This window comes from Shewanella livingstonensis (assembly GCF_003855395.1).
GTDB lineage: Bacteria > Pseudomonadota > Gammaproteobacteria > Enterobacterales > Shewanellaceae > Shewanella > Shewanella livingstonensis.
In genome coordinates this window covers 2936855-2994525 of record NZ_CP034015.1, presented here as the reverse complement: position 1 = coordinate 2994525, position 57671 = coordinate 2936855, and the positions used below count along the sequence as shown (strand labels likewise).

Below are 57671 nucleotides of genomic sequence, written 5' to 3'. Positions count from 1 at the left end.
AGTCCCGTTACCGTGTCTTCGCCATAGCCGTCATTACCATAACGACGATAACCCGGAATTTTGCTGCCATCTTTCGCGGTAAACTCATACTTAACTCGCAGGTTATCTTCAAGGCTTTGATTATCAATCAGCATCACGCTGTTTTTAATCACTGGATCTTGGGCATCAACCACACCGTAACGGACTAACTCTAAAAAACCACCGTCTAAAATCATCCTCTGATCCAGTCCCGGCTTACCGTTGTTATCCAAGAGTTTATCTGCGTTGTTTGGATTACCATTAGGGCTAATACGCACATAATAAGGAGCCGATTTTCCGCTAGATTGCTCGCCGCTAGATTGCTCTCCTAGTACGCTTGTTGTGGTCACCATGGTGGTTTGCAGCTGACGTTGTAACTTATGCGCTAAGTCGGCATATACTGATGCTTGTTGATCTTTTACCAACGTAGCGATGTCGCTGGCGGCCACTAAACCTGCAATAACCGCAGCGGTCGTTGAAGGTGAAAATCCGGCTTGTTCTTCCCAGCGCTCTTGTTGAGTACTTGGTGGCGTGATTTCAGTGTCGTTCCAGTCCAGCTTTACCTTGCCGCCTTTGACTAAAAACTCAGCTGCAGGTTTAAGCATCTGTTGGTACCACTGAGTTATTTCAACGTCGCTTAGCACGCCTGCTTGCCATAACTTCCAACCAAGCATGATTGGCATAGCCGTTTGATCGAGCTGCACGCCAACCCATTCAATTTCACCATCCACATGGGTTTTCTGTAAAAACCATCCCGGGGTGCCCGCAAAACCGGGTGTTTGTTGCTTAACTTGTACTTGCTTTAAATACTCAAAGGCGACTTTGGGCGTTTGGGTATCGCCCATGGCCAAAAATGCCATAGCGCATTGGTAGAAATCACGTGGCCACACCGCTTTGTAGCCAGTACTGCCAACGGTTGCTGAAACGGTATCACCCCATGGGTTAGACAGTGAGGCGATTAACGCACCAGCATGGGTTTTATCTTCTTGAGCTTTTAACACTAGCGCACTGGCATAAAGTAATTTGCCATTATCAGTGGTGCTTTTGCTCATGTTATTTAATGGGTTAAGTGATGCTAAATAGTCTTTCCAGCCCAAATGGCTGTCATCACCTAAATAGGCTTGTTTAACCGCATCGTAACCGGCATCTAATGTGGCTTGGGTAGTGGCTAAGCTGCTGGCTTTGTCTTTACCAAAACCAATAACCAGATTAAAGCTTAAGCTGTCATTTGCATTGGCAAGGGTAGGGTATTGAGCCGTTAGCGCAACATTGCCACCTTGGTTAGTATCGCTAGTGGTTTGATACAGTGCGTCGAGTTTACCGTTATCTTGTAAATCCATTAGGCCATCAGATGTGCCCACAAATCCTGCACTGGCGACAACAAAATCGACATCAGTTTTCACCGTCATTACGCTCGAGTTTGCACCGCTGGTGTGAGCCACTAACGCTTGGCCTTCAACGCTAGCGATGTCATTGGCGCCGCTGTTATCAATGTGTGGATTAACATACAGGTGCGGAGTGATACCTGCTTCAAATGCAGTAAAAGTGACTTTCATCATTAGGCTATTTCTATCAGGGTCGGTAAAAATATGCTTCTCGATTTGGTATTTACCTTCAACATCTTTATTGATTATTTTATAAGCCAAAGACAAAGGGCGGCCCATATCATCGGTATCTAAATATTCAATGGTGCTAATGGTGTTATCTTTTTCAGTATCAACAAAGTCATTGCCGCTAATAATAAATTGCAGTTCTTTGAGCTGGGCATTATGAATAAGGCCAAACATGGTCTCGGTTAACACACCTTGGGCAATCGAAAACCACACTTTACTGACAGGGTTTGCCGCGGTGTCTTGATACTGGCCATTAACATAGGGTTCAAACGATGTGCCAATACCTGTTTTACCTGCAAATGCCCATGTTGGCTCAATACCCGGCGCGCCAGGGGCAACCTTATGCATTTCAGCCGATGTTACTGTGAGTGCTTCAGTTTGATTGTCAGCAGGTGAGCATGCACTTAACGATAAACCGAGAATGCAGGCGCTTATTGCAGTCGCCATAGCGCTGCGATGGGTGAGTAAAGGCTTGAACATGGAATTCCCCAAAATAGTGTTAAGCAAAATTAACGTGAATCGCTATCTGTGACGAAGACAGATAATTATAAAAGAGTTACTTTTCTTGTTGAACGAACAACACTGCAATGCCTGAAATCATCATCGACACTCCACCTAAAATCAGTGCGTAAATCGGTTCGCCATCAAAGAAGCTCTTCAGTAACAAGCCTAAAATACTGGCGGCTAATAATTGTGGGATCACAATGAAAAAGTTAAATATGCCTAAATACACGCCCATTTTTTTAGGCGGCAGTGCAGCGGATAGCATGGCATAGGGCACCGATAAAATAGATGCCCAAGCAAAGCCAACGCCAATCATAGGGATCCACAATTGATTGGGGTCTTGAATAAACATAAAGCTGATGAGACCCAGTCCACCTAAAAACATATTGATGGTGTGGGTCAGTTTAATGCCGACTGCTTTGGCTAAAAATGGAATAATAATCGCGGCAATAGCCGCAAAACCGTTATATGAAGCAAACAATATTCCGACCCAGTCAGCGCCATCGTTATAGGCTTGGCTTAATACATCTGAGCTATGGTAATGATGCGATGTCACCGCTGCTGTGGTGTAAATCCACATTGCAAACAATGCAAACCAGGCGAAAAACTGCACTACTGCAAGCTGGCGCATGGCTTTGGGCATATGAAACAAGTCATCGACGACATTAAACAACATGCCAAAGCTTTCGCGTTGCTGAGTTGGCAGCATTTCACTTGCTGCTGTGTTGGCTAACTTACGTGAACAAAATAGTTGTAACGGCCCAAATGCCAAAATTCCTAAGCTTAATATGTACAATTGTTTGTCGAGATCTTGGATCATAATGGCGGCAGTAAACACTGCGCCAATGGCTATCCAAATAATGGCGCCAGTTTGGTATTGGCCACTGGTGCGAGTGTTAGCGCGGGTGGCTTCATTGTCAGTCGTGTCATGTTGATGAAACGCCGCCAGTTGTTCAGGCGAGTATTCTTTGGTTGATATAATGGTCCAACCGACCGCGACAAACAGCACCGCACCCCCAAAATAAAATGAATAACGCACTGAATCGGCAATATCACCGGCAGCGGCGGTATTAGCCACATCAAATACATTGGTTAATATGTATGGCATGGCTGAGGCGACCACAGCGCCAATACCAATAAAGAAACTTTGCATGGCGTACCCTTGAGTACGTTGGCTTTTCGGTAAGTTGTCGCCAACAAAGGCACGAAACGGCTCCATGGCGATATTGATTGATGCATCCATAATCCACAACATGCCCGCCGCAATCCATAAGGTTGGCGAGTGCGGCATTATAAATAACGACAATGTAGTTAATACTGCGCCAATTAAAAAATACGGTCGACGACGACCCAGTCGATTCCACGTTTTGTCACTCAAGTAACCAATAATGGGTTGTACAATCAAGCCGGTCAACGGGGCGGCAATCCAGAGAATGGGAATGTCGTCGATAGAGGCGCCCAAGGTTTGAAAAATACGACTGACGTTGGCATTTTGCAGGGCGAAGCCAAATTGGATCCCCAAAAATCCAAAACACATATTGAAGATTTGCCAAAAATTAAGCTGTGGTTGTTGCGTGGCATTATTATTATTATTATTGTTATTCGCAGACATGTTCTATCCCTTTTTGTCAGCCTCTATGGTGATTTTTTATAATTTATTACTACGATTTAAGTCGAAATTAGGTCGTGTTAATTCACTAGCCATTAAAAAAATGGCGAATACATATCCCCTAAGACAAGTATTCGCCAGACCTACAATTGACAGATTAGTTATTTACGATAAATAAACAATCAATCAAATCTCAGGATATAAAGCTGATGATCCCCATGGCCGAGAATACATCAGAAAGCGACCTAACCCGTTTCATCCAGCAATTGAAGGGATGAAACAGCATGGATTTATAGTATCCCTGAGCGTGAGATTGGTACAACTTAATACATACGTATTCATGTAACATAACCTCATAATTTGTACACTTTTATAACATTTATAGTGACAAGTATTATAGCGCTTTCAAGCGAATTGCTGTGCCACCGCTGGCTGCCAATGACAAATCGAGGGTCTCTATTGCCGTGACAGTTTTAGTTTCAATCACATAATCATAAGGGTTGGTTAACCAATCCGCTTTAGCTCCATCGCGGTATATTTGTGCTTCATAACGTTTACCCGGTGTTAAAAAGTCTAGTTTTAGGTTTATTTTACGCGGCACCTCGTCGGTTAATGCACCTACATACCAATCTTCAGCACCTCGCTGTTTACGGGCAAAAGCAACGTAATCACCAATGTCACCGGCAAGGGCAATACTTTCGCTCCAGTCAGTGGGCACATCTTGAATAAACTGAAATGCATCTAGGCGTTGTACATAGTTACGTGGTAAATCGGCCGCCATTTGAATTGGGCTGTATAACACGACGTAAAGGGCTAGCTGTTTTGTTAATGTGGTTTTAACTCGATTAACCGCATCTAAGCCCTGTGGGGCTAAATTAAAAATCCCTGGGGTAAAATCCATCGGTCCGGCTAACATGCGGGTGTAAGGTAATATTGCAGTATGTTCAGGCGTGTTTGGCGGACTGCCCCAGGCATTATATTCCTGACCACGAGCGCCTTCACGGGCAATCCAGTTAGGATAAGTACGACGAAGACCTGTATCTTTAATCGGTTCGTGGGTATTAATGCTAATGCCACGTTTTGCTGCTTCAGTCACGCTGTACAGGTATTCGTTAACCATAAACTGACCGTCGTGCCACTCATGCCTAACAATGCCGTTGTCATCAACTCGTTTAATATCGCCGCCATCTGCCACATAACCGGTTTTCACTTGGGTCACACCATGCTTTTGATACATATCATAGGCATCACTCATTTGATTACGATAATTGGTTACCGAGCCTGAGGTTTCATGATGGCCAATTAAACGGACATTTTTACTGTGGCCGTATTCCGTCACTTCATCAATATCAAAGTCAGGGTAGGCTTGGGTAAAGCTAAATACATCGCCGTTTTCAAACCAACTGCCATCCCAGCCTTCATTCCAACCTTCAACTAATACACCATCAAAACCATATTGGGCGGCAAAGTCCATATAACGCTTGGTTTCGCTGGTGGTTGCGCCGTGTTTAGGTCCGCTTCCCCAGGTGTTTTCATTTAAATGCATTCCCCACCAAATACCCACGTATTTACCTGGTTGCACCCAAGACACATCGCCAAGCTTGTTGGGCTCGTTAAGGTTAAGGATTAGGTCTGAGTTAAGTAATCCCGGGGCATCTTTAGCAATTTGAATCGTGCGCCACGGTGTTGAAAATCCAGGTTGAGTTTTAACGCGAATACCATCAGACCATGGGGTTAAATCAGCATGCAAAATACCATCACGGCCTTGATTAAGGACCATAGCGGCATAGTCGGTGAGGGCGGCTTCATGAATACTTAAATGCACGCCATCTGCCGTTCTAAAAGTCATTGGCGTATGCGCGCGGTCGATTTTATCAAGTGAAGTCGTATTGTATAAATATTCGTAACGGTTCCAACCACGCCCAGGGATCCACCATGCGGTGGTGTGCTGTGGATCGGGTATCGCAAATTCAGTTAACTCGTCGGTAATATCAAGTTTGGGTGTGTTAGTGAGTCCTGCTTGCTTAGGCACTAAATAGCGGAAACCAATACCGTCGTTAAAGGCTTTAAATTCGATATCGAAGTCAATTTTGCCGTTACTCAGGGTGGCGACCACGCGGTTGTAATTATCGCGGATATTTTCACGCTCCCCCCAAGGTTGTTGCCATGTTTGGTCTACGCTGCTGTTAGTCACATGTTTAATGTTGAAATCAGTACCTAATTCACCTAACTGTTGAAATACCAACCCCAGCTTACTCGGACTAATCACGGTTTTACCGTTAAATTGTATTTGGTATTCAGGACGACCATTGTCGTCAGTCAAACTGATGTTGATGTGTTTGTCTGGGGAGGTAACATTAACCGTTTTAGCCTGCACCGTGCTAGGAATGGCAATGGTTGCCAGTACTAGTGCACAAGACAAACTAACGATATTGGGCGTAAAGGTTAACTGAGCCGTTGAGAGCGCTGAACTGGTTGAGTCAGTTGAGATCGAAGAATGAGTTGAGCTGGTTGAGTCAGATGAATAAGCGTGCACCATACAAAATCCTTATTGTTTATTATTTTATCTTTCAACAAGCAATATAAGACGCTTTTAGATTTTACAGCAAAGATCTGCATACGTATTCAAGGATACCTACACAAAAAGCACACGAATAAATTGCCTGTTGCGTACAATAATTATTGATAATTTCTGACTAATTTTTTCGAAAAAAGCAGAATACTAAACACAAATTTTGTTTGTTCTAACTTATTTTAGGCTACAGAGGGTGATCAATATTGACGATTAAATTTAGTAAAATTACACCAGTAAAAATGCAGGGAAAATTTAGACGCTAATTGAACATGCTGAAGTGATGATTTATAGCTGTCTCTTGATCAGATCTCATAAGCTCTCGCCATCAGCAATCATTTCTTTCGCGACTCGGTAGCCTACAACATGAGACTGTAATGTACTCCAACCTTCCCAAACCGCCGTCCAGCTTGCGATCCCTGTTCGTTTGGTATCGGTGAAACCACCCAGCTTTGCGATTGATTGATACGCCCACTTCAGACTCGGCGCTCCTTTATCTTTATGCCCTCTAGGCTTATTAAACCGCATTAGCACCTTCCATTCATCTTCTTCGAGCACCGTGTCACAGCGTTGAGCCTCCACTGCTTTGGCCTCCTCAAGCAGCCCTTTTTTACGTAAATAATAAGGGAGGGTGATGGCTTCTCTGAGTTGCAGTAAACGGACGCCGATAAACGCTAAGATTGAAACCGCTCTTTCTAAATTCTTAGGCTCTGTCATTCTTTGGCGCTCAGCTCCTGCACCCGTTTTCCATGCTTTATGAAAATCTTCAATTCGCCATCTTGCGGTGTAAATATCAATAATATGAAGTGCTTGAATTAACGTATCGATTGGCTCTGTTGTTAATAACACCCAGCGCAACGGCTCGGTCACGTTTTTTGATGTTTTTTCTTGAGCGTACACCACATTGACAGGCTGAGTTTCACCTTTTGCTTTGAAGGTAACCTGTGCCACTTTAATTGTTAGCTTGGCTTTTCTGGCTACGCGGTTTACAGGCTTCCCTTTACTATTTTTTGTCCCTTTCTGGGCGATATCTATAGTGTATTCACCCAGTTCTGCTTGTGACTCAAGGTGTTCAAATAACTTAGGTCCTGTCTCAACCAGTGCTCTTGAATGTTTCGCTCGAACAACGAAACGTTCATTATGCTTCTGCTTATCTTGAATATAACTCAATATATCTGCTTCTCTGTCACACACTGAAATGACCCGTGACATGATGTCTCCCAAGCGTTGACGGCAGAAATAGGACGCTTCTGACCACTTACCACTTTCTTTTTCGTCAGCATCTTCAGGGTTATTAGGACGAAGCCAGTATTCTTGATGAATAAGCCCGATAGTCTGAGTCGTGAAGCTGTCTAATAGCAGGGTTGAATGAACCCACCAACCACGTGATTTATCTGTCGTCGTCCCAAGTTTGCCAAGCTCTTGTGCTACTTGGTGTTTGTAACTCAACGCAGTGGTGTCATCAATGGCTAATATCTCAGCATAGGGCTGGGCAAGCTCTGCAGTATGTTGAAAACCAGAAGCTCTAATCACTTCTGGAGAAATGTTGTCATTACGGATCAATCGATAAGCCCCTTCAACTTTAGCTTCATTACCTCGACATGATAAAGCGATTGACTTACCGCTACAACGCGCCATGTCGGCAGCAACTTCGATGACACGGTCAGTGCGACGTGAGTCACCAAATGAACCGTTTTTAAAGTGATTGTATGACCATTGCTCTGCGTTGAAAATAGACATTATTAATCTGCAAATTGATTGAGTTACCAGATCTGATCATCGATTTGTCACAAAGTTCATTTTGCTTCAGATTTGTGTAGAAGAGTCAGGATTTATAGAGGGAATTTATTTTAGAAGCTGGTTAAAAAGTATAATCAGCTTCTATGTAATAACTTAAATCTTAGATTCTTAAAATTTATTTTTTAAGAGCTAATTTAAACTAGAGTTCTTTTTCAACAACATGTTGAATATTAAATGCTCGATCATCTACTTGATCTACATTCGTAATTGGAGAGTGATTTAATGTTAGCGTTCCACTTTTGAATTCAGCAAATTTATCACTTCTGTGATTATCACTATAATTCTGAATAACTACTTTCTTTAACGACTCTTGTATTACTTCTCTTGCAAAATCTTCAGAACACATTTCCTTAAATGCTTTTGCAAGAGGTTGGAAGTAAACTTTTGGCCAGCACTCATCATATAAGTGACTGAAACGATCCACTTCTAAAGTAGACCAGTTAACTTCAATTTCAAACTTAAAACCTGCATCTTTGAATATTTTCTCTTTCAAAGATTCTAAGCGATTGTCTTGAAATTCTTTTGTCGCACGTCTTTCTGCTAAACCCATTTTAAATCTCCATATTAATAGTAGGTTTTATTACGAAATTACAAAGTTTTTTCTAGCTTGTTTTTTATTAAAGAGTTGTAGTCATTTGGGAGGCTTTTTGACAAACAATACTTTAATGTTATTCGGTTATTTGTTTTAGTTAAAGAAAGAAAGTTATTATCAACATTAACAAACTCAATCGCATCAACTTTTGAGACTAAGTTTTTACCAAATTCATCATCAGCTATCTCCATTAATGAATCGAAAGTGCTATCTATTAACGATAATACATTGTCTATCACAACACTGTCATACATTTCTATATTTGGTGGGATAAATTTAATTTTTATACCGAGATTTTTTTTAATGGCTTCTTCAATCATCTCTGATTTTTCATCTAATGAAATAGCTGGTTCTAATTTTGAATCAAAAGCATTAACTTTTTTGTTATTTATTTCTAATAAATGCAATTTTGTTTTTGCATTTAACAAACCAATTGATGCTATGTTTTCGATCTGAATGTATGTTATAACATCTTCTTTTGAATATAAAACTAAAACTCTATTATCTAAGTCTAAGTGAGTTAGGAATCCAATATAGCAGTGTCCAAATTTATCATTTAAAACGATTTTTGGCGGTTCTATATTCTCTTTTTGTTTTATTCTCTCTAAAATCTTGTCAAAAGAAGAGATAAATATTTCATATGAAGATGGAAGCATAAATTCTCTTTTAATTTTTCATAGGAAATTAGATAACATTAAATTAAACCTTTGTCTTTACATACCATAAGACTAATTTTACCTAGTTGCTTGGATACGCTCATTGGCTTGCACATTAATTTTTGAATAGTGTCATCACGATGTAGATTATCTTCAAGAGATTTAAACATAAACTTATCACAAGATTTAGTTACTATGCTAAAAGCAAAGTTTTGGTAAACTTTGTCATTTTTTGATGCAGCTAAGCTAACTGCATTTTGTAACTTCTCATCAGAACAAATTTCATTTAGTTTAGTTTTTGCCGCCATTTCATAAAGTTGAATTAATTCTAAGGGTTCACCAGCCATCTGATTTCTGTTATTTTCTACCAGCCCCGCAGCCACTTTAGGACCATCATTGTTAAAGGCTAAAGCGTAACCTAGCATGGACATGCATTCATTATCAAAGCGAGTGTTACAGTTCGGATTAATGAACAATCCACTCTTAAATATGCTACTCATGATTTTAGTATCTTTAAGTAGAAATGGATACCTAGATTTTATAACTGAACCATGTTCAATATTACCGTGAAAATTTCCGCTGGCCATATTTTGTTCAATTAAATTGGCGAATGATTTTTTAGCTAAAATTCTCCATTCTAGAGAACGTTTTGAAGGTGATATTTCAGGTAAAATATCAATAGCTTCCTGAAAACTTCCTTGTTTTACGAGTATCTGTATTTCTTGCTCATTCACCGTATCACTATAGCAGTGAGCATTGGTAGAGAAACTAAAACAAAGCAATGTAGTTACTAAAAAAGTTTTCATTTTATTCCTTAAAATGAATAAGTTCATAACAGTCTAATATTTACCAAAGTGCTTTAAGTAGTTTTTCAAATTTTGAATCATAAGCAGAAGATGCATTTAGTTCCATTAAAAGGGTTCCGCCTTCATTTTCAAGTTTGAATGAAGCATCTCTTAATTCCTGATCTTTATGACCAGATATGTTTATTTGCGATATCTTAGCAAGCTCACTTTTATACATTTCTGCATATTCACCTTGAGAACATATTTCGGTAAGGTTCTCTACAAGTTTGACTATTAATGCACCACTGAAACGTACAATTTGTTCCTGTGAGCGTCTCAGTTTTTTATAATCGTAACTGTCGTAATTTGTCCAATCAATATTGAATTTAACCTCTTTATTACCACATGCACTGACTAGTTTTACTTTTGCTTCTTGTATGCTCTCTTCTGCTTTTTTTATTTCTATTTTTGTTTTCATATCTGCTGCATTAGCTGTAAATGAGGAAAGCGTTAACAGCGCAATTGTAATAATATTTTTTTTGAACATTATATTCACCTTAGTCTATAAATTGTGTTGGGAGATTTAAGAATAAAATGAAATATTTATTCATTCGCCTTGATGATAACTTAAATAACATAGTTACTTTTAATGTAAAAAGCATCTCTTCCTTAAGAAATTTCGAATAATATACTGCGTACTTAGCTCTGTTTCAAGAGTCTTTTATTGTTTTCATAGAAAACAATTTTATTTAGTGCTTTAGTAGTAGTTAAATAAGGCGTAGTCGACGTGTAACTGTGTAGTACTTTATAATGTTTATTTTATTTTTTAGTTTAAAAATTAGAGTCACAAAACCATCACTTATGATTGCTTTATATTTTATTGCATTATATGTGATGTTAATTGTATTCAGGGAATACTTGTTTTATTGTGAAAGCATTAGGGGCTGTTGATCTTTCACATTGGCAGCCAAATTATAGAGCAAGCTAGAGCCAGCAGGCTTTCAAAATTAATTTTCAATTTATCATAGCGGGTCGCTATCGCTCTAAAATGCTTAAGCCGAGCAAAAGCATTTTCAACTAAATGCCGATATTTGTATAAACACCAATCGATATCTCCATTTCCTTGCTTCGAATTTTGTCTTCTAGGGATCACTGGCTTGGAACCACATTCACGCACTTTATCTCTAATCGCTTCACTGTCGTAGCCTTTGTCTGCAATAATAAAATGACTTTGTGGCAACAGTTCAATAAGGGCATTAGCTGCTTTACTATCATGAACTTCTCCACCTGTAACAATGAATTCTATCGGTAAACCATAGCTATCTACCGCGAGATGGATTTTGCTTGTATTACCACCACGACTTAGCCCAATTGCTTGATTTTCATCAGATGATGCACCTGAACTGTGTTGATGGGCTTTTACATAACTTCCATCAATAAATTCCCATTCAGTATCACTATTAGTCGATAATGTTTTGAACAGCCTGAGTAAAATACCTTTTCTTGACCACAGTAAAAAACGACGGTAAATGGTATTCCATAAGCCAAAATATTCAGGTAAATCTCGCCAAGGGCAGCCGACACGCAATCGGTAAAGGATCCCTTCCATCGTAAATCGATGCTCTTGCTTGTTATAAACTCTATCATCAAGCAGAATAGCTTTTAGCTTCGACCACATCTCATCAGTGAGCATTAATCGGGGCATGGTAATCTCGTTGTATTTGTTTTTGGCGAAGTGAATTATACGAGATTACCTTCTTCGCACAAAATTCAAACAAAGATCAACAGCCCCTAGACTATTAATAACGGTAATATACATGATTAAAAGTATAGGTACAGGGCGGGGGCTGATTCTGAGGGATCCCCACGAATTTAATAGCATGCTTGTGGATCCTTGATTAACGATTGTAGCATCTTAATTCCTGCTAACCAGTGAGACTTCAGTAGCCTCAAAGACTTATCTTTATAGGCCCTTAATCCTATAAATTGATTTGATAAAACATTACAGTGCTTGATTGAATTCGCTTGGTATTGTCTATGTTTATCAGCCGCTTTAACTGCCAACCCTAACAGGTATAACATAAATTGAGATAAGCAGGCGATGAGTAACAATACGCTGAGCTTATGCGTAATCCTTGAGCCACTATCATTCATTTTCAAACCCGTTTTGACATCCCTAAAGCTCTCTTCTATTTGCATCCTCGTGGCATAAATTTTAACGACTCTTTTAGCTGCATTTCTGCTACTGCATAGCGATGTTGCCAGTAACCACGGCTCTTTTTCTCGCTCGGCACTTGTTCGTGACTGTTTACTCTGTCTAGTGCGTAATACCATGATGCCGATCGGTCAATACCATTCATGCAGATCACTTTTTTGTTCGCCAGTAGACCTCAGTAAAATCTAGCTTGAGTGATCGGCTTCAGTCAAGGAATTTAGTTTTTTTTGCATCGATTCACCTTTTAATTCTAACTTTATTGCCCCGTGAACAAGCCGATCTAAAATCGCATCGGCATGTGTCGATTCTCCTATCATTTCATACCAATTGGCTATCGGTAATTGACTCGCTATTAAGGTCGATTTTGTATCGTATCTCGCATCAATTAATTCTAGTAAATCGCTACGTTGTTGCGCTGTTAATGGCTCTAATCCCCAATCATCTAAAATCAGTAAACTCGCATTACTTAGTTTATTGATTAGTTTGCGATAACTACCATCCGCTTGCGCTAAGAACATTTTTTCTAACAGCTCTTTGAGTCTAAAATAATAAACGCTACTCCCTTGTTGGCAATGGTTTTGACCAAGAGCGCAAGCTAAATACGTTTTACCGCAACCCGTTGCACCGGTGATCAAGATATTTTGGTGAAGGCGAAGCCATTCACCTTGTGCTAATGAGCGGATCTGCGCTTTATCAAGCTGTCTTGCTGCACCATAGTTTAGTTGGCCAAGTGTGCCGCCAACTCTGAATTTTGCCTGGCTCGTTAGGCGATCAATTTTACGCTGGTCACGCTGCGTTATTTCATGCTCAAGTAATAAACTTAACCGCTCTTCGAAGCTTTGTTCAACGTACAGGTTGGGTTGCTCGTATTGCAGCAATAGCGCATCACGTATACCGCTTAGCTTTAAGTTACTTAACTGGTTATTGACTTGTTGATTGATATTTTGCATGGGATTTTCTTCATTTTATTGAGCTCTGGATTAATGGTAATAGTCGTTGCCACGGATATTTTTATGGTCAATTTCTTGTAGTAAATCACCTTGGGCTTGTGGTAATGGTTGTTTATCCAAGCCTTTTTCTAATATGTTCTTTACTTGTTTTACTCGCGTGACACCTGTGGCTAAGGCGCGATGACAGGCCGCTTCAAGCCGGTGGTCAGTAAACTTCTTGCCTAGGCTTAACAACCCCATACAAAGCACGGTAGCTTTGCTCTGGGTGCTTTTTAGCTTGCATCAGTTGCATGACAAATTGCTCAGTTGATGCGCCGAATTTACTTGCCCACTTTTCAAATCGCTGCGGTGTCCATTGCTGTTGCTTTTGATGAGCGATAGGCATGTGTAGCTCAAGTGTTGTATGCGCACCTTCTCGGTGCGATCTAGGGTGAACAGCCACTTGTATGCCTTGATGGTAGAGTGTCACCAATTGCCCTGAAGCATGGGCTTCAAGCTTTTGTTTAATCAAGGTATGTGGCACTGAGTAGTAGTGCTTTTCAATTTCTACATGATAATCAATATGCACGCTCACCTGTTTTACTAAGGTATAGCAGTAAGGCTGTGTGGGCAGTGGTTTGAGTGCTGGTCTGTCGATTGCGTCAAACTGACTGAGCCTTGAGCCAGGATGCTTTTTCATTTTCCTCTGATTTAAATCGACCAGTAATTCTTGTATTTTTAAGTTTAATTGACGCAAGCTAAAGAAGGTTTCATTGCGAAGACGTGCCATTATCCAACGTTCAACAATTTGCACACCCACTTCAGCCTTAGCTTTATCCTTTGGTTTATAGGGTCTAGCGGGCACAATGACCGTATCGTAATGTGTGGCTAGTTGTTGATAGGTTGGATTTAAATCTGGCTCATAACGACAGGGTTTGGTGACGGCACTTTTAAGGTTGTCAGGAATTATCAGCTCAGGAACGCCGCCAAGAAACTCAAAAAAACGGGCGTGACTCATTACCCAATCTTCAAGTTTCTGACTGTAAGTCGCTTCGGCATAAGTATAATTTGAGGCACCCATGACCGCGACAAACACCTGTGCAGTACGGCATTCGCCTGTACTTCCATCAACAATATTCATGGTTGGGCCACAATAGTCCACAAACAGTTTTTCTCCTGCCTTATGGTTTTGTCGCATTGAGGGTTTTTGGCATTTAAGCCATGCCTTGTACTGGCGGCAGAAGTGGGTATAACTGTAAAATCCTTCCGCATGTCGCTCTTTGTATTCCTCCCAAAGCAATAACAAGGTCATGGTTTTCGGTCGTAGTTCTTGTTGAACTAATGACCAGTCAGGGATCGTAAAGCCTTTTAATCTCGGCTTTGTTTTGAAGAATGCATGTTGCAGGGAGTGATCATCCCACTTTTCATCGAGCGGCCAGCAAGTGATGTCTAGCTCTGCTGATTTAGAGGCATATTTAGAGACGATTGAAGGTGAAACAGATAAGCTTTTTGCTATCTGACGATGACTGAGTTTACAGCCGTATTTTAGTCTTAAAATCTCTTTAAGTTTACGCATTGAAATAGGTGCCGTTGGCATGGTCATTCTCATCATCAAAAATGAAAAGAATAACGATTAAAAACACCTACTGGCTAGACAAAAAAGTGTACAAATTGAACGATACCATTCAAGCCGATCACTCAATACCATTTTGACCGAAAAGTGATCGGCATCGATGGTATTGAGTGATCGCGATGGATGGTATTAGGTGATCGGCTTAGATAGTATTAGGTGATCGCAATGCATGAGAATATGCAATAACTCACATTAGCAAAACTCACATTGGAAAATAAGAGCATTTTGCCAGACTAAGCCTACTTAACTGATACTGAGGTTTGGTAATAATGTGATATTAATAAGCTATCCATTTCGACTATTTTTAATACTAATAATTATTGTTGAGCAATCTACTGACTTACACAGCAACTTCATTTTACATGACGAGATTTTACTGCGTTATTAAAGTGCGAAAGCCAGTTTTAGATTGCTTAAAATGCTTCATCTTCACTGTAAACATTCACATTAAGCTCGCCATTAACACTTTCAGACACTAAAAAATTGATTGGTTTGCAGCATACTTGGCAATCTTCGATGTACTGTTCGCCCATATCGGATGAATCAATCAATATTTCAATAGTTTCGCCACAGTAAGGGCAATCTATAAGCTGCTCTGTTAATTGGTTCAAGTTGATTTTCTCCTAATTTGCTTAAATAGTTAACTTATTAACTTATTAACTTATTAACTTACTAACTTATTAACACGATAAAGTCAGTCGCTTAAGTGATTAACTAACACCATCCTACATTTGTATTGATGCTAAGCGAGTCGATGATTTAACAAGCAAACCAAGCTTTACTGTTTGTGTGAAAAAAGCGCTATAACATGAGCTGCCCAGCCCAGGCATATATCTGTTAAATACCGCAGGTCTCCACCATTACAAACGCATATCTAATTCATTGTGGATCAACACCACGCATTGTGATGCAAACAACATTTTAGGCCCCAAATTAATATGTTGGGTACCAAGACGCTTTAAGCTGTTAAAGCTCTTTTTAGGCATAGGAATATGATCGGTGAGCAGAAAACAAGGATTATGCGCAAACTCGACGTCTCGCACGGGTGTACCTTTTTTCTCTAGCATATACAATTGATAATCTTCGGCTAGTTCTTGGATTAACTTTTCAAAACTCACTGTGCGCACTGTAATACCCGGCTCAACCTCACGCAATTGCTCTTTAGTCATGCCCTTAGATACGGTTAATGCCTTAGCTATTTTATTAGTCAGGTTTTGCTCGTGAAAGCCACCAATATGGCCTAACTCACTTGAGCGAAAACAGATAGTACGAGAAAAGTCGAGGGTGCTTTCTAACACTAAATACACCACTACATCGTCGCGATGAGATTGGGCAACAAAGATAGTGTTCATTAAGGTGTGAGCTAAAATTTCAGTGTGAGCCGATTCGCCAATGCCCGCCAAAAACTGCTGACTATCAACGGGAGCCGCTCTGGCTCGAACTACAAAAGCGCGCATTGGTAAATCCTATTTAGGAGTAAATTAAGCATAAAGCGCATAACGTAGTCGAATAATCAATCAGTTACAGCCAAGTATAATGGCTATTATCACAGTTTTAAGCTTGGCTGTAACCTGATTAATCCACTCGGGTTCATTTGAGCTTTTACTGAGTCGTTACTTTTCCTCATCAGCTAGTTTAGCCATTCACTAAAGCTTATTTTATATCATGATCAAATGGGATACAGAGCTTTTTCAGTGGTGTACTCGCCTAACGCAATAATGAAGCTGTCTACAATATTAATAGGTTATCAAGAGTAGGGCGTAGCGGCTTCTTTTTGAGTGTTAAGTAAGGCAATTAGCTGTGTATTGAGCATTATCATTTGATTATCTATCATATTAAGCTGGTCTTGAGCTTGTTGTGAATTATCACCAGCGAGTTCTCGACGCTGTTGTTGTAATTCTTTTATTTGTGCTTTTAGTTCATCAATCTTTTTTTCGCTTTCGCTGTGCATATCGGCTTGTTCACTTTTTTCGGTTTCAGCGCGGGTGGCATTATTGTGCATCGTGGCGCCGAGTTCAGTAGATAATTTTTGTTGCCCTTCAGCTGAAATCGATACCGTATGTGATTGAGCAATCTGCGCGTTTGGCGATGCCTGTGGATCAATATTAGGCTTGGATCTAACTTGTGTATGTTGCTTATTTTTGAGTAATTGGCGATGCTGATGCCAAGCCTGAGATATTCATTAGCATTCCTTTCACGCCAATATAATATTTATATCGACCTCGATACTACAGGCTATAGTCTTAGGGACCTAAAGTGGATGACATAACTTGAGTATTATCGCATTGGAATAAAGTTAGCTTCGAATAAATAATGGTAATGGTTGAGCCATCTCAGTAAATATTAAACAAAACAATTGAATTCTGAAATGATGTCATTGATCAATAAGTGAACGAGTAAAACGCTTTAAGATAAAGTTATTGAGCAGTATGTTTTACATCACTCAGGATGAGACATATTCACCAAGAGAAGGAACATTCCATGTTGCAATTTATCCCCGTATTTGATGGTAATACCATTGCGATTAGAGCATCAGGAAAGTTAACGGCTGAAGATTATCAGACATTTTTGCCTCAACTTGAACAACAAATTAATCATTTAGGAAAAGTCTCATTACTTTTCGAACTTGATAATTTCTTTGGTTGGGACTTAAATGGCGTCAAAGCTGATGTTAACTTTGGTCTGAAATATCTTGGTGATTGTGATCGGATTGCGATAGTTGGCGATAAGTCGTGGGAACATTGGATGGCTGTTATCGCAAAGCCTTTCTTATTATCCAGTGAAGTGCGCTATTTTAACCGGGAAAATCTACAAGACGCTTGGGATTGGTTACGTGAAAAACAAGAGTTTGAAAAGGCAGCAGAACAATTACAACCCTATAAAAATATTGTGGTTGCAGTGGATTTCTCCTTGTATTCAAAGCATGCATGTAAACGAGCGATAGAATTGGCTCACTACTACCAAGCTTCGTTAACATTGCTCAATGTTGTTGAAGAAGTTATCCCTTACACATTATATGGCGATCCAGCAGGCAATAACGTTGTAGATCTCAATATCATTGAAAATCAAAATAAACAGGCTATTAAGGCTGCTCAGTCTCAGATGAAAGCTTTTGTGAACGATCTAGATATCGATTTTACTCTTGAGGCAAAAGTGATTTGTGGTGAGGTCAATTATAGCATTACGTCTTTCTTGGAAGCGCAACATGTTGATTTAGCCATTTTTGGCGCTAAAAAGAAACAAGGCATCAACAAGTTATTGGGCTCCGTACCACATTATGTTCAACATCATAGTCGTTGTGAAATATTAATCGTTCCCGTTCAAGAGTCTGTATTTTAACGTGTTATGCCCAAGGAGTATTGCTATGTCTGCTGTACAAAATATAGAAATTGAACGCTACCATGACCAGATAACCGAAGATATTCGTCAAGTTGTAGAGCGGTATCGCGAAATTATGGCGTGGGATGTCCCTGATAATGACACTGTTGAGGCTGATAGGCTTATCTTTCAAGCCATTCATAACGCCGTTGTTGATATTGAAACAAACTCAAAAAAGGCTGAAGCCACGCATAACGATGGCTGTGAATAAACAGCTGATGTTGCTAGGTTTGACTTGAACACTAGAACGCCGACAACTAAGTGAATTGATAATCTATCAACAAAGCTTTGTTAATAACTAATTGCTTATTGCTTTTGGGTTCTATCAGTATTTTTATGCCGATAAACTGGGTATTAACAGCATCTATGTTAAGACAGGCATCAAGAAAGGTATTTTCAAATCTTGTGTGTGAGATCCGTATTTATGACTAAAAAATACGTTATAAAGTACAAATAAATGACACTTTTCAATTGGAGATACTATGTCTGAATCCGTTCACGGCCATCAAGTTATGCAGATGATGTTAACCCACGGCTCTGCGTTAACGAAGCAAGAGCTTAAAATGATGATGGAAACTACCTTTGGCGCAGAGACTCGATATCATACTTGCTCTGCAGAAGAAATGGACGCTGAGATGCTGATTACGTTTTTAGAAGGCAAAGGTAAGTTTATTCCGAGTAATGGCGGTATTACCACTGCAGCCGATAAAATCTGTAATCACTAAAGTAATCAAGGTGATAATATGTGGCTTATTACTAGTTGGTTCTAGATAAGCCTACTATAAATATAACCTAACATTAGATACCCCTTCAATATTAATCACTCACTCTTCAGTGATGATGTCTGGCTCGGATAAATCGATATCATCAATTAAGCACACTGCCCCCGTTAAACCTTTGAGGTTCAATATGTGATCAACATCAAATTTTAACAATAAGAAGGCTCGTATTGTATAGGTAAAGGTGTAGGTGCGGTTATACAAGCAAATATAGATTTTTTAATATCATGCAAATAATCGCGGTTAAATAGCATATTTACGTCGACATGCCATTGGCAGTATCTCAGACTAGGGCCAACTCATGAACACATTCTTAACGTCCTCAAAGTTAAACATCGCCACAAACAGCCTTGACTGGGTTATGAATCAAACAATAAGGCATTCGTTAAATCTGCAAGATGCTGTAGCACTTGATGAATTACAACAGCTGATTGTGCCAGATAAACCGATTGAAACGCTTTATATCCACATTCCTTTTTGTCATACCTTGTGCCGTTATTGCTCGTTTCATAAAATTAAATTTAATGAACCAGTAGCCCGAGAATACTTTACCGCGCTGAGACAAGAAATTCGCCAAGTGCTTGCCAAAGGATTCCGTTTTAATCGAGTGTATATTGGCGGTGGTACTACCACTATTTTAGAAGATGAGCTGATCAAAACAATAGAGTTGATTAAGTCATTAACATCAGTACGTGAAGTCACTTGTGAAAGCGATCCTATTTATTTTAAAGACGGTAATCCGCATTTACTCAAAGGTTTGGTCGACCGTATGTCTATTGGAATACAAAGCTTTGACGATAAGATTTTAAAAGCGGTTGGCCGCTTTGAAAAGTTTGGCAGTAGTTTACAACAAGCTGAGTATGTCAGTCGTGCTATCGAAATCATACCTACAGTCAACATTGATATGATGTATGGGTTTAAGATTCAAACACCTGAAGCAGTTGCTATTGATTTAGCACAAGCCATCCGGTTACATCCTGATCAAATCACCACCTATCCATTAACCCTTGGCATTGGTAAAAACCGTAAAAAAGCTGGTTGCCTTGCTGGCGAACCTAACGCGTTATGGCCTCAATTTTTGGCAGTTAAAGAAGCTTTGGCGGAGCATTATGTGATGGAGTTCCCGTGGACCTTTAGCCGTAACTTTGGTCAGCCAGTTGAACATAAATATGTATTAGATGGCGAAGACTGCTTCGGTGTCGGCTCTGGCGCATTTGGTCGTTTTGGCGAGCAATTTAGAATTTCCAGTTTTGATATTCCAAATTATATTCACCGTATCAAAGCAGGACATAGCGGCACTTGTTATACCAAACCATTAAAAACCAAGGCACTTTCACAGCATTATTTAATGATGATGATGGGCCTTGGCTTGCTGAATAATCAACAATGTAAAGCCTACACGGGCAAGTCTTTGTGGCACGCATTCCCGTTAGAAATGAGTTTTTTAATTTCAGCTGGAGCACTGAATAAGCAGGGCGATAATTATATCACTACGGTTGAGGGTCAGTTTATTGCGCTTAAAATGTTTTCAGGCTTTTTATCTGGCATGGATTTTCTTCGCGAGCAGGCCCGTGAATTACCCTTAAGCGCAATTGAAACGCTGGCAAGTATTTAGAGTCTGTTGATCTTTCAAGGTTATTTTTACAGCGAATTGTAGGCCATTACTAACCTAAATAACTGCAAGGCAGAGACTTTGAGGTATCGTTATTCTACATAAGAAGTCGATAACGCCGTAAAAATAGTCAACAAATGCTGTTCGAAATGTCTGGCTAAAAAGGTTTTTCTCTTTGTTGAATTCATCCTTGCGAATAAAGAGTGGCTTGAATGACTAGGCATCAATCCATTCGCCTCGATTAACACGTTTTTAACTCGAAAAAATTTAACCAGCAAAGATCAACAGACCCTAGGCAACACCAAAAAAAATCCAAAGTGCTATGGTCATAAAAGAAAAGAAACTCAGTTGGATCCGTGCTTCATCACTATAGTGTTCTAGATATTCCATATAAAAGGGCCTCCTTATGCAAACTTGTTTTTACTGAAGTGAATAACTAAAAACTTGAGTGCAGTATGCAAGTGCTCTCTAATCAATAGGGTAAAGTCTGGTTAAAGCTGCTGATGACTATAGTCTCATGTCTAATTCATTGTGAATTAATACCACGCATTGCGATGCAAACAGCATTTTAGGACCCAAATTAATATATTGTGTGCCTAAACGCTTTAAGCTGTTGAAGCTTTTTTAGGCATGGGGATATGGTTGGTTAATAAAAAAACATGGGTTTGAACCTTTTACTCATAATTATTTAATAGGAATAGTGCCAGTATTCATTGTGTTCTCCATCATGGATGCCATTTTTATTTTTTGCTTCTGCATCAACAGCGTTCATGCAGCTAGGTGTTAATCTTCTTTCTACTGAATCACCACACCATTTAGTGGATTGATAATCCCTCTGGATTATCAATCCACTCACTCACTATTTTCACTGGTTTATCACCACTACCACAAGCTGCTGTAAATGTTACTAATAAAGACGTTAATATTACTTTGTTCATGAGATTAACCTTAGAAATAGAAGTGGTATTAAATGTTAGGGTCATATACTCGGGCATTTTCGCTTGAGCTTGTTTATATGCTTGAAGTGTTAGTTGAGATAATGACGATTAAACCATGATTTTTCAATAATCATAAATGATGTGCATTAGCGATTAGCGTACAGTTTTGTATAGGTTAGATGTTAATAACAAGCCAAATATGGCTATATAATTCTGTTAGCTGCATCAATTTTAATACAGGCGCCAACAATAATATTTTTCAAATCTTGTGTGTGAGAAATAGACTGACCAAAGCTTCTATTGCCCTGTTGCTGTTGCTGGGGCAGGGTAAGATCGTGAACGTTTTTAATACTGATTAAGTATGCTTTTAGAGCTATATTTGTTCAATACGTTATCACTTCATGAGTGATTGGACGTTATTGAGTATTGAAATTATTTATGGTGTTCAAAAAACACACACTCATGCTGTTGCCCTGGGCTAACATTGAATTAGGCTTAGTACTTCAAAAAAGAGTGGCATGTTTCGATAATTACATACTAGTTGATAATTGTTTTGCTATTTCGATAGGGTAAAATTAGAAAGCTTCATCCACATTAAGGTTGATTTTTTACCTAACCATTAACATCATTAAAGATGAAATCATAAACACTAAACAAAAATAGTGGCTTAAAAGGAGTTTTTAATATGAGCATAACTAGAGCTGAAGTAAAAATTACGGTTGCTAAATTAATTGAAGCGTCATATTCGAAAGACAAAGGTTTAACAACAAAAATAATGGCTGAAAAAGGAAGTTTTAAGCTTACTGTTGATTAGAGTGGAACGGCTACCTTAAGCGGAAATGCTGGTGTATTAACATTCAGCGGGACACCTACTCTTGAGAAAATAGGTATTAAGGTCAAGCGTATTAGTATTAGCTTTGAAAATAAAGGTGAAATGAATATTGGATATAGTGCAACTGTAAATTTTGCAATCATAAGTTTAACTGTTAATTGTGATTTTGATTTAGAAGAGCTTATCACTTCATGTTCAGGTTTATTGTGCTCAGCAGCGGCGAGAGCTCTTAAAGATCGAAATAGGGCTTATGAGGCTGAATTAGAAAGCATAATGGGAAGATAATATGAGATCAATTACTTTGTTTTTAGTATTATTTTTATCTGCATGTGCAGTAAAAATGAATAATGGACCATTATATTCAAGCTATTATCGATACGAACAATCTGTGAGTGTTGATAATCTACACAAGTTGCAATCTGATTTTTTTAGTTCAAATTTAATAAAAGATTTGAACGTAAATGAGTCTGAAATAACTGAACAATTACTCTTTAAAAAGTACATGTTTAAGCAAGAATCACACTTTGAAAAAATAAATGAGAAAGTCGGGTGCTTATCTATTAATGGATTCGATAATGAGAACATGCCAATATCCTTCAATATAAAATATATTGCTGAAAATGAGCACTGGCTTATAGAGGGAATTGGAGTTTTATTTGTAAATTCGATTGCTGATTTTACTGATTCAGCTAAATGTCCCAGTGAATATCAAAATTGAATTTAACGTCAGGATATTTGACTGATAATCTGAACTCAACATGGCCACCAATCCAAAATTGGCGCAAGATATTATTGGAGCAATTAATGATCCTGATATGTCCATAGAGTTAAAAGATAGAGTTGCTAAATAAGAGTCAGTAAATATACAACTAAATAGGCAATAATATTAAAAAATAGTCACATATAGGCTTTCTCTTATGTACCTATGTCCAAACTGATTAATACCGATAATAAAAACCCTCTAGCTGATGACTAGAGGGTTTTGCAGTGTGATTGGATTAAGCCTTTCAACTCGCTGCTTTTGGTTTATGGCTTTTGTTTAGTGATTTAGCGTTGTAATGCCATAACGACTGATTGCAGTGGGGCTAATTGCACATCAATAGTAGCACTGCTGTCGCTTTGTAACACGAGTGGTCTAGCTAACTGAGTGGTACTGAGTAAGTTTTTAACTGCCGTGTTTTGGGAGATATGCCATTGGTTAATCAAAGTGTGTGGCAATGTTAGGGTAAACATTTTGCTGTGTTGTTGGCTAAAATTACTAACAATAATCAATTGCTGCTCGTTGTTAAAACGGCTAAAAGCAAATACCTCGTCATCGTAACCTTGAGTATTGAGCTGGCGCTGTAGCGTATCTAATTCGACATACTCGCCTTGAAGCGCGGTTGCACTATGGCTAAGGTTTAACAAGGTTTGATAATAAGCACGTAATGTCTTTTCATCAGATGTTGACTGTCCGCCATCAAACTTGCCGTTGTTCATCCAGCGTTGATGAGCTGGTACGCCCACATAATCAAAAATACTGGTGCGGGTCGGTTGTCCAAAGCCTGCATTTTCAGCGCCTGATTCACCTACATCTTGGCCAAAATACAATAAGGTTGGTGAGCGACTTAACGTGGTCGATACCACCATAGCAGGTAAGGCGTTAAATGGATTGCTGGCAAAGTCGACCGTGTTGATGCGTTGTTCGTCGTGATTTTCTAAAAAATGCAGCATGTGCTGATCGATGTCGCTGACTTTGGCGTGAGCTGTCGCAATGGCTGCTGTACTGGCCTTACCGTGAATTATGGCTTTTAAGGTGTCATATAAATCGACTTTGTCGTACAAATAATCCATTTTACCTAAATGAATATAATCACGATATAAATCTGGGTTATACACCTCAGCCAGGATAAACGCATTTGGATTAGTGTGTTTGATGTGACTATTGAGGTAACTCCAAAATTCAACTGGTACCATTTCAGCCATGTCATAGCGAAAACCATCTACGCCTTTGGCTAACCAATACTGGGCAATGTGCTCAAACTTACGCCATGAATCGGGAATATCATCGGCCGCTTGTGCTTGCCAAAAGGCTAAATGCTCGGCTGCCGTTTTATTAGCATAATCATTAGGCAGGGCTGGGAAGTCATGGCTACCATCAGGTTTAACGCCATAGTTTATTTTAACGGTTTCGTACCAATCGTTGGCATCCGGTTTGGCTAAACGTGAGCCATTGCCTGTCCATTTAGCCGGTGATTCGGCAAACATACCATCACTGAGGGGATGTGTTTCACCGCCTAATGCTTGATAGCCATTCGACGCTTGTGGGACTTGGAAGTCTTCACCGACCACATAATAGAAATTGTTGTGTCTACTATAGGTGTTAGTTTTATCGTCGTTAGCACCAAAGTCTAGCTCGCCTTTGGGGGCTGAAATAGAGTGATAATTGCGCGCGACATGATTAGGTACGATATCGATAATCACCTGCATATCATTGGCATGGGTTCGGCCGATTAAGGCTTCGAATTCTGCCAAGCGGTTAGCCGGATTATTAGCCAAATCTGGATTAACGTTGTAATAATCTTTTACCGCATAAGGTGAACCTGCACGGCCTTTGACGACATCAGGATCATCATTGCCAATTCCGTAATTTGTATAGTCATTGACCAACGCATGATGCGGTACGCCGGTATACCAAACGTGAGTGGTGCCTAAGGATTTAATATCTTGTAATGCCACATCGGTAAAATCACTGAATTTGCCTACGCCATTTTCGGCAATCGTTCCCCAAGCTTTATTGGTGGTATTGGTGTTGCCATACAGGCGAGTGAATACTTGATATACCACCGGTTTGCCTGTTATTGCAGTTTGATCTGTTTGAGTAACTGATACGTTTTCGTTATAGTTATCGTTTTTTACAGTAGTATCAGTTTGTTCAATGGTATTGGGTTGGCAAGCGCTTAATCCTAACCCCAGCATACAGGCTAGTACCAATGCCTTAGAGGTTGATGAAGGTTGGTGAAGTTGGCTTGCTAACGGTTTAGTGATGGGGCCCATGAGTCTCTCTTTTATTATTTTTATGGGAGTGGTTCTATTGAAGAACATAAAACCACTTCTTAATTTCAAATAATGGATCAAAATATCAGTGATAAAAATCAACGGTTCAGTTTAAGAATCGTGACACCTTTATTTGATAACGTAAGCGGTTTAGATAATGAGTACGATTGTTTACTGATAATATCAACGCCAGCAGTGTTGTCATTAATAGCCGGTTTAAAGCGTTGTAAATCAAGCTCAATGGCTTGGCTGTTTTTATTGTAAATGATCAGTAACGTTTCATCGCCTTGATGACGACTTTGAACATAAACACCGTCTTTTGGCACAAAGTGCTGTAATTTACCCTGTTGAATCGCTAATGAATTTTTACGGTAATTTAATAATGTACGTACGAAGGTAAGTGCTTCGGTTTGTTGTGCATTCAAACCTTTACCTGTAAATACATTGACACTGTCTTGCGGCCAGCCACCTGGGAAGTCTGCGCGTACAGCTCCGTCGTTACGGTCTTCTGTAGGACTTTGCATGACTATTTCTGAGCCGTAAAATATTTGTGGAATACGATTGCTGGTCAGTACATAAGCCATGGCCATTTTGTACAGTTCAATGTCGTTTTTCAGTAAACTGTAAATACGGTTAGTGTCGTGATTACCTTCAAATAACACTAACTGGCTTGGGTTGGCATACACCACGTCGTTAGCCAACATTTGGTAAAGATCGATAAATCCAGCGCCCCAATTTTCCTCTTTAGTTAAGCTTGCTATAAGAGTGTCATACAGCGGAAAATCCATCATGCTAGGTGCAAAAGATTGATAACCATCTGCATTTTTCTTTCCAGCTTGCCAGTAACTTACCGTCACTGGGTTACTACTCCATTCTTCACCAACAATATTAAAATGCGGGTATTCATCCATAATGGCTTTTGACCATGCTGTTAGAAAATCTTTGTCAGCATAAGAGTAGGTGTCTTCGCGAATACCGCTCAGCCCCGCGTATTCAACCCACCAAATACTATTTTGAATTAAGTATGTTGCCATGTGCGGATCGCGTTGATTGAGATCTGGCATAGTGACGTCAAACCATCCATCGCTAAAATCTACCGTGTCTGCATTCACAGAGTAAGGATCTTGTACGGTGGTGCGTCTATGGCTTGAGTAACTGACATCGGTTGGATCTTTTAGCCAACGTGATTGGCCATTAATCCAAGTGTTGCTCGGCATACTGCTCATCCACTTATGACCGGAGCCCATGTGATTAACAACCACATCTTGGATGATGCCAATGCCAAAGGTTTGCGCTTCTTCTACCAAGGCTTGGTATTCTTGATTGCTACCAAAGCGAGGATCTATTTTATAAAAATCAGTAGTGGAATAGCCGTGATAAGAATATTTTTGTTGGTTATTTTCAAGCAAAGGATTAATCCACAACTGAGTCACGCCTAAATTATGCAAGTAGGGCAGAGCTTTGCGGATCCCCATAATATCACCACCATGGCGACCACCGTCAAAACTACGGTCAGCTTTTTCAAGCATGTCTGGGTGGTTATCATTGTCGGGATTACCGTTAGCAAAACGATCTGGAGTGATTAAGTAAATCACATCTTTATTACTAAACCCTTGGCGATCGCGTGAACCTTTTTGACGGGTTTGCAGCTCATAATCAAATTGATCAACTAATTGGTCGTCTTTATATAGACCCAAAGTAAGTTGTTGTGGTTTAGCTTGGCTTAAGTCCAAATTAACGAATAAATGGTCGTTACTGTCAGTTTTATCTACGCTGTTGAGTGTGACACCTTCAGCCTTGATTAATTTCACTTGGGTGTCGCGAATGTTATCGCCAGCAATCAAAATTTGTAACGTAGGTTGTTGCATACCCGCCCACCATGACATGGGCTCGACGTTAAGTGCGGCATTCACCGACATGGCGCTGACACTGAGGGCACAGCCCAATAATAAACGTGATGAGAGCTTGCTGATGCGGTGTTGGCCTAGTGGCGTTGGGTATGAGTAATGTGATGACATGATTACTGGTCCTGTTTTATGTAATTTATTTTTATTCTGTTCACTCATTATTATTTAGAATTAATCGCTTAACATTTTTTTATATAGGCTTCATGGGTCGGCATTTGGTTAACCGTGGTGGCAATGACCTTACGGATATTGCTTAAATAGTCGGTTAAATCGACTTGGCTGACAGCTTGGGTAAGTGGATGATAATCTAAAGGAATAATGCCTTGCCCTAACATGACCTGGATCCAGGCCGCTTCGGTAAAGAGTTCATCTTGATGCCGAAAAACCGTTGCAGTGGTGCTAAATAAATCTATTTTACGTTGCAAGCTTGCGGGAATGTCCATATCGCGACATTGCTGCCATAAACCGTGTTCACCGCCTGCTGATTGTTTAGCATTAAGATGATAGTGCAAAATAATAAAGTCGCGAATTTGTTCAAACTCAGTTTGTGATTGGCGATTAAACTCATCAATGTGCTGTGCTTGAATGCCGTTTCGGGGAAATAATTTGGTTAAACGAATTATCGCCGATTGGACTAAATGTAAGCTGGTGGACTCTAACGGTTCTAAAAATCCGCTCGATAACCCAATAGCAACACAGTTTTTATGCCATTGCTTGACGCGCCTGCCTGTGGTGAAGGTGATTTTACGTGGCTCGGCTAGCGGTTTTCCGTCTAGGTTGGCTAATAAATGCTGCTTAGCTTGCTCGTCGCTCATATGTTTACTGCTATACACAATGCCATTGCCAGTGCGATGTTGCAGTGGAATACGCCACTGCCAACCAGCATCATGGGCGGTTGCTTTAGTGTAAGGCGTGAGAGGAGATGTGCTTTCACATGGCACGGCATATGCGCTGTCACAGGGGAGCCAATGCTGCCAGTTTTGGTATTCTACCCCTAATGCTTTTTCAATTAATAAAGCAGAAAAACCGGAACAATCAATAAATAAGTCACCACTAATACAGCGACCATTTTGAAAGGTGACACTGTCTATCGAGCCATCATTTGTGAGTTGAGTGCTGGTTATAGTGCCTTCTATTCGAGTTACGCCACGTTGTATGCTGTATTGGCGTAGCAAGTTGGCGTATAAGCTGGCATCAAAATGATAGGCATGGGTGATACCACTCATCTGCGCTTGAGCAATACTTTGAATAGGTTGGAATTTATTATGTTTAGCGGCCTGATAATTAAGCGAGTATTGCCAAAAGTCATTCGCGTTAAATGAACTTTGATTTTGTTGGCTACAATTAGCTTGAGCGCTGAGCCAATAATGATGAAACGAGGTAAAGCCTAAGTCACGGCCAACATTGCCAAAAGCGTGCATGTAAGCATCGCCTTGTTGGTGCCAGTTTTCAAACTTGATGCCCAATTTATAGGTTGCTTGGGTAGCTTTGATAAAGTCACTTTCACTAATGCCTAATACGCTGTTAAATATCTGTAGCGGCGGAATGGTGGCTTCACCCACACCTATAGTGCCGATGGTATCAGATTCAATGAGAGTGATATTAAGTTGTGTTTTAAACAATTTGGCTAACATGGCTGCGGTCATCCAGCCCGACGTTCCGCCACCTACAATGACAATGTTTTTTATTATTGTTTGATCCATTGTTATCGCCTTTTTAACTATTTTTGATTTATTTTTACTGAATCCGATAAAATAAAAAAGCCCCTGTAATAGGTTACAGAGGCTTTTTTGTCGGTTTAGTACATTCTATAAGCCCATTAGAACTTGTAGTTTGCGCCTAACATAAAGTTACGACCGTAGTTTTGATAATCACGCACGTGACGTGCATCTTCACCTGTGTACGATGTAAATGGCTCATTGGTTAAGTTGTTTACTTGGAACTGAACCGATAAGCCGTAAAGAGCATCGATACCGCTTTCGGTAAAGTCATAACCAATTTGCGCATCAACAACTGTTTCAGCTTTTACGTTTACGTTGACACGAGTCAAACTGATTGCGGTGACTTCACCTAAGAAGTCACTACGGTAACGTGAGCTAATACGTGCTTCGAAGCCAGCATTTTCATAGTAAACAGTGGCATTGAAGGTTTTTTCAGATAAACCTGGTAACGTGGTTGGATCGCTATCTGGTGTTTCTTTTACTTCACTGTCGTTGTACGAACCACTTAAAATAGTACCAAAACCTTCTAGTTGGTCTGCAAACATGCCAAAGTCCAGAGACAAAGACGCTTCTATACCTTGTACATATCCACCTTCACCATTTTGTGGTTGTGAGGCTAAACCAATTGGATTACCTTCACGCTCTGGAAACAACTCTCCAAAGTTAAAAGGTGCTTGCTGGTCATATACGTAGTTTTCTAAGTCTTTATAGAATACTGCTAATGAGAAATAACCTTGGTCACTAAAGTAGTTTTCATAGCTAATGTCGTACTGACGCGCTAACCATGGACGTAGTTCAGGATTACCCGCACCACCGGACCAGTTTACGCCGTCAGTTGGGTTTTCGTTGTAGCTAAAGTTTACGTTAGCATTCATTTTGTCCATACGAGCGCGGGTTAGAGTCCGCGCCGCAGCTAAACGAACCATTTGACCATCGGCAACTTCAAAACCTAAGTTCATGCTTGGTAGCCATTCAAGGTAGGTGTCACCGGCTGTGCGAGGTGTCAATACAACGGCTTCATCTTCAACTGTCGCGACAGTGCCATTTGAGCTTTGATCTGTATGAACGGCCTGTATGCCAACGTTACCGGTTAGTGGAAATCCAAATAGTTCAGATTCTAAATTGGCCTTAACAAAAACAGTTGACACTTCTTCTGAAACGTCCCAAGAGTTGGTCGCTCGTGATAAATCAACATCTGCAACGTCAGTTTCGGTATAACCACCATCGTTATAAAATGCTAACGAGTCGTAACTTAGTACATCACCCATACCGAAAAAGTCGAGTGAAGTAGGAGATAACAAGTATTGATCAGGTACCGATTCTAAGTAGTTATCTGTACCGTCATAACCCGCTAACGTCAGGTAATAACCTTTATCAAGCTTGCTCTTATCACGGTTAGTGCGGTTAACACCAAACTCAACACTGCGAACTGCACCGTCATCAAACACATATTCTGCGCTTAAACGGAATGAGTTTAACTCATCTTTAATTTCTGGCTTGTTGATAAAACCGTCTTGAGTATTGTCACCTAGCGGGCTGCCCCAACCGAGTGGGTCACCTAATTTGATGATATTAGGGTCTGCATAGTTAAGGTCATGGGTAAAGTTGTAACCACCGTTACCGTTGTAAGCAAATCCTAAGTCATCAACTGCGCCAACACCAGTGCCACGACCTGTTCCAGTATAGCTTTCCATACCAATGTCGGTGCGGTCAACTCTTGATAAAGCGATATCAGCTTCAACGCGCCAATTGTCATTAATGGTGAACTTGTTGTTCCAACCAATTGACAGTGATTCAGCATCACGCTTGTTTACATCGTTACGGATGACGACTTCGGCGCCATTAATGGTACCTTCAGTCACTAAACCATTTTCTGTTGTAGTTGCTGTTACACCACCGTTAGTCCCCCAAGCCGCAGGAATTTCGATACCACGTAAACGTTGGTCATCAGTAAATTTGGTGTAATACACATCAACAACTGAAGTGAATTGGTCATTAGGTGCGTATTCAAATACCGCTAATACACCATCGCGTTCTAATTCGCTTGAACGAACAAATGGTTTTGCGCCACCTAAAACACTGTCACCGGCATCATTTTCTGGGTAACCCCATGCCTGCCAGCGTTCTTCTTGGTTTGGTGACATCATGCGGGCATAACCTAAAGCAATACCAATAGTGTCGTCGGCAAACTGGTCGATGTATGAAATGCTGCCACGATAACCGGTGTCACTTGAACCACTGTTAAGTGAACCTAAGTCGTTCATTTCGCCTCGAAGCGACATCGCAATAGTTTGTTCGCCATGGGTTAATGGGCTAATAGTTTGCATGTCTACCGTGCCGCCAATAGCTTGCGCCATCACAGAGGCATCCGGTGTTTTATACACCACAACACGATTTAATAATTCAGAAGGGTATTGGTCAAACTCAACACCACGGTTATCGTTAACCGAGGCTTGTTCGCGACCGTTTAATGTTGCGGTAGTGAAATCTGGGCCTAAACCACGAATAGAGATAACGTTAGCACGTCCATCTAAACGTTGTGCTGATACGCCAGGCAAGCGTGCAAGTGATTCTGCAATACTGACATCAGGTAATTTACCAATATCTTCGGCAGAAATAGCTTCAACAATGGATGACGAAGACATTTTTAGTGATTGTGATTCTTGTAAACTGCGTCGGATACCAGTGACTTTTACCACTTCAATATTTTCGTCTGCGGTTACTGTAGTTTTAACGTCATCAGCAGCGTAAGCACTCATGCTTGCACCTGCAGCAACTAACGCCAGCGTAAGTAAGCTCGGTTTAAATAGCAACATTCATCTTTCCCCTTTTGTGGATACTTAACAACTTGAAGTCCAGGTCGAGTGTTAGTGTCCTTTTGAATTTTGGTTACAGTCTTTATTGTGTTTTTTCCTCAGCATGCTTAATTAACTTTATAAGTGACTGCATAAGTGCTGAAGTTATGACCAAATTGTTGCGCAACAGTGACGATACTACTCCCAGTACAGTTTTGCCGACAATATTATGCATACGTATTCAACGTTATTAGTGGCTGTTTAGTGGCTGAATTTTACAATTACGAAACAACTAAAAGATACTGTTTATACTAGTTAGGTTATTGTATTTATGTGTTTTTTGTTAGTTTTAACATGTGCGTTAAGTCAATTATTTCTTTGCATACGTATGCAGGTGTATTGAACCTGATTTCCTTATTCACGTATCCTCGGGGTAATGAAAAACAACAGCGAGCTGTTACCCAGCCGCAACATAAAGGTAACTCATAGGTTTATTTTTTGGGTTAGCTTAATTCTAAGGGGAAGCAATGGATCAGGTAACCTGGTGGCGCGGTGGAGTGATATATCAAATCTATCCTCGCAGTTTAATGGATTCTAATGGTGACGGTGTCGGTGACTTACAGGGCATCATTGCTAAACTGGGTTATATTGCCAGCCTGAACGTGGATGCAATTTGGATTTCGCCATTCTTCAAATCACCCATGAAAGACTTTGGTTACGACATTAGTGATTATCTTGAAATAGACCCACTGTTTGGCACCATGGCCGACTTTGCTCAACTTATTAAGAAAGCCCATCAATTAAATATAAAAGTGGTGATAGACCAAGTACTCAGTCACACCTCAGATCAGCATGATTGGTTCGAGCAAAGTCGTCAAAGCCGTGATAACGATAAAGCAGACTGGTATGTGTGGGCCGATCCAAAAGATGATGGCAGTGCGCCTAACAATTGGCTCGCTATTTTTGGTGGCTGTGCATGGGAATGGGAACCTCGCCGTCAGCAATACTATTTGCATAATTTTCTTAAAAGTCAGCCAGATTTGAATTTCCATTGTCCGCAGGTTCGTCAAGCTGTGCTGGATAATGTTGAGTTTTGGCTTAAAAAAGGCGTAGATGGTTTCCGTCTAGATGCGATCACATTTTGTTATCACGATGAACAATTACGCGATAACCCCGCTAAACCAAAAGATAAGCGTCAAGGCCGTGGCTTCAGTGAAGATAACCCGTATGCTTATCAATACCATTACTACAATAATACTCGCCCACAAACAGTGGGTTTTATTGAAGAGTTACGCGCATTAATTAATCGTTACCCTGGCGCAGTGACTTTAGGTGAAGTGTCATCTGAAGATTCACTTGCCACGATGGCAGAATACACTCAAGGCGATGACCGTTTACACATGGCATACAGTTTTGAGTTATTAACCGATGATTTTAGCGCGGCTTATATTCGTCAAACCGTTGAAGAACTGGAAGCCAGTATTGGTGATGGTTGGCCATGTTGGGCTATCGGCAATCATGATGTTAAGCGGGTTGCATCACGTTGGGGTAAAGATAGTGTTAACCCAACGATGGTGAAAATGCTCAATGCGATGTTGTTTTCATTACGCGGCAGTGTGTGTAGTTATCAGGGTGAAGAATTAGGCTTAACGGAAGCACCGATTGAGTTTCATCAATTACAAGACCCCTTCGGTATAGCATTTTGGCCGATGTTTAAAGGCCGTGATGGATGTCGCACGCCAATGCCTTGGGTAAAAGAGGCGCCTAATGCAGGTTTTAGTGAGGCAACACCTTGGCTACCAATAGATCCGTTACACAATAATAGTGCCGTAGATGTACAAGAAGCAGATCAAGATTCAATACTGAACAGTTATCGTCATTTTCTACAGTGGCGTAAACAGCAACATATCCTGATTGAAGGTGATATTCAGTTTATTGATAGACATCCTGATGTATTAGCGTTCATCCGCAGTCAAGATCAACAACGGATGCTAGTTCTGTTTAACTTGTCAGCAATGCAACAAACCTTTGACTTAAAAGAGTTACGTTTATCTTCGACCTTAGAGGGCCATGGGTTACTCAGCGGCATGCAAGATAAACAGTATCCTGCGACTATCGTATTACCAAGTTATGCCAGTTTTTATGGCTTGCTTGCTAAGTAGAGTGACTAAGCTGAAATACGACAGTATTTCAGCTTTTTTGATCTATTAGTATTCGGTAGAGAGACAATATAAAAATTAATGTATCAAACTTCAAATGCTATACGGCCGTCATTATAATTTTATAAAACAGCGACATAATAATAATTAACAAGAAGAGACCACACTATGGCTTCATCAATGCAAAGTACTCAACAAACAACAGTGACCGGAGGCAGCGGTAGTTATCGCTTTGCACTAGTGTCATTAACTTCACTGTTTTTCATGTGGGGGTTTATTACCTGTTTAAATGATATTCTCATTCCACATTTAAAAGCGGTGTTCTCGCTTAATTACACCGAAGCGATGTTGATCCAATTTTGTTTCTTTGGGGCATACTTTTTAGTCTCATTGCCAGCGGGTAAGTTAGTCAAAAAATTAGGTTATCAAAAAGGCATCGTAACAGGGCTTGTTATTGCTTGTATCGGGTGTTTATTATTTTACCCTGCTGCTGAGTTTGCAACATACGGATTATTTCTAGGTGCACTGTTTGTACTAGCGTCTGGGATAACCATTTTACAAGTGGCGGCAAACCCTTATGTCAATGCGTTGGGCAGCGTTGAAACCGCATCAAGTCGTTTAAACCTAACCCAAGCATTTAATGCATTAGGGACGACGGTTGCTCCTTTCTTTGGTGCTGTGTTGATATTGTCTGTTGCATCTGGCGCAATAGATGGCTTAAGCCAAGCGCAATCAGAAGCTGAAGTGGTTAAGCTTCCATACCTTATCCTGGCTGCAATGTTAGGATTACTTGCATTAATTTTTTCCAAACTCAATTTACCTACCATCGCTGAACACAGTGATGATTCTGCTACCGGCGTGATAACGCATAATGGCAAAACAAGCGCCTTACAAAGCATGCATTTGGTGTTGGGTGCTGTGGGTATTTTTGTCTATGTTGGCGCTGAAGTGTCTATTGGTAGTTTTTTAGTTAACTTTTTAGGCGAAGAACACGTTGCCGGTTTACAAGAAGCAGAAGCCGCTAAATATATTACCTACTATTGGGGCGGGGCGATGATAGGCCGTTTTGTCGGTTCTGCGATTATGCAAAAAATCCCAGCAGGTACCATGTTAGCGTTTAACGCTTTTGTCGCTGCAGCATTGGTGCTAGTGGCAATGAACAGCACCGGCGCAGTGGCCATGTGGTCAATCTTGGCAGTTGGATTGTTTAATTCGATTATGTTCCCAACTATCTTTAGCTTAGCATTGCGAGATTTAGGTCCACATACCTCACAAGGTAGTGGCATATTATGTTTAGCCATAGTGGGCGGTGCAATTCTACCATTATTACAGGGTGTTATGGCTGATAATATGGGCTTGCAAGTGGCGTTTATTTTACCCGTTGTGTGTTATGCGTTTATTTTATTCTATGGCGCTAAAGGCTCAAGAATGTAAGCTGGTTTTGATTACTGATACATTGCACTAAATCATCAGCGGCTTTCGGGCCGCTTTTTTTATGTTTTGCATTAATGAACATAACATCACGCAGATGTGAAAGGACAAGGGTTGGCTTCAACTTATTAAGGTTGGTTGCTGTTACAAAAGGTCATTAACATAAAATCTATAAACATAGAATGATTGACTCTTTTATGCTGCCAAAGTGAGGAGTAAAGGCTGATATGGCCTTGCTATCAACAGCGTTAATCCCTATGATCAGCACGTTTTTAAATTGAACGTAATATTAGATAGAGAGCCCCCATGTTGACTTATCCGCTGTCAGGCAGTTCATCAGAGTTAGTCTTAAATGTACTCACAATGGTGTTAACCCGAGGAAAACCATTAGATAGAGCTTATTCAGAGCATTTTTCTGGTTTAACGCTTAACCCATCAGAGCAAGCGCGGATCACGCAAGTCGCTGGCGATATTTTACGTCGTTTAAATTTATATTGTTTTCTGGTTGATATTAAACCGGAAGAATTCGATCGTTTAGGATCACAACTACTCAATGGCTGGCATATTTTTCACGGCTTAGAGTTACCTAAAATGCAGTATTCATTGCAAGTTGACCAAGCGGCATTTAACGCTAATCTCGAACAGGCAAAAGCAGATCCTGTGTTGTGGGATGGCTGTCCACTATGGTTAGAAACGTTAGGTCAGGCACAGTTAGGTGATAAATGGCCAGCTGAACGTGCAGCTCTTGCTGAGCAACCAAAACGTTATTTACGCGTTAATGAGCTTAAATGTGACCGTGAAAAGCTAATTTCTCGTCTGCAAAATGAAGGCGTGACGGCAGTGCCTTTAGATGATGTTGCTTCTGCAGTTGAAGTAACATCAGACTCTGCACTGTTTCGAACCGAGGCATTTAAAGATGGCTGGTTTGAGCAACAAGATGCTGGTTCGCAGTTAGTTGCCAATGCTGTTGATGCCAAACCGGGTATGCGAGTTGTTGATGCGTGTGCGGGCGCAGGCGGAAAGACCCTTCATATCGCGGCACAAATGCAGGGTAAAGGTCGTTTGCTTGCTATGGATGTTGAGCAATGGAAACTCGATAACCTTAAAACGCGTGCAAAACGAGCAGGTGCTCATAACGTTGAAACTCGGATTATTGCCAGCTCGAAAACCATTAAGCGTTTAAAGTTAACTGCAGATAGGGTGTTATTAGATGTGCCGTGTTCGGGACTTGGCGTGTTAAAGCGAAATCCTGATTCTAAATGGCGTGATACGCCAGAGCGTTTGCCAGTGTTGATTGAACTGCAAAAACATATTTTACAAAGCTATAGTCGCATGGTCAAAGTCGGCGGCAAGTTAATCTACGCTACTTGCTCGATTATGCCAGAAGAGAATCGTCATCAAATCGATGCATTTCTTGCTGAAAACCCGCAATTCACTCTTATTGAAGATGAAAATATCTTAGTATCAGAACGTGGCTTTGATGGTTTTTACTTAGCTAAAATGGAACGTATATCTGAATAGATATTCATAATTAGTAGTTTTTTAGTGTTGAAATATTGATAGGATATAACAAAAAACAGTGCAAATGGCTTGCACTGTTTTTTTGTGGCTAATTGTTGACCATAAATGTAGTTTGTTTATTAAATTTACGTTAATACGTTGATAAAGTTCTCACAAATGCATAATCTTATGTCTATATTAGAAAAATGTATTTTTAATCAATTACCGTGATGATGGAGCGTTATGGATACAGGACCGCATATCAATAAATTCATAGAAGATACTGACCAACATGATTTTCGTGAATCAAGTATTGAACGCTACAGTACAATACTTGATATGGTATTACAGGGCCTGCCATTAGGCGAAATGCTTCATGCTTTAGTGCTGTTAATTGAAGCACAAAAGATAGGTACTCGAGCATCTGTACTGTTATTGAGCGATGACGGTAAACGGTTATTATCGGGTGCAGCTCCTAATCTTCCTGAAGAGTATAATAATGCTATTAATGGCATAGAAATTGGCATTAATGCAGGTTCTTGCGGTGCAGCAGCTTATACTTGTGAAAGAATGATTGTTGAAGATATTGAAAATCATCCTAACTGGGAAAAATATAAAGAATTACCACTTAAAGCAGGACTAAAGTCGTGTTGGTCGGAGCCCATAAAAGACAGTAACCAAAAAGTATTAGGTACGTTTGCTATGTACTATGACACGGTTAAGTCACCTTCAGAGCAAGATTTATACCTAATACAAGAAGCGGCACGTTTGGCCAGTTTAGCCATTGAACGTAGTCGTGGAATGCATATTCAACGGCTAAGTAGCAAAATATTTAATAGTTTGCCTATTTCTTTAGTGATAACCAACGAAGATAACTGTGTTTTATCAGCGAATCCAATTTTTAAATCGCTAACGTCTACCTATTATGCCAACCTTAAATTATTTGATGTTCATCGTTTTTTAAGCCACTCTCCGCCGGAGATGGTGGCAGATTTATTTGACCATTTAAGCAGAGGGCACGCTTGGGAAGGCGAGTTAAAAGGCCTTAGGAATGATAATGATATTATTGATATAGCCCTTAATGTCACGGTTATTCGAGATACCTTTACACAACAAAATTGTTTTGCATGGTTGATTACTGACATTTCTGCACGTAAAAATGCTGAGAAAATCATTAATTTTCAAACCAACTACGATCAACTGACTGGATTGTCTAACCGAAAATACTTGTTTGAAAGCCTTCAAGCAATGAAGAGCTCAAATGATAGTGTCGATGGGAACAAGCAAGAATTCAGTTTGATGTTGATGGACATCGACCATTTTAAACAAATTAATGACACTCTTGGCCACGATAACGGTGATGTCGTTTTAAAATTAGTGGCACAGCGCTTATTGAACGCAATTCCTGAGAATGTTCTCATTGCCCGTATTGCAGCTGATGAGTTTGCTTTAGTGTTGCCGGGAAAAATGTCTACTGAGTCATTGATAAGTATGTTTAACAACTTAACCGATGAGCTTAAAAAGCATTTTATTGTAGGCGATCAAGATATGATGTTGTCAATGAGCACTGGTCTTGCTCGTTATCCTTATGATGCTGATAATGTTGAACAAATATTAAATTGTGCCACTCAAGCTATGTACAACGCAAAAGCACGTGGTCGAAATTGTTTACAATTTTTTAATCAACAAATTCAAAAAGATGCAGAGCGAAATGCTGAGCTTCATTTATATTTAAAAACGGCATTAGCTCAACATGAATTTGAATTATATTATCAGCCGATAGTGAATCCATTTACCAGCCAAATCATTAAAGCTGAAGTGTTATTGCGTTGGATACATGATGGAAAATTTATTTCGCCAGACGAATTTATTCCAATCGCCGAAGAGTCTGGATTGATTGTTCAAATTGGTGAATGGGTCAGAACCCAAGCATTAACCAGTATATTGGCATTACAACAACGTCAGCTCGCCATTCCGTTATCCATTAATGTATCGACTATTGAATTTTGGACCGCAGATTTACAGCAACGCTTTTTAGCGTATTTTGATGCAATACAAAAACAATTTGGTCTGGATGATTTTCCTTATTCGTTGATCACGCTTGAAATAACAGAATCGTTAATGATGAAGCAACAAAAGTCGATTAATCTGTTACTGACTGAGCTGAGACATCGTGGCATGAAAATATCGGTAGATGACTTTGGTACTGGTTATTCTTCATTATCATATTTGGTTAATTTTCCAGTCGATCAAATAAAAATTGATAAATCATTTATTCAAAAAATCACTTCCGGTTCGCGTCATAAAGCACTGATTGAGGCGATTGTTAGCATGAGCCGTGCGTTAGACTTATCGATTGTAGCCGAAGGGGTAGAGACCCAAGAAGAGTTGGAGTTTATTAAGCAACAAGACATTCAAGCAGTGCAAGGTTATCACTTTTATAGACCTATGCCGCAAGAAGCCTTTTTCGATTTATTAGCCAAGCAAGCACAATCAACCTCTACTACATAATAATATGATGCTCTTTCAATAGCCTTGAATGGAAATTCTAGCCATGAGTTAATAGCGTCTTATTACGAAAAATTATAACTCGCTAATTAGTATTCAACATAAAAAAAAGTATTCAACATAAAAAATGCCGCATGAGTTAATGCGGCATTTTTATTGTTCAACGTAATAGCTATATCAAAGCAGGTACATCAAAGCATGTTAAGCAAGTAAACTCTTTGGTTCAGTGAACGGAAGGTTTAATGCTTCGGCCACTTCTTTACAAACTAATTTACCGTGAATTACATTTAAACCATTTAAGAAATGTTTGTCATTTAGTAATGCTTGTTTGTAACCTTGGTTAGCTAACTTGATGATGTAAGGAAGGGTTGCGTTGTTCAATGCAACTGTTGACGTACGTGCAACGGCACCTGGCATATTAGCCACACAATAATGTACAACGTCATCAACAATATAAGTTGGGTCTTGGTGAGTGGTTGCATGTGATGTTTCAGCACAGCCACCTTGGTCAATAGCCACGTCAACGATTGCACTACCTGGTTTCATGCGCTTAACCATGTCTCTGGTGATTAATTTTGGCGCTGCAGCACCCGGAACTAATACACCACCAATAACCAGATCTGCTTCTAACACATGGCGCTCAATTGCATCTGCAGTTGAGTAAACTGCTTTAACAGCAGAACCAAATTGAATATTTAAACGACGTAGGGCATCGATACTACGATCTAGTACTACTACATCTGCACCCATACCTACTGCCATTTGTGCTGCATTAGTACCAACCATACCACCGCCGATAATGACCACTTTTGCCGGTTCAACACCAGGAACGCCGCCAAGTAACATACCTCGGCCTCCTAATGATTTCTCCAGTGCACGAGCACCCGCTTGAATTGACATGCGGCCAGCAACTTCTGACATTGGTGCAAGTAATGGTAATCCGCCACGGTCATCCGTTACGGTTTCATAAGCAATACACACAGCACCGCTGGCGATTAGCTCATTTGTTTGTACCAAATCTGGCGCTAGATGTAAGTAAGTAAATAGAATCTGGTCGTGACGTAACATTGCACGTTCAACAGTTAATGGCTCTTTTACTTTTACAATCATCTCTGATTTAGCAAACACTTCAGCTGCAGTCGCTAAAATCGAGGCACCTGCATCAATATAGTCTTGATCGGTAAACCCAATGCCCATGCCCGCTTCAGATTGAATTAAAACATCGTGACCTTTTATTGTTAATTCACGTACGCTTGAAGGGACCATGCCTACACGGTATTCGTGGTTTTTGATTTCTGTTGGAACACCAATAATCATTTTTGAGCCTCGATTGACATAAAACCCACTTCAAGTGGGTATAATTTTTATTAATTGTGACCTGAACGTGCTTATTTCAGGAGACTCTAGTATAGTGCTGCTTTAGTAGATTATGCTGCTGAAGTTTCTTAATAAATAGATAAAAGTGTTGTTTTAAGGACAAAACAAGGTTAAATATATGGCAAATAGTAAAAGCTTTTCTGTGAAAGATTTAGACCGCATTGATCGTAATATTTTAAATGAGCTTCAACAGGATGGTCGCATTTCAAATGTTGAACTATCAAAACGTGTAGGCTTAAGTCCTACACCGTGTTTGGAAAGAGTTAAAAGGCTAGAAAAACAAGGGTTTATAAGTGGGTATACCGCATTGGTAAATCCACATTTTTTAGGTGCTTCTTTATTAGTGTTTGTTGAGATCACCCTTAATCGTGATACGCCAGACATTTTTGACCGATTTAATCGCGCAGTACAATTGCTTGATGATATCCAAGAGTGTCATTTGGTCTCTGGTGATTTTGACTACTTATTAAAGACTCGAGTATCAGATATGTCTGCATATAGACGATTATTAGGTGAAACCTTACTGAAATTACCATCAATATCAGATACTCGTACTTATGTTGTAATGGAAGAGGTTAAACAAACTAATAAGGTTGCGTTGTACAACCTAGGTTAATGATCACTGCTTAATATCCTATCCAGTCCTTAGCACCTAAATGATGAATAATAGATAACGATTGTTACCTAAGTTCATCATTTTATCGATTTAAGTTATATTTTGTATATTAAATCATCATCTTGAGTGTAATCGTCAAGTCTTTTATGTTTCATGATTAATTCGACATAACAATCCATTGAGCTTGATTAAATCAAGGTGCATAATCACTGCAAATACAGTGATATTCTGTTATCTTAACCCTTATTTTTCACTTTTTATGGATGCTTTCGTTTGACTCAGGAAAATAGTCTAAAAACACTCAGTGGCCTACAACGGCTTCTCGAAGGTGGCCTTATTTTATGTTGCATGGTTGCAACATACATTTTATTGGCATTATCCAGTTTCAACCCCAGCGACCCAGGTTGGAGTCAGTCGCATTTCCAAGGTGAAATACATAACTGGACCGGTGCTGTTGGTGCTTGGACTGCCGATGTGCTGTTTTACTTTTTTGGGTTCATCGCCTTTTTAATTCCGATGATAATAGCCACCACAGGTTGGTTTATTTTTAATCGTGCGCATAGAGTTTTCGAAATAGATTATTTTTCAGTTGGACTAAGAATTATCGGCTTTATTCTGATGTTATTAGCTTTAGCTGCGCTGGTCAGTATGAATGCTGATGATATGTTTGTGTTTTCTGCCGGTGGGGTAGCAGGTGATGTGATTGGCCAAGCCATGCTGCCGTACTTTAATACCTTAGGCACTACATTATTATTAATGTGTTTTATTGGTGCGGGTTTTACGTTAGCAACTGGTATTAGTTGGTTAACTATTATCGAGTTAACCGGTTTAGGTTCTATTTGGTGTGCAAAAAAAATATGGACATTGCCTAAATTATTTAAGCGTGAACGTGAAACCGAGGATACTAAGGGTTTTCTTTCATTAGTCGATAAATTTACTCAGCGCCGCAATGAGATGGATCAACAACTTAAGCCATCACAGGATAAAGTTAATAAGCCAACAAAAGCGCCCATTCATGTTAAACCTCAAGTCGTTATTCCACCTGTAGTTGAAAAGAAACGCAGCTTTTTTAGTCGTAAGCCTAAACCGGTTGAAGACATTACCGTGTTAGACATTGATGACCAAGAACAAGAGTTTGATAGTGATGATCGTCAAGAACCGTCGATGCAACTTGATAATGACGAGACTTATTTTGCCCCTTGGGTAGCGAGTAAAGATGATGTCAACATTGCCGACGATGAGGATATTAATGATACCTATAGTATCAATAACCTTGATTCGGCCGATGAGCCATTTGAGGAAGCCTTTGCTAAACCTCTTTCAACGGGTGCATTAGTTGCACAACAAACGCCAAAAAAAGAAGCTAGAATTGTTGATGGTGTTGTAGTGATTGATGGTCAAACGCCGCAACAAACACGTCAAAAAATGGATCCATTACCGAGCATTACCTTACTTGATGTGCCTGACCGTAAGAAAAATCCGATCAGTGAAGCAGAATTACAACAAGTAGCACGATTAGTTGAAGTTAAACTGGCTGACTTTAACATTATCGCTAATGTTGTTGGGGTGTATCCTGGACCGGTAATTACTCGTTTTGAACTTGAATTAGCTCCAGGGGTTAAAGCCTCAAAAATCACCAATCTATCGAAAGATTTAGCTCGTTCATTATTATCTGAAAACGTACGTGTGGTTGAAGTAATACCTGGTAAAGCCTACGTAGGCTTAGAACTGCCTAATAAATTTCGTGAAACCGTATTTATGCGTGACGTACTCGACTCAGAAGCATTTAAAAACAGTAAATCAACATTATCTATGGTATTAGGTCAGGACATTGCTGGCGAACCAGTGGTGGTCGATTTAGGCAAAATGCCTCATCTACTCGTTGCAGGAACCACAGGTTCAGGTAAGTCTGTAGGTGTGAATGCGATGATCACCAGCTTATTGTATAAATCGGGCCCAGATGATGTCCGCTTTATTATGATTGACCCTAAAATGCTTGAATTGTCAGTATATGAAGGTATTCCACATTTACTCTGTGAAGTCGTTACCGACATGAAAGAAGCCGCCAATGCATTGCGCTGGTGTGTCGGTGAAATGGAGCGTCGATATAAATTAATGTCGGCATTAGGAGTACGTAATCTAAAAGGTTACAACATAAAAATTAAAGATGCTGCGGCAAAAGGCGAGTACATTCCCGATCCATTATGGAAGTCGTCAGAAAGCATGCTCGATGATGCGCCACCACTTGAAAAGCTGCCATCGATTGTGGTCGTGGTTGACGAGTTTGCAGACATGATTATGATTGTGGGTAAAAAAGTCGAAGAATTAATTGCCCGTATCGCGCAAAAAGCTCGTGCTGCAGGCATCCACTTAATATTGGCCACCCAGCGTCCATCGGTTGATGTCATCACTGGTTTGATTAAAGCCAACATTCCAACCCGTATTGCGTTTCAAGTGTCATCACGTATTGATTCGCGTACCATCCTTGACCAGCAAGGCGCCGAAACCTTGTTAGGTATGGGTGATATGTTGTATTTACCGCCTGGAACTGGTTTGCCTAATCGTGTTCATGGGGCGTTTATTGATGACCATGAAGTGCATAAAGTGGTAGCCGACTGGTGCGCTCGTGGCAAGCCGCAATACATTGAAGAAATCCTTAATGGTGCTACCGATGGTGAACAAGTCTTGTTACCCGGTGAAACCTCAGACAGTGAAGAAGAGTTGGATGCGTTATATGATGATGCAGTGGCATTTGTCACCGAAACTCGCCGAGGCTCTATTTCTAGCGTACAACGTAAATTTAAAATTGGTTACAATCGCGCCGCCCGTATTATTGAAATGATGGAAAGCCAAGGTATTGTGACCGCTCAAGGCCACAATGGTAACCGTGAAGTATTGGCTCCGCCGCCACCGAGAAACTAATAGGAATGATGATGAATAAACGTTTTGCTGTATTAAGCCTATTATTGACAACCAGTTTAAGTTGCTTTGCGGCGATGGCCGATGATGCAACTGAATTACGCGCAAAGTTATCTAATATTGATAGCTTGCATGCGACATTTACCCAACAAGTGACCGACATTAATAATAAGCCAATCCAAACCGGCAGCGGTGTATTTGCGCTAGCGTATCCGAATCAATTTTATTGGCATTTAACTCAGCCAGATGAATCATTGATTGTGGCCGATGGCGTTAATTTGTGGATCTATAATCCCTTTGCTGAAGAAGTGACCGTAATGGATGTTGCCCAAGCGGTTGATGCGTCGCCAATGGCTTTGTTAGTGCATCGAGATCAAGCCACCTGGGATAAATACTCAGTGAGTAAACGTGTTGTTAATCCTAAATCCAGTTGTTTTGATATCCAACCTAAAAAGCTCAATAGCAATGTTGTAGCGGTAAGTGTATGTTTTGAATCTAGTCAGCTAGTTAAATTTAACTTAACGGATGAGCAAGGTAATCTAAGCCAATTTTCGCTTACCGAGCAGCGCACAGTAAAAGCGAACGAAGCCAATATATTTAAGTTTGCTGTACCTGATGATGTTGATATAGATGACCAACGATTAAAGCAAGCTAATTAGGTTGTTTGATGGCTAACTTAGGTTTCGATTTTGCCCCAGATTTTCGCCCCTTGGCTGCGCGTATGCGCCCAAGGGAAATTAGTGAGTACGTTGGTCAGGCACACTTATTAGGTGAAGGGCAACCGCTACGTAAGGCGCTCGAGGCAAATCGAGCGCACTCAATGTTACTCTGGGGCCCTCCCGGTACCGGAAAAACGACCTTAGCAGAGCTCATTGCTCATTACGCTAATGCGCATGTCGAACGTATTTCTGCGGTAACATCGGGTGTGAAAGATATTCGCGCCGCCATAGAACAAGCCAAGGCTATCGCTCAAAGTCGTGGTCAACGTACTTTGTTGTTTGTTGATGAAGTGCACCGCTTTAATAAAAGTCAGCAAGATGCCTTTTTACCTTTTATTGAAGACGGTACGGTTATTTTTATTGGCGCAACTACCGAAAACCCCTCATTTGAAATCAACAACGCCTTACTATCACGGGCGCGCGTTTACCTTATTAATCGCCTAAGTTCTGACGAAATAAACTTAATTGTTACCCAGGCGCTAACCGATGTTGAACGTGGTTTGGGCAAACGTCAGTTAACATTACCTGCCGATGTGGCTAAACAATTAGCCGACATTAGCGATGGTGATGCTCGCAAAGCCTTAAACTTATTGGAGTTAATGAGCGATTTAGTCACAGATGCAGGAGCCTTTACCACCGAAATGCTCACCCAAGTCGCTGGGCACCAAGCCGCAGGTTATGATAAGAACGGCGATCAATTTTACGATTTAATTTCTGCGGTACATAAGTCTGTGCGTGGCTCTGCGCCCGATGCCGCTTTATATTGGTATTGCCGTATTTTAGAAGGCGGCGGCGATGCTTTGTATGTCGCACGGCGTTTATTAGCTATTGCCTCAGAAGATATAGGTAATGCTGACCCAGTGGCCATGACCGTAGCACTCAATGCGTGGGACTGTTATCACCGTATCGGCCCCGCGGAAGGCGAGCGAGCCATTGCGCAAGCCGTGTTATATTTAGCCAGTGCACCTAAGAGTAATGCCGTTTATAGTGCATTCAATACAGCACGTGAGTTAGCTAAGCAAACAGGGCATGAGCCAGTGCCGAATCACTTACGTAATGCACCTACAAAATTGATGAAAGAAATCGGTTTTGGTAAAGAATATCGCTATGCTCATAATGAATCTGCGGCATATGCTGCCGGCGAAAATTACTTCCCAGAATCATTACAGCACAGCCAGTTTTATCAGCCCAGCAACAGAGGCTTTGAGAAACGCATTCAAGATAAATTGGCGCAATTAACCCAGCTTGATCAACAAAGCGAGGACAAACGCTATGACTAATGTGTTCTTGGTGGCATTAGGTGGGTCAATTGGTGCTGTTTTACGCTATCTTCTTTCAATTTTTATGATCCAGCTATTTGGAAGCAGTTTTCCTTTTGGTACACTGTTAGTCAATCTATTGGGATCGTTTTTAATGGGCGTAGTTTATGCGCTAGGGCAGTTGAGTCATATTAGCCCTGAAATTAAAGCGCTTATTGGCATTGGCCTATTGGGCGCATTAACCACCTTTTCGACTTTCTCAAATGAAACCTTACTGCTGTTGCAAGAAGGCTTATGGCATAAAGCTATATTAAATGTGTTGTTGAATGTCACCTTATGTTTATTTATGGTGTATGTAGGCCAACAACTTATATTTTCTCGCGTTTAACTAAAAAGAACTAACAACATGCTAGATCCAAAATTTTTGCGTAATGAACTTGAAATCACCGCCGATCGTTTAGCCACCCGTGGCTTTATTGTTGATATCGATAATTTGACCCAACTTGAAGAAAAGCGTAAATCGCTTCAAGTAGCTACAGAAGACTTACAAGCGTCGCGTAACGCGATATCTAAGTCGATTGGTCAAGCTAAAGCGCGCGGCGAAGATACCAGTTCCATTATGGCGCAAGTAGGGGATTTAGGTGCGCAGCTTGATGCTAAGAAAGCTGAGCTTGGTGAGTTATTACAACAAATTAATAGCATAGCCATGAGCATGCCAAACTTGCCAGACGAATCAGCACCAATAGGCGCTGATGAAAATGACAATGTTGAAGTGCGTCGTTGGGGCACCCCAAAAGTATTCGACTTTGAAGTGAAAGATCATTTAGATTTAGGCGAAGCCTTAGGCGGATTAGATTTTAAAAGCGCTGTTAAAATTACTGGCTCACGCTTTATTATCATGCGTGGCCAAATTGCTCGTTTAAATCGTGCTTTAGGTCAGTTTATGCTAGACCTACACACCACTGAACATGGTTATACCGAGACCTATGTACCGTTATTGGTTAACGAAGATAGCTTATTAGGCACAGGGCAGTTACCTAAGTTCGGTGAAGATTTATTCCACACCAAACCCGCTACTGAAGAAGGCCAAGGTTTATCGCTTATTCCTACTGCTGAAGTGCCACTCACCAACTATGTCCGCGACATGATTATTGATGAAAGTGAACTGCCAATGAAAATGACTGCGCTAACGTCATGTTTCAGAAGTGAAGCCGGCTCTTATGGTCGTGACACTCGTGGTTTGATCCGTCAGCATCAATTCGACAAAGTAGAGTTGGTGCAAATTGCTCACCCAGATAATTCAATGCAAGCGCTTGACGAAATCACAGGACATGCAGAAAAGGTATTGCAGTTATTAAACTTACCACATCGCACCATGGTGTTATGTACGGGTGATATGGGCTTTGGTTCAAGTAAAACCTTTGATATTGAAGTGTGGTTACCGGCGCAAAATACTTACCGTGAAATTTCATCTTGTTCTAACATGAAAGATTTCCAAGCCCGCAGAATGCAAGCTAGATACCGTAGTAAAGTCGATAATAAACCTGCTTTATTGCACACCTTAAATGGTTCTGGTTTAGCAGTTGGTCGTACATTAGTGGCCGTGCTTGAAAATTATCAAAATCAAGATGGTACTATCACAATACCTGAAGTATTACGTCCATATATGGGCGGCTTAAGCGTCATAGGCTAAACCTATTTGTCGCTAGCCGCAGTTCATTTACGCTGTGGCTAGTGTATTGGTTCTTGCTACAGAATATTAAACTGTTTAGATTTTTAGCTAACCCGCTAAGGTATAAACTCGCAATATAACAAGTTTGATCGCATTACATATTTTGGCTTCTATGTTGTCGTTAACTTCGCTATTTAAAATTAACATGCTAACCAAGCTCACTTTCAAGCTTGTCATTTGTTCTGCTAACAAGGCGAATTAACGCGTCAATAGCGAGTCTATTGTAAGTCGATTCAACAGTTAGCAGGACAAAGGACTGTTTGAAAGGCGTTTATTATCCCGAGCTCAGGTTAGTTATCAGTTATCTTCATTTTCATCTTGTTGTTAATTGTTGAACTAGCTCAAGCAGCATTAATAGTGGTAGAAAACGTTTTCCTTAATAACCCTCTTTGTAAAAGATGAATGTGTAGATTTAAAAAGCCCGCTTAAGGTTTCTTAAGCGGGCTTTTTAAATAGTATCATTATAAGCATTTGGCCGGTTTGGGTAACCCGGCAATTTTGGTGGCTTGTTTAGCAGGGCCAATTGGGAACAAGGTATACAAGTATTTCGAGTTACCTTTATCCGCCCCTAAACGCTGACCGATAGCTTTCACTAATACTCGAATAGCCGGACTCGTCTTGTACTCTAGATAAAAATCACGCACAAAATGGATAACTTCCCAGTGCTGCTCAGTTAACTCAATCTTCTCAGTTGCGGCAAGAACCACTGCCATTGGCTCTTGCCAATCATTGATATGCTTTAAATAACCTTGATGATCGGTTTCAATTTGCAAACCATTAAATTCAAAAAAATTTACCACGTTAATACCTTATCGTGTAATAAAGACTGTTCAACAAATTGGCCATAATCAATAATCTCCAAACTAGCCACAACTTTAGTGGCTAACATCATCAAGCGTTCAGCTAAACCTCTTGCAACCACATCATCGTGCAGTACAAATAGGCGAATATTGGCAAGACGTTGTTGCCACTGAATCTGTAATAAACAATTCACTGCATCGCTAGACAATAAAATGCTGTCACTAGGGTGAATGTATCGCAAGCAAGTGCTTAAGGCGTCGTCAGTCATTACTGATGTTTGGATATGGTGTAATATCAAAATACTAATACCTCGTCTGCGGCTTGTAGGGCGTCAGTTATTGCCTGCGGCGCAACGATGGTGGCACTAATGCTCAGTTCATCAGCTTGTAACCCTAATGTGGTCATTGACTCTGCACAAACTAATACAGTGTCTATATCATAAAGTGACAGTGCTTTAAATGCTGACACATAATCTTTAGAGCCTGCTTGCTCGGGGGCTTGGCCTGCCAATAAATGCAATACCGCTTCATTAGTAAATACAATACTCACCTGTTGTTCAAAGCTAGCACTGAGCATGGCAAAATCCAGCCCTTCACGGGTACTCGTGGTGCCCAATGGTGCATGTCTAAAAATAATCACTAGTGATTTCATTGCCTAGTCCACCCAAACATTAAAAGCTAATTAATCTGTCAGCGTGTTCAATACCGACCACTAATTCACCTAAACCGCCCATGGTAAATGCATCACTGCTATTCCATTGTGGTTTGCCATTCTCGGTTGCATCTTGTGGTGACAATACACCACGCCTCAATGCAGCTGAAACGCAATTAGTTAGTGGTATCGCATATTGCAATGACAAGGATTGCCAATTGGAATGCATATCTATTTCGTCAGATGCAGGACAGGTGAGGGCGCTACTGTTGGTTACACCATCTTGATAGAAAAAGACGTTGATAATCTGATGGCCATTAGCTAATGCACTTTGGCAAAATGATAACGCGCGAAAACTGGCTGTAGAGCCATAAACGCTACCGTTTACTTGAATGATGAATTTGCTCATTATAAAAAAGATGACCCTAATGTAGGGTCATTTTAACGTAATTTGCTGCTGAACTCTATCGACGATTAGTCGTCGCGGCCAATACCCATTAAATGTAGCAGGCTTATGAACAAGTTCAAAAAGTCTAAGTACAATGAAATGGTCGCACGAACGTAGTTTGTTTCGCCGCCATTCACGATACGGCTGGTGTCATACAGAATGAAACCGGTCATTAGCAATGCAATACCTGCATTCATTGCCATAAATAAAATTGAGCTACCGACGAATATATTAATGACCATAGCACCGATCATCACTAATAAACCCGCAAATAAGAAGCCACCCATAAATGAGAAGTCTTTCTTAGTAGTTAATGCATACGCTGAAAGCGACACGAAAATGATAGAGGTTAAGCCTAACGCCTGCATAATTAACCCAGGACCATTTGCCATACCAGCATAATGATTAAGGATGTAACCAAGTGACGCGCCTTGCATACCTGTAAAGGCAAATACCCAAAAGATAGCCGCAGAACTGTCGGCTTTTTTAAGGGTTACAAATAATAATACTAAGCTACCAAGCGATAAGCCTAATGACATCATCGGACCAAGGTTGATTGCCATGGCTACACCAGCAGTGACAGCAGAAAATGCCAATGTCATCGCCAGAAGCATATAAGTGTTTTTTAGCATTTTGTTGACATCAGTAGTCGATAGACTAGGTGATATAACTGATTGTTGATTCATTATCGTCTCCAGGTGTTAACTCATGATTTGCTCAACGAGAAAAATATCTTTCACAAGAATATCTCACTCTGAAGCTAAATCCTTTTATATAGCGTAAGCAATGTACATTAAACAAAAATTAATTCATAACAAACATCATCTTAATAGTTGCTAATTTAACATAAACGTTTGTATAAGTAATGTTATTAACAAAAACTTATTTTGCAAAAGTGGCTTAACTAAGCCACTCTTTTTTTAGTTTATCGGTGTCGCCGAGATGATCTAATACCCATTGCATAGCAGGCGTCATATTGGCGATGTTCCAAGCTAAACAGCAGGCGGTGTCTTGCTTTGGGGTGGCGAGTTGTTTTTCTATTAGCGCACCGGCTTTAATAAAAATATCAGCCAAATGATATGGCATATAGCCCACACCTAAGCCTTCTCTAAAGCAATTTATTGCTCTTATCCAATCGGGTACTACAATTCTACGTTGATTATTCAATAACCAATTAGGTCGATGAGCAATATTATGTGCGGTATCTTGTAGGCATATTGACGGATATTGCAATAATTCTTCATCGGTTAATGCATGCTCAGCTTTGGCTAGAGGATGGTTTTTACCGACTAAAAATGACCATTGGATCATCCCCATATCACGGGATTTAAATGTGCCACCTACTGGAATGCTTGAGGTTGCACCAATGGCAATATCACTCTTGCCAGTAGACAATGCTTCCCACACGCCATTATAAACTTCTAAGCGTATTATCAATTCAATGTCGGTGAAATGGCGATAAAAATCAGCAATTAAGCCGCTGATTTTGTCAGCACGCACCATATTGTCAATCGCAATGGATAAAGAAGGGCGCCAACCATTGGCCACTTTCTGGGTATCACGTTTAATGTTGTTCAATTTAGTCATGATTTCGCGCGACTGCGCCACAAAATGTTCACCAGCAGGGGTTAAACTAACACTACGGTGATGACGCTCAAACAGTATGACCCCTAAGTCATCTTCAATCTGTTTAATGGCATAGCTCACCGCAGACGGCACTTTATTTAATTTATTGGCGGCGGCAGTAAAACTACCCACACGGGCCACAATATCTATCATCTCGAATGCTTGTTCTGAAAGCATCTCGCTATCCTTGGCATTGGCAATATAACTTGCAGTAAAGGTAAACATTAACCCTTATCAAATCAAGCAAAGTCGCTGATATCGGCTGTTTAATAACGTTTGTCGCTATTTAATGTCTGCTTTAGAGGCTTAACAGACGCAATATCTTTGGCTAACTTTCAGTGTCTAGTTAGGGGCTGTTGATCTTTGTTTGAATTTTGTGCGAAGAAGGTAATCTCGTATAATTCACTTCGCCAAAAACAAATACAACGAGATTACCATGCCCCGATTAATGCTCACTGATGAGATGTGGTCGAAGCTAAAAGCTATTCTGCTTGATGATAGAGTTTATAACAAGCAAGAGCATCGATTTACGATGGAAGGGATCCTTTACCGATTGCGTGTCGGCTGCCCTTGGCGAGATTTACCTGAATATTTTGGCTTATGGAATACCATTTACCGTCGTTTTTTACTGTGGTCAAGAAAAGGTATTTTACTCAGGCTGTTCAAAACATTATCGACTAATAGTGATACTGAATGGGAATTTATTGATGGAAGTTATGTAAAAGCCCATCAACACAGTTCAGGTGCATCATCTGATGAAAATCAAGCAATTGGGCTAAGTCGTGGTGGTAATACAAGCAAAATCCATCTCGCGGTAGATAGCTTGGTTTACCGATAGAATTCATTGTTACAGGTGGAGAAGTTCATGATAGTAAAGCAGCTAATGCCCTTATTGAACTGTTGCCACAAAGTCATTTTATTATTGCAGACAAAGGCTACGACAGTGAAGCGATTAGAGATAAAGTGCGTGAATGTGGTTCCAAGCCAGTGATCCCTAGAAGACAAAATTCGAAGCAAGGAAATGGCGATATCGATTGGTGTTTATACAAATATCGGCATTTAGTTGAAAATGCTTTTGCTCGGCTTAAGCATTTTAGAGCGATAGCGACCCGCTATGATAAATTGAAAATTAATTTTGAAAGCCTGCTGGCTCTAGCTTGCTCTATAATTTGGCTGCCAATGTGAAAGATCAACAGCCCCTAGTCAAAACCATTAAATAAATTTATATAGACATTACGTTATGATGAACCATTGAAGGTATAAATTTCATCCTGAGCATTTAATAAGCAGTTGGTGAGTTATTTGCAATTTATGCTTTACACCAAAGGGTCATTGTCATATTATTCGCCCGCTCGGAGGGATGGCAGAGTGGTCGAATGCACCGGTCTTGAAAACCGGCAACGGTTTATCCCGTTCTAGGGTTCAAATCCCTATCCCTCCGCCACATTAAATACGAGAAAAGCCGTTGATTATCAACGGCTTTTTTTGTTTTTGGCGTTTGAGGGGCTCTCCATAAGGATTGACTCAGACAATGTATCTTTATCGAGCACCCAACAACGTATACTTTACACGTATCTGTTTAGCCAAATATTTACGCGACAAGGGCTTTCCCTTTGACGTAAAAGTCTCCTTACTCACTCGTGACAGAGCAGAAGCAGTCATCCGTAACATTGATGTTGCCGGAGCACTCAAAAAAATCATCAAGTCTATTGACCATCAAACCCGTATTAATGACTTTATTCGCTACGTTGATGAGGTCATTAACAATCTTAGAGCTCAGTTTGATGCAGCTGATCCTGATATTACATTCAACATCACGCAAAAACCTCATGCTATCCCCATTAGAGAGACTAAATTGTCTCAGCATCGTGAAACTACCTCTGTGGCGCAAGCAAAGCCTGTTATTGGGTTAAACGAAGCATTAAGCGCATTTATTATTTCAAAACAAAAATCAGCCATTCGGCCGCTGTCTATCAAGCAGCTTGAGCAGCGTACTCGGCATTTTATTGATACCGTATCATCAAAATCCATTCTTAAAACCAAGCTTCAAGCTGAATATAAATGTGTGCATGACATCACCAGTGCTGATGCGATGACCTATCGAGATGCTTTACTAACTCAAGGCCGAAGCTACAAAAGCAATAAAGAGTACTTAGCTGCCATATTTCAGTTCTTTAAGTGGTGCCAATTAATGAACTACTGCACCAGCAACCCCTTTGAAAGCGTTACTGTCGGTCAAAAACCAAAAGCTAAACCGAATCAAGCTAGAGACCGCTGGACGCACATTGAACTTAAACGACTACTTCGCAGCTCATCATTCAAGGTTTCAACAATTGATTTCAAATGGGTCACCCGATTAATGCTTTATGGTGGTTTAAGGCCTTCAGAAGCCTGCCAGCTCAAACCTGGAGATATCAAACTAATCGATGGCATACACTGCATTAGCGTTGATGATAGTGGTGCAGTACAACGATTAAAGAACCTAAATGCCAAACGTTATGTGCCCATTCACAAATACTTGCTTGAGCTAGGCTTTATTGCGTTTGTTGAGCAAAGAAAATCAACACATACCCAGCTGTTTGATTATAAACCTATCGGCATCATTGAAGATTGGTCAAAAACTTACTGCAAACAGCTCGCCAAACTTCAAACCGAGATAGGCATGCAAGCTAACCAGCGTCCAACCGCCTACGGCCTCAGACACACGTTTATCGATGAAATGAAGCAACTGGATATCAGTGAGCATATTGTTGCTCAAATTGTCGGTCACGCTAATCCAAACATCACTTTTAGTCGTTACGGCAAAGATATAAACGTTGCAGCATTGTTTAAGGATATTGAGAGAATTGAATATGACATTTGATGATCGGGTGCGGTTAATCGATAAGCATTAAACCTCGAAAAATATCCAGACGCAATTGGCAGTAACAGCGCCAAATGAGGCACTAACACTGCCAAAGCTGTCATTATTTCGCTACAGCAGAGAGCGAAATATAATGGTATAGAAAATGGCTCGCAGTCAGTGAGTGCGAAAAGGACTTGTAAATCAAACAAGCGTTTCAAACATTGCTTTTTTAATAAATAGTCTTAAATGCTCTGCAACCCAGCACGCATCAGCTACAGGGTAGTGCGAAATAAACCTTTTCGCTCTCACTGAGAGCGAAATTAGTTTGTATAAAAGAGTGAGCCAGTAGTTTTAACTGGAGCGTTATGTGAGATGGTTGCTGCATTTAAAAGGAGCCGCCGTGCTAAGATGCTTCTAAACAATACGTAAGATTCGGGGGCTATATGCGTTATGTGAGTAAGAGATATAAAGCGAAATTTTCTGCGTTTCACAAAATAGCGCGCTCTAATGATATGTCCATCGAATTATGGCTGGAATTAAAAAGAAGATGCTCAGAATTAAAAGAGTCCAGGCGTTTACGAGACAAGGAAGGTAAAATTATTATTTGGGAGCAGTTAAGTATCGATGACAAGATGGTGACTTTTCCAATGCAAACACTCAAAGGAACGCCTTTGGATGTCATAAGCGTCTGCTTTAATGCAGAATCATTTATTAGTCTTCAGCAATCATATGGCGAATGCCCTCAAGAAATCGCTATTAAGGTCATCGCCTCACTTGAAAATTAGTTCCAATGCAGTTCTGCTAAATCTAACAAACTTTTGCCCCAAAGCAAGCCAGAGCGAGATTGACCATGATTTGAAGCATCTGCATTTTGGCTTACTTTTCCTCATGTCTATAGCTCAAACTCTGTGGCCAAATTTGCTAATCCAATACAACTCATCATCAAATTATTAACGATAACTTTGTGCCATTAGTTTCAGTAACTCCAAAGAGAGGATCTAAACTGGTCGAATTCGACCAGTTTATAATTAATCATACTTACAATCGGGGCTACCAAACTCTAGACCGACTGGCCCTCCTAACGCACCATGCAATTTACGCTTTTTACACCACTCAATTGCAATTTTATCGAATTCGTCTGCGGGAATTTCAGCTATAAGTTGTGACGAAACTTTATCACTATCACTCATCAATTTGTGGGAAAAAACCGAAAAGTTTGAAGCATTATCGATTTGCAGTACAGCGGGGTTATTGTTTTCATCATCAAACGTGATTTCTTGAAACAGTGCAAAATCGCTATTGTTATCTTCATACACGTACTCTTTAGTGCTCATAGAAACCTCATTAAGTTCGTTATCATTAATAGTAATCTTCCATTAATTATTATAAGCACCTTTTCTTTTTTTACCCAGCGTTCGCTTTGGTGTGAAACGTTCCGCTCTATAAAGGATGTTCCTACATCCGATGAGAGCTTGCAGGAGGCATAGAAAGTCAACAATGATTGTTCATCATCTTACTGGCTCCTGAGCCACTATAGCAGTCGTTCATCATAAAATTTATAATGCTAACTTTGTACGCATTGCTGACATTAGGTTGTAAATTTTTGCCATACATTCCCTAATTAGACTCATCACTTTAAGAGCTTTAACTCTAACCAGCTTTTGTCCAAAAGTGTGTTTGAAGTGACAACGAAGCTTAGCCTTTATTGTCTCCGAATAAATTAGGTCTTCAGGCTTTTGAATTTCACTTATACTGCTATCAAATACCATTTCTGTTGAAGTTGGCCTGTATGTTCAAAAAAGCGTTTTCAGCATTGATTGTTTCATCTACCGAGCCCCTTAATGTTGAATCATATAGCGATATAGAGCTTATCCGGCAGGGGTTAACTGCTGAGACGCTAACTAATTCGATGACGTTTACGGGCTTATCTAGGCGTGAATTAGCTTCTGTATTGGGAGTAAAATTAAGACTTCACAATAAGCTGTTGCCAGCCATCGCGACCGAGCGTGTGTTGATGCTAATCAGCCTTATTCAAGCAGGAACAGAGTACTTTGGTACGCAAGATAAAATGCTTTTATGGCTAAAGACACCCAACCAGGCGTTTGCTAATCAACGACCGATAACGCTGCTAGATACCATAATTGGTTTGGACATGATTAATGCGACGATAACTAAGTTATCGCATGGTATGACAGCGTAACAACGCCGGTGACTTTACATCGCCTTGGCGTCAATTTTAATTACCAAGCTTTATTCCATTCAACATTTTCAACGGCAAATGCCGTTAATCTAATGTCAATTTACCGAGTGGTGCGAATAGCATAGTTTAGTCAATAATGCCTTTTGCCAACTTACGCTCAACCTCTGCTCGATTTTTTGATTTCATCTATCAATTCATTGACAGCATTGAGCTCAATGCCTTTTGCATATAGCTCGGTATCTAACACCTTGATTTTGCCATTGATGATGGGGCTATATAAATGAAACTTATGGCTAAGCAATTTAAAAGCATTGAGTTTATGTGTTAACTGCTTGATATGTTGCTGAAGTACATTATAGTGGTTTTTTACCATGCTCTGATTATCAATGTGCTTATGTAAAGTACTGTTTGGCCTTTTGGGCTGCATGTGAATGGGGGCGTGTAGACTGAGTCGCTGCTCAAATTGTGCGTTGCGACAACTTTTGGGCGAAAGCCGTTTAATAAAGTGTTTTTTTTCCAACCGGTATAAATTGTTATGCATGTATTTTCGAAGAATGGCGGCATCTTCAGTCTCATACGTATAGATAAGGGCTTGTAACAAATACTCCGTAGTAAAAACGACGGGGCAATGTTTATTAATAATGTCTATAAAATCAACTTGTGTCATTTTGAAGGATTCGAGTTGTGAGTAAATAAACCCAGGGATGCTAGCATCCCTGGGCGAGCGTTTAGCTAATAAGGCAGCGGCAAACTGATATTAGCTAAGTGATTAACCACCACAAAACACACTATAGTGTGTTTTAATTTAATCTACAAGATAAGAATGAAAAAAAAGATTGCTATTGAGTTTGGAAAAAAACTCGCAGAAAAAAGAAAAGAAAAAGACATACTTCAGAAAGACCTGTCACAGCAATGCGGCTTTAGCCTCAACTATATTGGTATCGTAGAGCGCGGTG

General features: G+C 40.2%; 49 protein-coding genes, 1 tRNA gene and 3 pseudogenes (2 of these 53 running past the window's edge). 23 read left to right on the top strand and 30 right to left on the bottom strand.

Annotation, left to right across the window (positions count from 1 at the left end):
• The 15 genes and pseudogenes from EGC82_RS12865 to EGC82_RS12795 all read right to left on the bottom strand — a co-directional run.
• Positions 1–2111, bottom strand: the 5' portion of a protein-coding gene (locus EGC82_RS12865) for a glucan 1,4-alpha-glucosidase (RefSeq protein WP_124731118.1). The gene continues 373 nt to the left of window position 1, outside the view; 2111 of the gene's 2484 nt are visible here — the first part of the coding sequence; it begins with the start codon at positions 2109–2111; its stop codon lies off the left edge, out of view.
• A gap of 76 nt (positions 2112–2187) precedes the next feature.
• On the bottom strand, positions 2188–3747 hold the full coding sequence (locus EGC82_RS12860) for an MFS transporter (RefSeq protein WP_124731117.1): 1560 nt from the start codon (positions 3745–3747) through the stop codon (positions 2188–2190).
• 391 nt (positions 3748–4138) lie between these two features.
• A complete protein-coding gene (locus EGC82_RS12855) occupies positions 4139–6283 on the bottom strand; it encodes a glycoside hydrolase family 97 protein (protein WP_244212466.1) in 2145 nt (714 codons plus the stop codon).
• Between the two features lie 345 nt (positions 6284–6628).
• Positions 6629–8056, bottom strand: coding sequence for an IS4 family transposase (locus tag EGC82_RS12850; protein WP_124731116.1), 1428 nt, complete (start codon positions 8054–8056; stop codon positions 6629–6631).
• A 199-nt stretch (positions 8057–8255) separates the two neighbouring features.
• On the bottom strand, positions 8256–8666 hold the full coding sequence (locus tag EGC82_RS12845) for a hypothetical protein (RefSeq protein WP_124731115.1): 411 nt from the start codon (positions 8664–8666) through the stop codon (positions 8256–8258).
• 38 nt (positions 8667–8704) lie between these two features.
• Positions 8705–9364 (bottom strand): hypothetical protein, encoded by a 660-nt coding sequence (locus EGC82_RS12840; protein WP_124731114.1) that lies wholly within the window; start codon positions 9362–9364, stop codon positions 8705–8707.
• 38 nt (positions 9365–9402) lie between these two features.
• Positions 9403–10170, bottom strand: a complete 768-nt coding sequence (locus EGC82_RS12835; RefSeq protein ID WP_124731113.1) for a hypothetical protein — start codon at positions 10168–10170, stop codon at positions 9403–9405.
• A gap of 40 nt (positions 10171–10210) precedes the next feature.
• Positions 10211–10696: a hypothetical protein gene (locus tag EGC82_RS12830; RefSeq protein WP_124731112.1), complete on the bottom strand. Its 486-nt coding sequence runs from the start codon at positions 10694–10696 to the stop codon at positions 10211–10213.
• A gap of 408 nt (positions 10697–11104) precedes the next feature.
• The gene (locus tag EGC82_RS12825) at positions 11105–11854 is read right to left on the bottom strand and encodes an IS5 family transposase (protein WP_124011573.1); all 750 of its coding nucleotides are present in this window, start codon (positions 11852–11854) and stop codon (positions 11105–11107) included.
• Between the two features lie 167 nt (positions 11855–12021).
• A pseudogene (locus EGC82_RS12820) lies at positions 12022–12474 on the bottom strand (transposase); the annotation flags it as partial.
• Between the two features lie 75 nt (positions 12475–12549).
• Positions 12550–13314 carry an IS21-like element ISShfr5 family helper ATPase IstB gene (istB, locus tag EGC82_RS12815; protein WP_124731111.1) on the bottom strand — a complete coding sequence of 255 codons (765 nt, stop codon included), beginning with the start codon at positions 13312–13314 and terminating at the stop codon, positions 12550–12552.
• Between the two features lie 30 nt (positions 13315–13344).
• Positions 13345–14890, bottom strand: a pseudogene (gene istA / locus EGC82_RS12810) (IS21 family transposase).
• Positions 14891–15339: 449 nt separating this feature from the next.
• Positions 15340–15537, bottom strand: a complete 198-nt coding sequence (locus EGC82_RS12805; RefSeq protein WP_124731110.1) for a CPXCG motif-containing cysteine-rich protein — start codon at positions 15535–15537, stop codon at positions 15340–15342.
• A gap of 249 nt (positions 15538–15786) precedes the next feature.
• On the bottom strand, positions 15787–16383 hold the full coding sequence (trmY, locus tag EGC82_RS12800; protein WP_124731109.1) for a tRNA (pseudouridine(54)-N(1))-methyltransferase TrmY: 597 nt from the start codon (positions 16381–16383) through the stop codon (positions 15787–15789).
• 290 nt (positions 16384–16673) lie between these two features.
• Complete coding sequence (locus EGC82_RS12795; RefSeq protein WP_124731108.1) at positions 16674–16928, bottom strand: hypothetical protein; 255 nt, start codon at positions 16926–16928, stop codon at positions 16674–16676.
• A gap of 479 nt (positions 16929–17407) precedes the next feature.
• Here EGC82_RS12795 and EGC82_RS12790 point away from each other — a divergent pair, with 479 nt between their 5' ends.
• The 4 genes from EGC82_RS12790 to EGC82_RS12775 all read left to right on the top strand — a co-directional run bounded on the left by EGC82_RS12790 (position 17408) and on the right by EGC82_RS12775 (position 20698).
• On the top strand, positions 17408–18265 hold the full coding sequence (locus tag EGC82_RS12790; protein WP_124731107.1) for an STAS/SEC14 domain-containing protein: 858 nt from the start codon (positions 17408–17410) through the stop codon (positions 18263–18265).
• Positions 18266–18290: 25 nt separating this feature from the next.
• Positions 18291–18515 carry a hypothetical protein gene (locus tag EGC82_RS12785; protein WP_124731106.1) on the top strand — a complete coding sequence of 75 codons (225 nt, stop codon included), beginning with the start codon at positions 18291–18293 and terminating at the stop codon, positions 18513–18515.
• A 271-nt stretch (positions 18516–18786) separates the two neighbouring features.
• Positions 18787–19029, top strand: coding sequence for a YecH family metal-binding protein (locus tag EGC82_RS12780; protein ID WP_124731105.1), 243 nt, complete (start codon positions 18787–18789; stop codon positions 19027–19029).
• A 415-nt stretch (positions 19030–19444) separates the two neighbouring features.
• Entirely contained in the window at positions 19445–20698 is a 1254-nt protein-coding gene (locus tag EGC82_RS12775; RefSeq protein ID WP_244212465.1) for a coproporphyrinogen III oxidase family protein, read from the top strand.
• Positions 20699–21202: 504 nt separating this feature from the next.
• On the opposite strand, the pseudogene EGC82_RS12770 reads toward EGC82_RS12775, so the two are convergent.
• Positions 21203–21351: pseudogene (locus EGC82_RS12770) on the bottom strand (tRNA (pseudouridine(54)-N(1))-methyltransferase TrmY); the annotation flags it as partial.
• A 159-nt stretch (positions 21352–21510) separates the two neighbouring features.
• Complete coding sequence (locus EGC82_RS21740) at positions 21511–21633, bottom strand: hypothetical protein (protein ID WP_279630000.1); 123 nt, start codon at positions 21631–21633, stop codon at positions 21511–21513.
• A gap of 685 nt (positions 21634–22318) precedes the next feature.
• Here EGC82_RS21740 and EGC82_RS21735 point away from each other — a divergent pair.
• From EGC82_RS21735 to EGC82_RS12760, 3 genes are all read left to right on the top strand, one after another.
• Complete coding sequence (locus EGC82_RS21735) at positions 22319–22447, top strand: hypothetical protein (RefSeq protein WP_279629999.1); 129 nt, start codon at positions 22319–22321, stop codon at positions 22445–22447.
• A gap of 120 nt (positions 22448–22567) precedes the next feature.
• Complete coding sequence (locus EGC82_RS21375; protein ID WP_208646900.1) at positions 22568–22750, top strand: hypothetical protein; 183 nt, start codon at positions 22568–22570, stop codon at positions 22748–22750.
• Between the two features lies 1 nt (position 22751).
• Entirely contained in the window at positions 22752–23183 is a 432-nt protein-coding gene (locus EGC82_RS12760) for a hypothetical protein (protein WP_124731103.1), read from the top strand.
• Positions 23184–23512: 329 nt separating this feature from the next.
• Here EGC82_RS12760 and EGC82_RS12755 read toward each other — a convergent pair whose 3' ends face one another.
• The 4 genes from EGC82_RS12755 to EGC82_RS12740 all read right to left on the bottom strand — a co-directional run bounded on the left by EGC82_RS12755 (position 23513) and on the right by EGC82_RS12740 (position 31945).
• Positions 23513–25501 carry an alpha-amylase family protein gene (locus EGC82_RS12755; RefSeq protein ID WP_244212464.1) on the bottom strand — a complete coding sequence of 663 codons (1989 nt, stop codon included), beginning with the start codon at positions 25499–25501 and terminating at the stop codon, positions 23513–23515.
• A gap of 98 nt (positions 25502–25599) precedes the next feature.
• On the bottom strand, positions 25600–27519 hold the full coding sequence (locus EGC82_RS12750; protein WP_124731102.1) for a glycoside hydrolase family 13 protein: 1920 nt from the start codon (positions 27517–27519) through the stop codon (positions 25600–25602).
• Positions 27520–27587: 68 nt separating this feature from the next.
• Positions 27588–29111, bottom strand: coding sequence for a tryptophan halogenase family protein (locus EGC82_RS12745; protein WP_124731101.1), 1524 nt, complete (start codon positions 29109–29111; stop codon positions 27588–27590).
• 116 nt (positions 29112–29227) lie between these two features.
• Positions 29228–31945: a TonB-dependent receptor gene (locus EGC82_RS12740; RefSeq protein WP_124731100.1), complete on the bottom strand. Its 2718-nt coding sequence runs from the start codon at positions 31943–31945 to the stop codon at positions 29228–29230.
• A 506-nt stretch (positions 31946–32451) separates the two neighbouring features.
• Here EGC82_RS12740 and EGC82_RS12735 point away from each other — a divergent pair.
• The 4 genes from EGC82_RS12735 to EGC82_RS12720 all read left to right on the top strand — a co-directional run bounded on the left by EGC82_RS12735 (position 32452) and on the right by EGC82_RS12720 (position 39525).
• Positions 32452–34086 carry an alpha-glucosidase family protein gene (locus EGC82_RS12735; protein ID WP_124731099.1) on the top strand — a complete coding sequence of 545 codons (1635 nt, stop codon included), beginning with the start codon at positions 32452–32454 and terminating at the stop codon, positions 34084–34086.
• Positions 34087–34251: 165 nt separating this feature from the next.
• A complete protein-coding gene (locus EGC82_RS12730; protein WP_124731098.1) occupies positions 34252–35517 on the top strand; it encodes a sugar MFS transporter in 1266 nt (421 codons plus the stop codon).
• Positions 35518–35820: 303 nt separating this feature from the next.
• Positions 35821–37035, top strand: coding sequence for an RsmB/NOP family class I SAM-dependent RNA methyltransferase (locus EGC82_RS12725; protein ID WP_124731097.1), 1215 nt, complete (start codon positions 35821–35823; stop codon positions 37033–37035).
• A 222-nt stretch (positions 37036–37257) separates the two neighbouring features.
• Positions 37258–39525: a bifunctional diguanylate cyclase/phosphodiesterase gene (locus tag EGC82_RS12720; protein ID WP_124731096.1), complete on the top strand. Its 2268-nt coding sequence runs from the start codon at positions 37258–37260 to the stop codon at positions 39523–39525.
• Between the two features lie 198 nt (positions 39526–39723).
• Here EGC82_RS12720 and ald read toward each other — a convergent pair whose 3' ends face one another.
• Positions 39724–40839, bottom strand: a complete 1116-nt coding sequence (gene ald, locus EGC82_RS12715; protein ID WP_124731095.1) for an alanine dehydrogenase — start codon at positions 40837–40839, stop codon at positions 39724–39726.
• Positions 40840–41017: 178 nt separating this feature from the next.
• Between ald and lrp the strand changes: the two genes are divergently transcribed.
• The 6 genes from lrp to serS all read left to right on the top strand — a co-directional run bounded on the left by lrp (position 41018) and on the right by serS (position 48105).
• Complete coding sequence (gene lrp, locus EGC82_RS12710; RefSeq protein ID WP_101087629.1) at positions 41018–41515, top strand: leucine-responsive transcriptional regulator Lrp; 498 nt, start codon at positions 41018–41020, stop codon at positions 41513–41515.
• A 273-nt stretch (positions 41516–41788) separates the two neighbouring features.
• Entirely contained in the window at positions 41789–44437 is a 2649-nt protein-coding gene (locus tag EGC82_RS12705) for a DNA translocase FtsK (protein ID WP_124731094.1), read from the top strand.
• Positions 44438–44448: 11 nt separating this feature from the next.
• Positions 44449–45093 carry an outer membrane lipoprotein periplasmic chaperone LolA gene (gene lolA / locus EGC82_RS12700; RefSeq protein ID WP_124731093.1) on the top strand — a complete coding sequence of 215 codons (645 nt, stop codon included), beginning with the start codon at positions 44449–44451 and terminating at the stop codon, positions 45091–45093.
• 8 nt (positions 45094–45101) lie between these two features.
• Positions 45102–46433, top strand: coding sequence for a replication-associated recombination protein A (locus EGC82_RS12695; protein WP_124731092.1), 1332 nt, complete (start codon positions 45102–45104; stop codon positions 46431–46433).
• On the top strand, positions 46426–46800 hold the full coding sequence (crcB, locus tag EGC82_RS12690; protein WP_124731091.1) for a fluoride efflux transporter CrcB: 375 nt from the start codon (positions 46426–46428) through the stop codon (positions 46798–46800). The genes EGC82_RS12695 and crcB overlap by 8 nt, the downstream gene beginning before the upstream one ends.
• A gap of 18 nt (positions 46801–46818) precedes the next feature.
• On the top strand, positions 46819–48105 hold the full coding sequence (gene serS, locus EGC82_RS12685) for a serine--tRNA ligase (protein ID WP_124731090.1): 1287 nt from the start codon (positions 46819–46821) through the stop codon (positions 48103–48105).
• Between the two features lie 500 nt (positions 48106–48605).
• Here serS and EGC82_RS12680 read toward each other — a convergent pair whose 3' ends face one another.
• The 6 genes from EGC82_RS12680 to punR form a co-directional block, all read right to left on the bottom strand.
• Entirely contained in the window at positions 48606–48944 is a 339-nt protein-coding gene (locus EGC82_RS12680) for a TusE/DsrC/DsvC family sulfur relay protein (protein ID WP_124731089.1), read from the bottom strand.
• A complete protein-coding gene (gene tusB / locus EGC82_RS12675; protein ID WP_124731088.1) occupies positions 48938–49243 on the bottom strand; it encodes a sulfurtransferase complex subunit TusB in 306 nt (101 codons plus the stop codon). Before tusB ends, EGC82_RS12680 begins: the two co-directional genes overlap by 7 nt.
• Positions 49240–49596: a sulfurtransferase complex subunit TusC gene (gene tusC / locus EGC82_RS12670; protein WP_124731087.1), complete on the bottom strand. Its 357-nt coding sequence runs from the start codon at positions 49594–49596 to the stop codon at positions 49240–49242. The genes tusB and tusC overlap by 4 nt, the downstream gene beginning before the upstream one ends.
• Before the next feature lie 19 nt (positions 49597–49615).
• Positions 49616–50005, bottom strand: a complete 390-nt coding sequence (gene tusD, locus EGC82_RS12665) for a sulfurtransferase complex subunit TusD (RefSeq protein ID WP_124731086.1) — start codon at positions 50003–50005, stop codon at positions 49616–49618.
• A gap of 65 nt (positions 50006–50070) precedes the next feature.
• Positions 50071–50730: a Bax inhibitor-1/YccA family protein gene (locus tag EGC82_RS12660; RefSeq protein ID WP_124731085.1), complete on the bottom strand. Its 660-nt coding sequence runs from the start codon at positions 50728–50730 to the stop codon at positions 50071–50073.
• Positions 50731–50944: 214 nt separating this feature from the next.
• Positions 50945–51847, bottom strand: coding sequence for a DNA-binding transcriptional activator PunR (gene punR, locus EGC82_RS12655; RefSeq protein WP_124731084.1), 903 nt, complete (start codon positions 51845–51847; stop codon positions 50945–50947).
• A 259-nt stretch (positions 51848–52106) separates the two neighbouring features.
• On the opposite strand from punR, the gene EGC82_RS12650 reads away from it, so the two are divergent.
• From EGC82_RS12650 to EGC82_RS12635, 4 genes are all read left to right on the top strand, one after another.
• Positions 52107–52855 (top strand): IS5 family transposase gene (locus EGC82_RS12650; protein WP_124731083.1). Its coding sequence is split into 2 segments (ribosomal slippage): positions 52107–52494 and positions 52494–52855, totalling 750 coding nucleotides; the frame shifts between segments, so codons are not numbered across the junction.
• Positions 52856–53024: 169 nt separating this feature from the next.
• Positions 53025–53114 (top strand) — tRNA-Ser (locus EGC82_RS12645).
• 87 nt (positions 53115–53201) lie between these two features.
• Positions 53202–54533: a tyrosine-type recombinase/integrase gene (locus tag EGC82_RS12640; RefSeq protein WP_124731082.1), complete on the top strand. Its 1332-nt coding sequence runs from the start codon at positions 53202–53204 to the stop codon at positions 54531–54533.
• A 425-nt stretch (positions 54534–54958) separates the two neighbouring features.
• Complete coding sequence (locus EGC82_RS12635) at positions 54959–55300, top strand: hypothetical protein (RefSeq protein ID WP_124731081.1); 342 nt, start codon at positions 54959–54961, stop codon at positions 55298–55300.
• Between the two features lie 243 nt (positions 55301–55543).
• Here EGC82_RS12635 and EGC82_RS12630 read toward each other — a convergent pair whose 3' ends face one another.
• On the bottom strand, positions 55544–55849 hold the full coding sequence (locus tag EGC82_RS12630) for a hypothetical protein (RefSeq protein WP_124731080.1): 306 nt from the start codon (positions 55847–55849) through the stop codon (positions 55544–55546).
• A gap of 455 nt (positions 55850–56304) precedes the next feature.
• Between EGC82_RS12630 and EGC82_RS12625 the strand changes: the two genes are divergently transcribed.
• A complete protein-coding gene (locus tag EGC82_RS12625; RefSeq protein ID WP_124731079.1) occupies positions 56305–56715 on the top strand; it encodes an antitoxin Xre/MbcA/ParS toxin-binding domain-containing protein in 411 nt (136 codons plus the stop codon).
• A gap of 157 nt (positions 56716–56872) precedes the next feature.
• On the opposite strand, the gene EGC82_RS12620 is transcribed toward EGC82_RS12625, so the two are convergent.
• Entirely contained in the window at positions 56873–57382 is a 510-nt protein-coding gene (locus EGC82_RS12620; RefSeq protein ID WP_124731078.1) for a hypothetical protein, read from the bottom strand.
• Between the two features lie 156 nt (positions 57383–57538).
• Here EGC82_RS12620 and EGC82_RS12615 point away from each other — a divergent pair, with 156 nt between their 5' ends.
• Positions 57539–57671, top strand: partial view of a helix-turn-helix domain-containing protein gene (locus EGC82_RS12615; protein ID WP_124731077.1) — the 5' portion only. Its footprint extends 107 nt past the window's final position; 133 of the gene's 240 nt are visible here — the first part of the coding sequence; its start codon is at positions 57539–57541; its stop codon lies beyond the right edge, outside the window.

What these genes read in the sequence shown, in the direction of transcription:
- EGC82_RS12860 (WP_124731117.1), bottom strand. Translation starts at nt 3,747, where the DNA reads ATGTCTGCGAATAACAATAATAATAATAATAATGCCACGCAACAACCA.
- EGC82_RS12855 (WP_244212466.1), bottom strand. Translation starts at nt 6,283, where the DNA reads ATGGTGCACGCTTATTCATCTGACTCAACCAGCTCAACTCATTCTTCG.
- EGC82_RS12850 (WP_124731116.1), bottom strand. Translation starts at nt 8,056, where the DNA reads ATGTCTATTTTCAACGCAGAGCAATGGTCATACAATCACTTTAAAAAC.
- EGC82_RS12845 (WP_124731115.1), bottom strand. Translation starts at nt 8,666, where the DNA reads ATGGGTTTAGCAGAAAGACGTGCGACAAAAGAATTTCAAGACAATCGC.
- EGC82_RS12840 (WP_124731114.1), bottom strand. Translation starts at nt 9,364, where the DNA reads ATGCTTCCATCTTCATATGAAATATTTATCTCTTCTTTTGACAAGATT.
- EGC82_RS12835 (WP_124731113.1), bottom strand. Translation starts at nt 10,170, where the DNA reads ATGAAAACTTTTTTAGTAACTACATTGCTTTGTTTTAGTTTCTCTACC.
- EGC82_RS12830 (WP_124731112.1), bottom strand. Translation starts at nt 10,696, where the DNA reads ATGTTCAAAAAAAATATTATTACAATTGCGCTGTTAACGCTTTCCTCA.
- EGC82_RS12825 (WP_124011573.1), bottom strand. Translation starts at nt 11,854, where the DNA reads ATGCCCCGATTAATGCTCACTGATGAGATGTGGTCGAAGCTAAAAGCT.
- istB (WP_124731111.1), bottom strand. Translation starts at nt 13,314, where the DNA reads ATGCAAAATATCAATCAACAAGTCAATAACCAGTTAAGTAACTTAAAG.
- trmY (WP_124731109.1), bottom strand. Translation starts at nt 16,383, where the DNA reads ATGCGCGCTTTTGTAGTTCGAGCCAGAGCGGCTCCCGTTGATAGTCAG.
- EGC82_RS12795 (WP_124731108.1), bottom strand. Translation starts at nt 16,928, where the DNA reads ATGCACAATAATGCCACCCGCGCTGAAACCGAAAAAAGTGAACAAGCC.
- EGC82_RS12790 (WP_124731107.1), top strand. Translation starts at nt 17,408, where the DNA reads ATGTTGCAATTTATCCCCGTATTTGATGGTAATACCATTGCGATTAGA.
- EGC82_RS12785 (WP_124731106.1), top strand. Translation starts at nt 18,291, where the DNA reads ATGTCTGCTGTACAAAATATAGAAATTGAACGCTACCATGACCAGATA.
- EGC82_RS12780 (WP_124731105.1), top strand. Translation starts at nt 18,787, where the DNA reads ATGTCTGAATCCGTTCACGGCCATCAAGTTATGCAGATGATGTTAACC.
- EGC82_RS12775 (WP_244212465.1), top strand. Translation starts at nt 19,445, where the DNA reads ATGAATCAAACAATAAGGCATTCGTTAAATCTGCAAGATGCTGTAGCA.
- EGC82_RS21740 (WP_279630000.1), bottom strand. Translation starts at nt 21,633, where the DNA reads ATGAACAAAGTAATATTAACGTCTTTATTAGTAACATTTACAGCAGCT.
- EGC82_RS21735 (WP_279629999.1), top strand. Translation starts at nt 22,319, where the DNA reads ATGAGCATAACTAGAGCTGAAGTAAAAATTACGGTTGCTAAATTAATT.
- EGC82_RS21375 (WP_208646900.1), top strand. Translation starts at nt 22,568, where the DNA reads ATGAATATTGGATATAGTGCAACTGTAAATTTTGCAATCATAAGTTTA.
- EGC82_RS12760 (WP_124731103.1), top strand. Translation starts at nt 22,752, where the DNA reads ATGAGATCAATTACTTTGTTTTTAGTATTATTTTTATCTGCATGTGCA.
- EGC82_RS12755 (WP_244212464.1), bottom strand. Translation starts at nt 25,501, where the DNA reads ATGGGCCCCATCACTAAACCGTTAGCAAGCCAACTTCACCAACCTTCA.
- EGC82_RS12750 (WP_124731102.1), bottom strand. Translation starts at nt 27,519, where the DNA reads ATGTCATCACATTACTCATACCCAACGCCACTAGGCCAACACCGCATC.
- EGC82_RS12745 (WP_124731101.1), bottom strand. Translation starts at nt 29,111, where the DNA reads ATGGATCAAACAATAATAAAAAACATTGTCATTGTAGGTGGCGGAACG.
- EGC82_RS12740 (WP_124731100.1), bottom strand. Translation starts at nt 31,945, where the DNA reads ATGTTGCTATTTAAACCGAGCTTACTTACGCTGGCGTTAGTTGCTGCA.
- EGC82_RS12735 (WP_124731099.1), top strand. Translation starts at nt 32,452, where the DNA reads ATGGATCAGGTAACCTGGTGGCGCGGTGGAGTGATATATCAAATCTAT.
- EGC82_RS12730 (WP_124731098.1), top strand. Translation starts at nt 34,252, where the DNA reads ATGGCTTCATCAATGCAAAGTACTCAACAAACAACAGTGACCGGAGGC.
- EGC82_RS12725 (WP_124731097.1), top strand. Translation starts at nt 35,821, where the DNA reads ATGTTGACTTATCCGCTGTCAGGCAGTTCATCAGAGTTAGTCTTAAAT.
- EGC82_RS12720 (WP_124731096.1), top strand. Translation starts at nt 37,258, where the DNA reads ATGGATACAGGACCGCATATCAATAAATTCATAGAAGATACTGACCAA.
- ald (WP_124731095.1), bottom strand. Translation starts at nt 40,839, where the DNA reads ATGATTATTGGTGTTCCAACAGAAATCAAAAACCACGAATACCGTGTA.
- lrp (WP_101087629.1), top strand. Translation starts at nt 41,018, where the DNA reads ATGGCAAATAGTAAAAGCTTTTCTGTGAAAGATTTAGACCGCATTGAT.
- lolA (WP_124731093.1), top strand. Translation starts at nt 44,449, where the DNA reads ATGAATAAACGTTTTGCTGTATTAAGCCTATTATTGACAACCAGTTTA.
- EGC82_RS12695 (WP_124731092.1), top strand. Translation starts at nt 45,102, where the DNA reads ATGGCTAACTTAGGTTTCGATTTTGCCCCAGATTTTCGCCCCTTGGCT.
- crcB (WP_124731091.1), top strand. Translation starts at nt 46,426, where the DNA reads ATGACTAATGTGTTCTTGGTGGCATTAGGTGGGTCAATTGGTGCTGTT.
- serS (WP_124731090.1), top strand. Translation starts at nt 46,819, where the DNA reads ATGCTAGATCCAAAATTTTTGCGTAATGAACTTGAAATCACCGCCGAT.
- tusC (WP_124731087.1), bottom strand. Translation starts at nt 49,596, where the DNA reads ATGAAATCACTAGTGATTATTTTTAGACATGCACCATTGGGCACCACG.
- tusD (WP_124731086.1), bottom strand. Translation starts at nt 50,005, where the DNA reads ATGAGCAAATTCATCATTCAAGTAAACGGTAGCGTTTATGGCTCTACA.
- EGC82_RS12660 (WP_124731085.1), bottom strand. Translation starts at nt 50,730, where the DNA reads ATGAATCAACAATCAGTTATATCACCTAGTCTATCGACTACTGATGTC.
- punR (WP_124731084.1), bottom strand. Translation starts at nt 51,847, where the DNA reads ATGCTTTCAGAACAAGCATTCGAGATGATAGATATTGTGGCCCGTGTG.
- EGC82_RS12640 (WP_124731082.1), top strand. Translation starts at nt 53,202, where the DNA reads ATGTATCTTTATCGAGCACCCAACAACGTATACTTTACACGTATCTGT.
- EGC82_RS12635 (WP_124731081.1), top strand. Translation starts at nt 54,959, where the DNA reads ATGCGTTATGTGAGTAAGAGATATAAAGCGAAATTTTCTGCGTTTCAC.
- EGC82_RS12630 (WP_124731080.1), bottom strand. Translation starts at nt 55,849, where the DNA reads ATGAGCACTAAAGAGTACGTGTATGAAGATAACAATAGCGATTTTGCA.
- EGC82_RS12625 (WP_124731079.1), top strand. Translation starts at nt 56,305, where the DNA reads ATGTTCAAAAAAGCGTTTTCAGCATTGATTGTTTCATCTACCGAGCCC.
- EGC82_RS12620 (WP_124731078.1), bottom strand. Translation starts at nt 57,382, where the DNA reads ATGACACAAGTTGATTTTATAGACATTATTAATAAACATTGCCCCGTC.